Origin of the sequence: Bacillus sp. BML-BC051, from assembly GCF_019656175.1 — a bacterium.
Lineage (GTDB): Bacteria > Bacillota > Bacilli > Bacillales > Bacillaceae_G > Bacillus_A > Bacillus_A mobilis.
The window spans coordinates 1-57,671 of the sequence record NZ_BPLI01000042.1 but is presented as its reverse complement, the minus strand read 5'-3'; the positions used below and the strand labels follow the sequence as shown (position 1 = coordinate 57,671).

Annotated in this window: 53 protein-coding genes and 4 pseudogenes (1 of these 57 running past the window's edge); 10 read left to right on the top strand and 47 right to left on the bottom strand. The window is 32.5% G+C overall.

Annotation, left to right across the window (positions count from 1 at the left end):
- The 3 genes and pseudogenes from K5S59_RS30725 to yqeK form a co-directional block, all read right to left on the bottom strand.
- Positions 1-30: pseudogene (locus K5S59_RS30725) on the bottom strand (DUF3885 domain-containing protein); its annotated part reaches 282 nt to the left of the window's first position; the annotation flags it as partial.
- A gap of 17 nt (positions 31-47) precedes the next feature.
- Positions 48-209 (bottom strand): annotated as a pseudogene (locus K5S59_RS30720) (DUF3885 domain-containing protein); the annotation flags it as partial.
- Positions 209-817, bottom strand: coding sequence for a bis(5'-nucleosyl)-tetraphosphatase (symmetrical) YqeK (gene yqeK, locus K5S59_RS17350; protein WP_000262556.1), 609 nt, complete (start codon positions 815-817; stop codon positions 209-211). The gene yqeK and the pseudogene K5S59_RS30720, both read right to left, overlap by 1 nt.
- 193 nt (positions 818-1,010) lie before the next feature.
- Between yqeK and K5S59_RS17345 the strand changes: the two genes are divergently transcribed.
- The 3 genes from K5S59_RS17345 (at position 1,011) to K5S59_RS17335 (ending at position 4,051) form a co-directional block, all read left to right on the top strand.
- A complete protein-coding gene (locus K5S59_RS17345) occupies positions 1,011-1,706 on the top strand; it encodes a response regulator transcription factor (protein WP_001038818.1) in 696 nt (231 codons plus the stop codon).
- Positions 1,696-2,853, top strand: a complete 1,158-nt coding sequence (locus K5S59_RS17340) for a sensor histidine kinase (protein WP_001243290.1) — start codon at positions 1,696-1,698, stop codon at positions 2,851-2,853. The genes K5S59_RS17345 and K5S59_RS17340 overlap by 11 nt, the downstream gene beginning before the upstream one ends.
- A gap of 181 nt (positions 2,854-3,034) precedes the next feature.
- A complete protein-coding gene (locus tag K5S59_RS17335; RefSeq protein WP_097844971.1) occupies positions 3,035-4,051 on the top strand; it encodes a D-alanyl-D-alanine carboxypeptidase family protein in 1,017 nt (338 codons plus the stop codon).
- 58 nt (positions 4,052-4,109) lie between these two features.
- Here K5S59_RS17335 and K5S59_RS17330 read toward each other — a convergent pair whose 3' ends face one another.
- The 13 genes from K5S59_RS17330 to K5S59_RS17270 form a co-directional block, all read right to left on the bottom strand.
- A complete protein-coding gene (locus tag K5S59_RS17330; RefSeq protein ID WP_000288263.1) occupies positions 4,110-4,568 on the bottom strand; it encodes a DinB family protein in 459 nt (152 codons plus the stop codon).
- Positions 4,569-4,570: 2 nt separating this feature from the next.
- Positions 4,571-5,311, bottom strand: coding sequence for an alpha/beta fold hydrolase (locus K5S59_RS17325; protein WP_000588508.1), 741 nt, complete (start codon positions 5,309-5,311; stop codon positions 4,571-4,573).
- Complete coding sequence (locus K5S59_RS17320) at positions 5,304-5,864, bottom strand: nucleoside/nucleotide kinase family protein (protein ID WP_001036630.1); 561 nt, start codon at positions 5,862-5,864, stop codon at positions 5,304-5,306. The genes K5S59_RS17325 and K5S59_RS17320 overlap by 8 nt, the downstream gene beginning before the upstream one ends.
- Before the next feature lie 48 nt (positions 5,865-5,912).
- A complete protein-coding gene (locus K5S59_RS17315) occupies positions 5,913-6,455 on the bottom strand; it encodes a GNAT family N-acetyltransferase (protein ID WP_002071790.1) in 543 nt (180 codons plus the stop codon).
- Positions 6,456-6,574: 119 nt separating this feature from the next.
- Positions 6,575-6,889 carry an exosporium protein ExsK gene (gene exsK / locus K5S59_RS17310; protein WP_048529942.1) on the bottom strand — a complete coding sequence of 105 codons (315 nt, stop codon included), beginning with the start codon at positions 6,887-6,889 and terminating at the stop codon, positions 6,575-6,577.
- A gap of 169 nt (positions 6,890-7,058) precedes the next feature.
- A complete protein-coding gene (locus K5S59_RS17305; RefSeq protein WP_098257876.1) occupies positions 7,059-8,999 on the bottom strand; it encodes an AMP-binding protein in 1,941 nt (646 codons plus the stop codon).
- A gap of 49 nt (positions 9,000-9,048) precedes the next feature.
- On the bottom strand, positions 9,049-10,590 hold the full coding sequence (locus tag K5S59_RS17300; protein WP_098872119.1) for an acyl-CoA carboxylase subunit beta: 1,542 nt from the start codon (positions 10,588-10,590) through the stop codon (positions 9,049-9,051).
- A 2-nt stretch (positions 10,591-10,592) separates the two neighbouring features.
- Positions 10,593-11,381 carry an enoyl-CoA hydratase gene (locus K5S59_RS17295; RefSeq protein WP_000939815.1) on the bottom strand — a complete coding sequence of 263 codons (789 nt, stop codon included), beginning with the start codon at positions 11,379-11,381 and terminating at the stop codon, positions 10,593-10,595.
- A 4-nt stretch (positions 11,382-11,385) separates the two neighbouring features.
- Positions 11,386-12,297, bottom strand: a complete 912-nt coding sequence (mvaB, locus tag K5S59_RS17290; RefSeq protein ID WP_000775443.1) for a hydroxymethylglutaryl-CoA lyase — start codon at positions 12,295-12,297, stop codon at positions 11,386-11,388.
- Between the two features lie 21 nt (positions 12,298-12,318).
- Entirely contained in the window at positions 12,319-12,534 is a 216-nt protein-coding gene (locus K5S59_RS17285) for an acetyl-CoA carboxylase biotin carboxyl carrier protein subunit (protein WP_001985297.1), read from the bottom strand.
- A 25-nt stretch (positions 12,535-12,559) separates the two neighbouring features.
- On the bottom strand, positions 12,560-13,897 hold the full coding sequence (locus K5S59_RS17280) for an acetyl-CoA carboxylase biotin carboxylase subunit (protein ID WP_000486724.1): 1,338 nt from the start codon (positions 13,895-13,897) through the stop codon (positions 12,560-12,562).
- 15 nt (positions 13,898-13,912) lie between these two features.
- Positions 13,913-15,058 (bottom strand): acyl-CoA dehydrogenase, encoded by a 1,146-nt coding sequence (locus K5S59_RS17275; protein ID WP_000397281.1) that lies wholly within the window; start codon positions 15,056-15,058, stop codon positions 13,913-13,915.
- Positions 15,059-15,273: 215 nt separating this feature from the next.
- Positions 15,274-16,242: a YbgA family protein gene (locus K5S59_RS17270; protein WP_098257877.1), complete on the bottom strand. Its 969-nt coding sequence runs from the start codon at positions 16,240-16,242 to the stop codon at positions 15,274-15,276.
- A gap of 232 nt (positions 16,243-16,474) precedes the next feature.
- Here K5S59_RS17270 and K5S59_RS17265 point away from each other — a divergent pair, with 232 nt between their 5' ends.
- Positions 16,475-16,774: a WGxxGxxG family protein gene (locus K5S59_RS17265; RefSeq protein ID WP_000728148.1), complete on the top strand. Its 300-nt coding sequence runs from the start codon at positions 16,475-16,477 to the stop codon at positions 16,772-16,774.
- A 120-nt stretch (positions 16,775-16,894) separates the two neighbouring features.
- On the opposite strand, the gene K5S59_RS17260 is transcribed toward K5S59_RS17265, so the two are convergent.
- The 17 genes and pseudogenes from K5S59_RS17260 to K5S59_RS17180 form a co-directional block, all read right to left on the bottom strand.
- Positions 16,895-17,548 (bottom strand): TetR/AcrR family transcriptional regulator, encoded by a 654-nt coding sequence (locus K5S59_RS17260; RefSeq protein WP_098257879.1) that lies wholly within the window; start codon positions 17,546-17,548, stop codon positions 16,895-16,897.
- A gap of 24 nt (positions 17,549-17,572) precedes the next feature.
- Complete coding sequence (locus tag K5S59_RS17255; RefSeq protein WP_001266753.1) at positions 17,573-18,592, bottom strand: ABC transporter permease; 1,020 nt, start codon at positions 18,590-18,592, stop codon at positions 17,573-17,575.
- Positions 18,589-19,314: an ABC transporter ATP-binding protein gene (locus K5S59_RS17250; protein ID WP_120450185.1), complete on the bottom strand. Its 726-nt coding sequence runs from the start codon at positions 19,312-19,314 to the stop codon at positions 18,589-18,591. The genes K5S59_RS17255 and K5S59_RS17250 overlap by 4 nt, the downstream gene beginning before the upstream one ends.
- A 178-nt stretch (positions 19,315-19,492) precedes the next feature.
- Positions 19,493-19,744, bottom strand: a complete 252-nt coding sequence (locus tag K5S59_RS17245; RefSeq protein ID WP_000548621.1) for a hypothetical protein — start codon at positions 19,742-19,744, stop codon at positions 19,493-19,495.
- Positions 19,745-19,952: 208 nt separating this feature from the next.
- Positions 19,953-20,216: pseudogene (locus K5S59_RS17240) on the bottom strand (metallophosphoesterase); the annotation flags it as partial.
- A 115-nt stretch (positions 20,217-20,331) separates the two neighbouring features.
- Positions 20,332-21,768 (bottom strand): MBL fold metallo-hydrolase, encoded by a 1,437-nt coding sequence (locus K5S59_RS17235; RefSeq protein ID WP_000925298.1) that lies wholly within the window; start codon positions 21,766-21,768, stop codon positions 20,332-20,334.
- A gap of 66 nt (positions 21,769-21,834) precedes the next feature.
- Positions 21,835-23,034: an FAD/NAD(P)-binding oxidoreductase gene (locus tag K5S59_RS17230; protein ID WP_098257881.1), complete on the bottom strand. Its 1,200-nt coding sequence runs from the start codon at positions 23,032-23,034 to the stop codon at positions 21,835-21,837.
- A 605-nt stretch (positions 23,035-23,639) separates the two neighbouring features.
- Positions 23,640-23,918: pseudogene (locus tag K5S59_RS17225) on the bottom strand (IS4 family transposase); the annotation flags it as partial.
- 605 nt (positions 23,919-24,523) lie between these two features.
- On the bottom strand, positions 24,524-25,603 hold the full coding sequence (locus tag K5S59_RS17220) for a Ger(x)C family spore germination protein (protein WP_000832863.1): 1,080 nt from the start codon (positions 25,601-25,603) through the stop codon (positions 24,524-24,526).
- Positions 25,604-25,605: 2 nt separating this feature from the next.
- Positions 25,606-26,688, bottom strand: coding sequence for a GerAB/ArcD/ProY family transporter (locus K5S59_RS17215; protein WP_097890995.1), 1,083 nt, complete (start codon positions 26,686-26,688; stop codon positions 25,606-25,608).
- A 20-nt stretch (positions 26,689-26,708) separates the two neighbouring features.
- Positions 26,709-28,208: a spore germination protein gene (locus K5S59_RS17210; RefSeq protein WP_098257882.1), complete on the bottom strand. Its 1,500-nt coding sequence runs from the start codon at positions 28,206-28,208 to the stop codon at positions 26,709-26,711.
- Positions 28,209-28,744: 536 nt separating this feature from the next.
- The gene (locus tag K5S59_RS17205; protein ID WP_098257883.1) at positions 28,745-29,389 is read right to left on the bottom strand and encodes an HXXEE domain-containing protein; all 645 of its coding nucleotides are present in this window, start codon (positions 29,387-29,389) and stop codon (positions 28,745-28,747) included.
- An 8-nt stretch (positions 29,390-29,397) separates the two neighbouring features.
- Entirely contained in the window at positions 29,398-29,955 is a 558-nt protein-coding gene (locus K5S59_RS17200; RefSeq protein WP_098257892.1) for a TetR/AcrR family transcriptional regulator, read from the bottom strand.
- A gap of 40 nt (positions 29,956-29,995) precedes the next feature.
- Entirely contained in the window at positions 29,996-31,198 is a 1,203-nt protein-coding gene (locus K5S59_RS17195; RefSeq protein ID WP_120450183.1) for an MFS transporter, read from the bottom strand.
- Between the two features lie 74 nt (positions 31,199-31,272).
- Entirely contained in the window at positions 31,273-32,322 is a 1,050-nt protein-coding gene (locus K5S59_RS17190) for a Gfo/Idh/MocA family protein (RefSeq protein ID WP_120450181.1), read from the bottom strand.
- A 17-nt stretch (positions 32,323-32,339) separates the two neighbouring features.
- A complete protein-coding gene (locus tag K5S59_RS17185; protein WP_120450179.1) occupies positions 32,340-33,200 on the bottom strand; it encodes an HAD-IIB family hydrolase in 861 nt (286 codons plus the stop codon).
- The gene (locus K5S59_RS17180; RefSeq protein WP_098257886.1) at positions 33,187-34,512 is read right to left on the bottom strand and encodes a DegT/DnrJ/EryC1/StrS aminotransferase family protein; all 1,326 of its coding nucleotides are present in this window, start codon (positions 34,510-34,512) and stop codon (positions 33,187-33,189) included. The genes K5S59_RS17185 and K5S59_RS17180 overlap by 14 nt, the downstream gene beginning before the upstream one ends.
- 98 nt (positions 34,513-34,610) lie before the next feature.
- Here K5S59_RS17180 and K5S59_RS17175 point away from each other — a divergent pair, with 98 nt between their 5' ends.
- The gene (locus tag K5S59_RS17175; protein WP_098257887.1) at positions 34,611-35,600 is read left to right on the top strand and encodes a LacI family DNA-binding transcriptional regulator; all 990 of its coding nucleotides are present in this window, start codon (positions 34,611-34,613) and stop codon (positions 35,598-35,600) included.
- Positions 35,601-35,767: 167 nt separating this feature from the next.
- On the opposite strand, the gene bla is transcribed toward K5S59_RS17175, so the two are convergent.
- Together bla and K5S59_RS17165 are read right to left on the bottom strand one after the other, a co-directional pair.
- Positions 35,768-36,715: a class A beta-lactamase Bla1 gene (gene bla / locus K5S59_RS17170; RefSeq protein WP_426706198.1), complete on the bottom strand. Its 948-nt coding sequence runs from the start codon at positions 36,713-36,715 to the stop codon at positions 35,768-35,770.
- A 210-nt stretch (positions 36,716-36,925) separates the two neighbouring features.
- Positions 36,926-39,058 (bottom strand): peptidoglycan D,D-transpeptidase FtsI family protein, encoded by a 2,133-nt coding sequence (locus K5S59_RS17165; protein ID WP_120451099.1) that lies wholly within the window; start codon positions 39,056-39,058, stop codon positions 36,926-36,928.
- Positions 39,059-39,407: 349 nt separating this feature from the next.
- Here K5S59_RS17165 and K5S59_RS17160 point away from each other — a divergent pair, with 349 nt between their 5' ends.
- A complete protein-coding gene (locus K5S59_RS17160; protein WP_120450177.1) occupies positions 39,408-41,174 on the top strand; it encodes a peptidoglycan D,D-transpeptidase FtsI family protein in 1,767 nt (588 codons plus the stop codon).
- Positions 41,175-41,185: 11 nt separating this feature from the next.
- Here the strand turns inward: K5S59_RS17160 and K5S59_RS17155 are convergent, their stop codons facing one another.
- From K5S59_RS17155 to K5S59_RS17125, 7 genes are all read right to left on the bottom strand, one after another.
- Entirely contained in the window at positions 41,186-42,013 is an 828-nt protein-coding gene (locus K5S59_RS17155) for an SH3 domain-containing protein (protein ID WP_220784070.1), read from the bottom strand.
- Entirely contained in the window at positions 42,003-42,536 is a 534-nt protein-coding gene (locus K5S59_RS17150; protein ID WP_000435494.1) for an RNA polymerase sigma factor, read from the bottom strand. Before K5S59_RS17150 ends, K5S59_RS17155 begins: the two co-directional genes overlap by 11 nt.
- A gap of 591 nt (positions 42,537-43,127) precedes the next feature.
- Positions 43,128-45,095, bottom strand: coding sequence for a penicillin-binding transpeptidase domain-containing protein (locus tag K5S59_RS17145; protein ID WP_000737740.1), 1,968 nt, complete (start codon positions 45,093-45,095; stop codon positions 43,128-43,130).
- Positions 45,096-45,514: 419 nt separating this feature from the next.
- The gene (locus tag K5S59_RS17140) at positions 45,515-46,135 is read right to left on the bottom strand and encodes an SGNH/GDSL hydrolase family protein (RefSeq protein ID WP_002071763.1); all 621 of its coding nucleotides are present in this window, start codon (positions 46,133-46,135) and stop codon (positions 45,515-45,517) included.
- Between the two features lie 186 nt (positions 46,136-46,321).
- Positions 46,322-47,458: an acyltransferase family protein gene (locus tag K5S59_RS17135; RefSeq protein ID WP_002071764.1), complete on the bottom strand. Its 1,137-nt coding sequence runs from the start codon at positions 47,456-47,458 to the stop codon at positions 46,322-46,324.
- 517 nt (positions 47,459-47,975) lie between these two features.
- Positions 47,976-49,289 carry a D-alanyl-D-alanine carboxypeptidase family protein gene (locus tag K5S59_RS17130; protein ID WP_269154531.1) on the bottom strand — a complete coding sequence of 438 codons (1,314 nt, stop codon included), beginning with the start codon at positions 49,287-49,289 and terminating at the stop codon, positions 47,976-47,978.
- 483 nt (positions 49,290-49,772) lie between these two features.
- Positions 49,773-50,432: a CatB-related O-acetyltransferase gene (locus K5S59_RS17125; RefSeq protein WP_120450175.1), complete on the bottom strand. Its 660-nt coding sequence runs from the start codon at positions 50,430-50,432 to the stop codon at positions 49,773-49,775.
- 453 nt (positions 50,433-50,885) lie between these two features.
- Here K5S59_RS17125 and K5S59_RS17120 point away from each other — a divergent pair, with 453 nt between their 5' ends.
- Entirely contained in the window at positions 50,886-51,356 is a 471-nt protein-coding gene (locus tag K5S59_RS17120) for a DUF5065 family protein (RefSeq protein ID WP_000771845.1), read from the top strand.
- 593 nt (positions 51,357-51,949) lie between these two features.
- On the opposite strand, the gene pepD is transcribed toward K5S59_RS17120, so the two are convergent.
- Positions 51,950-53,419, bottom strand: coding sequence for a beta-Ala-His dipeptidase (gene pepD / locus K5S59_RS17115; RefSeq protein WP_120450173.1), 1,470 nt, complete (start codon positions 53,417-53,419; stop codon positions 51,950-51,952).
- A gap of 141 nt (positions 53,420-53,560) precedes the next feature.
- The gene (gene spoIISB / locus K5S59_RS17110; protein ID WP_088080047.1) at positions 53,561-53,737 is read right to left on the bottom strand and encodes a stage II sporulation protein SB; all 177 of its coding nucleotides are present in this window, start codon (positions 53,735-53,737) and stop codon (positions 53,561-53,563) included.
- Between the two features lie 331 nt (positions 53,738-54,068).
- Here spoIISB and K5S59_RS17105 point away from each other — a divergent pair, with 331 nt between their 5' ends.
- Genes K5S59_RS17105 through K5S59_RS17095 form a run of 3 tightly spaced genes read left to right on the top strand, consistent with a single transcriptional unit; the run spans position 54,069 to position 56,206 of the window.
- Complete coding sequence (locus K5S59_RS17105; protein WP_098258776.1) at positions 54,069-55,049, top strand: WXG100 family type VII secretion target; 981 nt, start codon at positions 54,069-54,071, stop codon at positions 55,047-55,049.
- A 60-nt stretch (positions 55,050-55,109) separates the two neighbouring features.
- Positions 55,110-55,904, top strand: a complete 795-nt coding sequence (locus K5S59_RS17100; RefSeq protein ID WP_162937119.1) for a hypothetical protein — start codon at positions 55,110-55,112, stop codon at positions 55,902-55,904.
- Positions 55,905-55,930: 26 nt separating this feature from the next.
- Positions 55,931-56,206 (top strand): hypothetical protein, encoded by a 276-nt coding sequence (locus K5S59_RS17095; protein ID WP_001041557.1) that lies wholly within the window; start codon positions 55,931-55,933, stop codon positions 56,204-56,206.
- 44 nt (positions 56,207-56,250) lie between these two features.
- Here the strand turns inward: K5S59_RS17095 and K5S59_RS17090 are convergent, their stop codons facing one another.
- The 3 genes from K5S59_RS17090 to K5S59_RS17080 form a co-directional block, all read right to left on the bottom strand.
- Positions 56,251-56,412, bottom strand: coding sequence for a hypothetical protein (locus K5S59_RS17090; RefSeq protein WP_000852624.1), 162 nt, complete (start codon positions 56,410-56,412; stop codon positions 56,251-56,253).
- A gap of 75 nt (positions 56,413-56,487) precedes the next feature.
- The gene (locus tag K5S59_RS17085) at positions 56,488-56,613 is read right to left on the bottom strand and encodes a hypothetical protein (RefSeq protein ID WP_000588712.1); all 126 of its coding nucleotides are present in this window, start codon (positions 56,611-56,613) and stop codon (positions 56,488-56,490) included.
- 112 nt (positions 56,614-56,725) lie between these two features.
- The gene (locus tag K5S59_RS17080) at positions 56,726-57,463 is read right to left on the bottom strand and encodes a type II toxin-antitoxin system SpoIISA family toxin (protein WP_002071740.1); all 738 of its coding nucleotides are present in this window, start codon (positions 57,461-57,463) and stop codon (positions 56,726-56,728) included.
- Positions 57,464-57,671: the final 208 nt, after the last annotated feature.

The following is a 57,671-nucleotide window of genomic DNA, read 5'->3' as shown; positions in this document are numbered from 1 at the left end:
CGAAAATTGATATGTACAATATATATCAGCTTATTAAAACTATTTTATACATTTATTTTCTGCGAATTTTTCACATTTTCCTTTTTAAATCGATAAACATTTGTTACTAAAAACACTTCATCTTATTTTGAAAATATATCTTCAAACAAGTATTTATTATATGTATAAAGTTGAGTGAAGTATTCCATATTTACATCGTCGGTTCTTTCTACTCTACTATTTCTTTTAACTGCCAATATGCATCTTCTAGCCACGGATGTAAAACTTTCAACGTGTCTTGTTTAACCCACAAATATGAAATATATACAAATGCAGCATGTTCTAAAGATTTTTCTAATCCTTTTTTTACTTCTACTAAATAAGGTGGTGTCCCATTATGATCCCATTCTATTTTATCAGCAACAAATAACACTAAATCCATCTTCGTTGCATGTTTACGTAGTGTAGTATGACAATTAATTGCATTTAAAATTTCTTCATCGTCCACTTTAAATATCTCTTTTGCAATTATTCTCGACTGTTTTTGATGAATAATCATCGGGAATTCTCGTTCTTCTTGTAATATCTCTATTCTAAATTGTTCAGCAACTGCACCCCGCTCTTCATTCAGAAAGATTGCACTAATATCATGTAAATATGCTGCAATCGCTGCCTTTTCCTCGTTTTCATGATACTTAATCGCAATTTTTCGAGCTTCATTTGCCACCCGAATTGAATGTTTATATGTAAGTTCTTTATTGTATTTTAATAGAAAAGCTTTTATATCATTTTCAATTTTTCCAGTTGGAGTAAATGAATAAATCTCTTTATATACCATAGCAAGCCCCCCCTTATCCTTCACTTTCAGTATAATACGTTATTCGAATATCTTTCTTCTTTGTATTCGTTATGAATGTTTTAATCCCTTTTTTATATGTTACATGAAATTTTATGTGGAATCATTGCTACAAAATACATAAATGTTTGATATTATAGTAATGTTAATGATTTGTCAGGAAAGGAACTACATAATGAATAAAAATATATTAATTATTGATGATGATAAAGAAATTGTTGAATTACTTGCTGTTTACTTACGCAATGAAGGCTATAACATTTATAAAGCGTATGATGGCGATGAGGCATTACAAATGATTTCTACATATGAAGTTGACCTTATGGTTCTGGATATAATGATGCCAAAACGAAACGGGTTAGAAGTTTGTCAAGAAGTGCGCGAAAATAATACTGTACCTATTCTTATGCTTAGTGCAAAAGCGGAAGATATGGATAAAATATTAGGTCTTATGACAGGTGCAGATGATTATATGATTAAACCATTCAACCCATTAGAATTAGTAGCAAGAGTGAAAGCTTTGTTACGAAGATCATCTTTCCAAAATGCCACTTCCTCCAAAAATGAAGATGGTATTATCCGTATTCGTTCTGCTGAAATACATAAACATAATCATACAGTTAAAGTCAATGGAGAGTATATTAAACTTACATCCATTGAATTTGATATTTTATATTTACTTGCGAGTAATACCGGAAGAGTATTTAGTTCCGAAGAAATTTTTGAACGCGTTTGGAATGAAGATGGTTATGGCTCAAATAAAACTGTAATGGTCCACATTAGTAATTTACGAGATAAACTTGAAACAGGAATGAATGGAGAGAAGTTTATTCATACTGTTTGGGGAGTAGGCTATAAAATTGAGAAATGAAGCATTTGATATATTAAAAGATATCCCAAAATGGAAGTTGATTTTTTGGTTTATGTTAGCCATCACACTTACTCCTATTACTGAATTAATTATATATCGCCTTGTTACAAGTGTAATTGAAAGTTCACTTACGTTAAGTGAACTCGGCAAAGAATTCATTAGAATTTTTGGATATGAAAAATATAAAGGAATAAGGGAATCTCTATGGATGATGATTGTATCTTATTTGTTTTTATTTTCTATTTTCTCATCCTACCTATATATTTTTTATCGTCATGAAAAAAAGCTTTACTATGAAACTTGTATTAAAAAAATGATAGAAGAGATTCGTTATATTGCCGATGGAAACTTCAATCATAAAGTTTCTATCGTAAATCATAATTATCTGGAAGAGTTAGCGACCGGGGTTAATCAAATTGTTGAACAATTGAAAGTCTCAATTGATGAAGAGAGACAGGCGGAACAAGCTAAAAGTGAATTAATTACAAATGTATCGCATGATTTACGTACCCCTCTTACTTCTATAGTTGGATACGTAAATTTAATCCACCATGATAATTATAGAGATGAAGTGGAATTACGCTATTACATACAAGTCATTTACGATAAAGTAACACGTCTTAATGCATTAATGAATGACTTGTTTGAATATACACGTGTTCAGAATAAAGAGTTAAGCTTATATTCTGTTCCCATTGATATTGTAGAGTTACTTGGACAATTAACTGTTCAATTCCGTATACAAGTTCAAGAAGCTAATATAGAATGTCGACCTTCTTTTCCATCTCAAAAACTCATGGTATTAGCTGATGGAGACAAATTAGTGCGTGTGTTTGAAAATCTTATTATAAACGCTATCGCTTATGGAAACGACGGTGGATATATCGACCTTGCTGCCTATGAAAGTAATAATATGATTACTATAGATATAACAAATTACGGCCAACCAATTCCTAGTACAGATTTACCTCATATTTTTGAACGTTTTTATCGCGTTGAAAAATCTCGATCTACAAACACCGGTGGATCTGGGCTCGGATTAGCAATTGCAAAAAGTATTGTCGAATTGCATAAAGGATCAATTGAAGTATATAGTGATGATAAAAAAACAACTTTCACTGTAAAATTACAACCACATAAATGTTAATAAAGCTTAATTCCAGATCTAATTTCTTACCATATAAGAAATTGGATCTTTTATTTCCCATTAAAATCCAAAATTTAATAATCCTTTATAATTCTTTAGAAATTCTTTACCTTTTCTTTCTTCCTAATTAAGCATTCCTTTTTACAATAGTATTATTGATGTCATAGTAGGAGGATCGCTTATGCAATTCCTGAAAAAGTTCACAATTTTATTATTATCTTTTGTTATTACAGCACTTATCGTTTTATATTTTTACCTCTATGTAAATGGTCCAATTATTCAAGCTAAATCAGCTATTTTAATAGATGCTAATTCAGGTGAAGTTGTTTATAAAAAAAATGAGGAAATTCCTATACAATCAGCTACTTTATCTAAATTAATGACAGAGTATATCGCAATGGAACAACTGAATGAAGGCAAAATACAGTTAGATGAATTAGTAAAAATAAGTAACGAAGTTTTCCGAGCAGAAAAGAGTCCTATACAAGTAACTTCGAAAGATCAAACGACAGTTCGTGATTTACTTCATGCATTGTTTCTGACAGGGAATAATCGTTCCGCACTTGCCCTAGCAGAACACATTGCTGGAAACGAAGGTAACTTTACACTTTTAATGAATGAAAAAGCAACACAACTAAAGTTATCACAACCATCCCCGTTTCTAAATGCAACTGGAATGAATAACGATACGAATAAACAATCAACTACAACGGCAATAGACGTTGCTAAACTAGCAACACAATTAGTAACAGACTTTCCAGATGTATTGAATATTACGAAACTAACCTCTTACCAATTTACCTTCAAAGACTCAAAAGTTTTCAACACAAATAAAATGATTTATTCCCTTAATAAAAACATTAAACTCCAAGGTGTTGACGGCTTACAAACTAGTTTTTCAACTAATGGTAATTATAGTTTTGTAAGTACAGCACATCGAGGAGATACTAGACTTATTTCTGTAATATTAGACTCAAGTGAAGAAAACAGTACCTTTATTGAAACAAAAAAGCTACTACAGTACGGTTTTGATCCATCCTCGTACTCTGCACTCCAAGCTTTTAAAGATGCTGTTACATCTTGGACAGTATTGCTTCAGTTTAAAAATTTAATCATACAAACATTGTTGATTTTCTTCATTATTACATTTTTAATGTTTTTACATATACGTCAGAAAAAATCCGAGGATTTCAACTAGGAAATCTTCTTATATATAAAAAACGGCTTACATTTATAGTGCAAGCCGTTTTCTAAATCTATAGTCCCCTTCCAATTAAATTCGCTGAAACAGGCTGAAGATTTAACTCTCTCGCCCATATAGATAGCTGACCAATGTGATGAATTTCGTGTACAATTACATGTCTTAACACTTCACCGTATGTATATGTTTTATCTGTCCACGAAGCTTTTAATATCTTATATTCTAGGCTAGATGACCATAACTTCAAAAAAACTTCTAATTCTCGTTTATATAAATCAGATAACGCTTTCACTTTTTGGATCGATTGATAATCTTTATACTGCGGTTCATTATCTTCTTTTCCTTGAAGTGCGCTAATCCAGCTGTATTCAACATCGACAATATGAAATAATGTTTCTAAAATACTTCCAACACCCCCTACACGCTTGCGGAGTAATTCTTCTTCTGAAAGTTGCTCACACCACTTAAACCAGTCGTCCCTTACTTGCCAATTGTATTGAAATAAAGTGTACATATTTATCTCTCCCCCACCTCAATAATCCACTTAATAGCATCTACTACATAATATGGTTCATCTTTTTGAATATAGTGACTACTTTGTTCTGCAATTACAAATTTATTATTGCTTGATAATCGTAATAAATCTTCTTGCAATTGTAACCATTTCAATTGTGCAGCTGGCGAATAAAAAGCTTTTTTACCAGCAGCTAACACGGCAAGTGGAATATTCCCCATTGACTGACAATGTTTGTCTACTTCACCTAGACTAAACATAAACTCTTCATAAGAACTTTCATATACAAACTGTTTATTGTAAGCATCTTGAAATTCTGGAGACATGATTGGTAAAAAATCTTCTTTATAATTTTCCGGTGTCGAATCCACCAAAACGATTCCCAACATATCTTCGGGATAAAAAGTCGCAAATAAACGTGCATTTATACCGCCAAAAGAATGTCCTACAAAAATATAAGGTGGTTTCAATTGTAATTGCGCTAAGCAACCTCTTAAATCTTTTACCATCTCAGAACTAATATGTCGCTTGGAACTCTTCCCACTTTTCCCTAACCCCGATCGGTCATATGTAAGTACCGTTCCATATTCCGTCAACTCTTCAGCAATATGATCCCATGCCGTTGAATAATCGCTATAACCTGCCTCCATTATAATAACTGGCTGCAGCTTCTTTCCTTGGAACTTTTTCGTATACATTTTAAAATCGTCAACTTGTACATATTCCTCTATACATTTAATCATTGACAATCACTTCTCTTCGGCCAAGTTCCTCTACAGCATGATTCATTATTTCACTTACAGATAAAGAGCCATCCAATACAATATCCGAATTTGGCTTAACAGTATGGATTGCCTCTAAATATGCTTTTCTCGCAAATGTCATGTAATGTTTCAAATCATTATGTATTTCATCTATTGTATCTTCTTTAAAATCTCGCAAAATTCTTCTAGCCATCGCAATATCTAAAGGCGTATCTATAAATATTGTTGCATCAATAAATTCTCGCATTTCACTATTTAAGTATGCAAATGGATAATCTAAAATAATATAATCTACTTTATCCTCTCGTATAAGATGCTGAATATCATGAATTAATGGTGTAAGTACCCATTCATCATAATTTGCTCCCTCATCAATCCATTTACAAATATCAGTAGGACAGTTTTTAAAGTGATAGCTATCAAAATATAGCGCTTTTGAATTTGTTAGCTTTTGAGTTAAATTTTCTGTAACAGTCGTTTTACCTCCTCCTGAAACAGCTGCAATTGTAATGATTTTCGTTTTCTTATTCATAATTCCCCATCATACCCCTTTTAATTAACATAATATAATTACAGATAACTATAATTCTTTATCGCTCCATTCATATTCTAACATACTCATTTCCCATAAATTCCAATACGTTTCTCCTACCTTTTTTGACTCTCGTAATAAACCTTCTTTTACAAATCCTGTTTTTTCATAACATGAGATGGCGGACGTATTAAAATCATAAACACCAAGGGTTACTCTATGTAGTTTTAATTCTTCAAATGCAACTTGTAGTACTGCCTTCATCATATGTTTCCCTATAGAACGTCCTCTCATTTTCGTATCACCAACTAGCACTTTTCCAATCCTTGCAGACTTATTAATATTGTCTATTTGCCCAAGTGAAATATGACCAACCACTTTCTTAGACTCTTCATCTATTACTTTAAATGCAAGAGTATTTGAGCTTTCTATATAATTTTCTAATTGTTGTTCATTTAAAGGATATGTAAATGCATTTCCTGACCACTGTATTAAAAATTCTTCAGAATCAATCCAATTTATTAATTGTTTGAAATCGGATCTTTTTAAGGATTCTAATTTAATCAACACCATTCTCCTTTCATACACCATTCTATATATACTCAAATTTATTTCTATATATAGAATATATTCTCCTTTTATACGAAATTAAAATAAAGCCATTCATAAGAATGGCTTTACAAAAACATAGCCCAATTATGCTATGTTTCCTATGTTAACAATGGTTCAATCGCTTCAATTTTACAAACTGAAATAATTACTGTAACTACCCCAGCACTATTAGCAAGCTTTACAACATCACAAGTGACTGAAGAAACAGTTCCTGCATAATTATTACTTCCTGTTGTAATACGCACTGATCTGTTTACTAACTTTCTCAGCTCATCTCTAATTCCTTGTACACAGCAACAGTCACATGCCTTATTTTGCTCTTCATGTTCTTTTTTACACTCTTCAAAAACATCCCAACAATCATCCTGTTTACATGAACACTTTTTTCTAGAATTACTATAACGATATCCCAAAATCTCACCCCCTAATCATTTCTATTAATATAGTATGTCCACTAGCTTTAAAGTGTACGAGGCAAAAACATAGAAAGGAAAAAACAAACACATGTACTAAATTATCCTGTATATATAAAAACTGACCTCTAATAATTAGAGGTCAGTTCACATTATACATGCTTTAATTTTATAATTTACTAGACTGCAACCCCTGAATAAACGGAACTACTTCAGGATTTACAAGCGATGATAAATCACCTAATTCTTTTCCTAAGTAAGCTGCTTTAATGACGCGTCGCATTACTTTAGAATTACGTGTTTTCGGTAAATCTTCTACAACGTGAATATCTTTTGGACATAATGCTTTTCCAATATGAGAGTTTACTAAACTCATTAACTCTTTCTTTAACTCTCCTGTGAATGTTACATTGTCCCTTAGTACTACAAAACAATGACAAACTTCACCTTTTACTTCATCAGGTACACCAATCGCGGCAGCTTCTATGACATCATTATGCTTTACAAGAATTGATTCATATTCAGCAGGTCCAATACGTTTCCCAGCAATGTTTAACGTATCATCTGAGCGTCCTGTAATAATATATTGCTCACCATCATAAATAACCCAGTCACCATGAACCCATTTATTTTCAAAACGTGACCAATATGTGTTCACATAACGCTCATCGTCTTCCCAGAAACTTTTCGTCATACCAACCCAAGGCTTCTCTAAACATAATTCTCCAACCTCATCACGAATTGGATTGCCTTGATCATCAAGCACAACCGCTGCCATTCCTGGTAAAGATGCATTAAAACTAATCGGTGCAATTGGTTTAATAAGGACATTTCCGAAAATCCCACCAGAAATTTCAGTTCCGCCTGAATAGTTACAAATTGGTACATTACTTTTTCCAACTGTTTCAAATAGCCACATCCAAGGATCTGGATTCCAAGGTTCACCTGTTGATGCGAATACTTCTAAACTGTTGAGCGAATGTTTATTCACATATTCATCACCTTTTGCCATTAACGCGCGAATTAATGTTGGTGATATACCGAGATGTGTAATTTCATATTTATCAACTGTCTCCCATAACCGATCGGCTTCTGGGAAATCTGGAACACCTTCGTACATAACCATCGTTGCCCCATTAATAAGAGAACCGAATAGTAAAAATGGTCCCATCATCCAGCCCATATCAGTTACCCATAATACACGGTCACCTTGTTTGATGTTCATTCCAAATCCTGCATCAAATGCAGCTTTCAAAGGGAAACCAGCATGTGTATGTACCGTTCCCTTCGGTTTCCCAGTTGTACCTGATGTATAAATGAACATTAAAGGATCATCACTATGCATTTCTTCAGCATGTACAAATGGCTTTTCTTTTTCTAACGTACTCCATGAGAAATCATAATTATGCGGTGTAAATTCATTTCCTGCGTGACGCACGATAACGACTTTTTCAACAGTTGGACAATGTTCACAAGCTTTATCTACTTCGTCTTTTAATGAAACAATTTTACCTCGGCGTGAAAAACCATCTGCAGTAATGATCATTTTCGATCCTGCCGCTTGTACACGTGTCATGACTGCATCAGACGCAAATCCTGAGAATATTGGTGAAATAATTGCTCCGATTTTCATAACAGCTAGCATCGCAACAACTGTTTCTGGAATCATCGGCATATAAATTGTTACACGGTCTCCTTTTTCAATACCAGCATGTTTCAAACCGTTTGCAACGCGGCTTACCCAGTTATCAAGTTCTTCATATGTAAATGATTTTGAAGTTCCATTTTCTCCCTCGTACTGAAGTGCTGGTTGTGTTCTTGTTTCATCGTCTGCAAGCCAGCGTGATAAAACGGATTCTACAACGTTACATGTTCCGCCATTATACCACTGTGCAAACGGCATACCATTCTCTAAGTCTAGCACGTCTGTATAAGGTTTCATCCATTGATAGCCTACCGCTTTCTCAGCTTCTCCCCAAAACCAAGCTGTTTCTTCGATTGACTTATTATAAAATGTTTCATAGTCTTCATATCCCAAAGATTTCATCCAACCATATAGACGCGTTTTTTCTTTATACTCTTCTGTTGGAAACCAAACTGCTTGTTTCAATGTTTTCCCCTCCTTAACTTTTTGAGCAAGAAAGCCCTAAATAGGGCTTTTAAACTGGATAAACAGGATGTTTACGATCCGTAAATACTTGATATTTACTCATATACATTTCGAATCGTCCTTTTAACTCTTCTCTTAAATTGTTTGGATGAACAATACCATCAATGACCATCTCTGATGCCAAATGGTAAATATCAATATCCTTCTTATACTCTTCGCGTTTTTCAGCAATGAAGCTATCACGCTCTTCTTCTGGTAAAGCTGCAATCTTATTTGCATATACAGCATTGACCGCAGCTTCTGGGCCCATTACCGCAATAGAAGCTGTCGGTAATGCAAGGCAGCAATCTGGTTCAAAGGCTGGACCCGCCATCGCATATAAACCAGCACCATATGCTTTACGAACAACGATAGAAATTTTCGGTACAGTTGCTTCACTCATTGCAGAAATCATTTTTGCGCCGTGGCGAATAATGCCAGCACGCTCTACTTTTGTACCAATCATAAATCCAGGTACATCTGCAAGGAATAATAATGGAATATGATATGCATCGCATAAATTAATAAACTTTGCTGCTTTATCAGCTGAATCGTGGAATAATACGCCGCCTTTCATACGCGGTTGATTTGCAATAATACCAACTGGCTTACCATCAATACGTGCTAAGCCTGTAATTAGTTCTTGAGCAAATAATTTTTTTACTTCATAGAAAGAACCTTCATCAATAATTCTGTTAATGAGATCTTTCATATTGAAAGGAGCATTTTGATTTTCTGGAATGATTTGTTCTAACGTTTTTTCGAATTGTTTCGGTTCTTGAGGTGTAACCAATGGAGTCTTCTCTAAGTAGTTGTTTGGAAAATATGAAATGTATTGTCTTGCTTGTGTAATCGCATCTTCTTCGGTCTTACATAAAACATCTCCGCATCCTGATATTGAGCAATGCATACGAGCTCCGCCCATCTCTTCTAAAGTTACTTTCTCACCGATAACCATCTCAGCCATACGAGGAGATCCTAAATACATAGATGCATTTCCTTCCACCATCATAACAACATCACAAAAGGCTGGAATATACGCACCACCAGCTGCAGAAGGTCCAAATAATAAGCATACTTGCGGAACTTTACCTGATAATTTCACTTGATTGTAGAAGATTCTTCCTGCACCACGGCGCCCTGGGAACATTTCTACTTGATCAGTGATACGCGCTCCAGCAGAGTCAACTAAATAAAATAACGGAACACGTAATTTTTCTGCCGTTTCTTGAATACGTAAAATCTTTTCAACTGTACGTGCGCCCCATGATCCGGCCTTTACTGTTGAATCATTTGCCATTACGCATGCAGTGCGACCATGTATTTTACCTGTTGCCGTAATAACACCATCAGCAGGTAATCCTGTTTGTTCACAATTTGCAAATAATGCATCTTCTACATATTCACCATTATCAAATAAAAGAGCTAAGCGATCTCGAACGAATAGTTTTCCTTTCGCTTTATTTTGATCATGATATTTTGGTGCGCCGCCTTGTTTAATCGTTTCAACTCGTTCTTCAAATGTATTTGATTGTTGTTTTTGATCTAACATATTTACTCCCCCTTATACATTGGTGTGCGTTTTTCCTTGAATGCTTGTAATCCTTCTAATCTATCTTTCGTATGGACTACACCTTCATACGCTTGTTTTTCCATTTGTAATCCGGTATGTAAATCAACTTGAATACCGTTTGAAATTGCTTCTTTTGCTAATCGAACAGCAATTGGACCATTACTAGCAATTCTTTCTGCCATTTCAATCGCTTTCTCTTCAAGTAAATGAGCTGGTACAACGAATTCTACTAGACCATATTCTTCCGCTTCTTGCGCCGAGATGCGTCTGCCTGTATAAATTAATTCTTTTGCTCTACCAACACCAATTAATCTTGGCAAACGCTGCGTACCACCTGCTCCTGGTATAATTGCAAGTGTAGTTTCAGTAAGACCAAAACTCGCAGTGTCAGAAGCAATTCTAAAATCACAAGCTAAACTTAATTCTGTACCACCACCAAGCGCGACTCCATTTACAGCAGCAATAACTGGCTGAGGTAATTGTTCAACCATTTCCATAGTAGCGCGAATCATACTAACAGCATGGCGAACTTGTTCCTCATTCATACCAGCGCGTTCTTTTAAATCAGCCCCAGCACAAAACGCTTTTTCACCAGCACCTGTTAGAATAACTACACGAGTATTGGACTCTTCATTTATTTGAGTTAATATGTTTTGTAACTCTTCTAATAACGCTAAAGATAATGAGTTTGCTTGTCTTTCACGATATAACGAAATCTTTACAACATGTGGTGTTACATAATCAACTGAAATGTTTTGTAGTTGTAGCATCTTCTCACCTACTTATCGTTTTATGTTGAAGCGCTCTATACACATGACTCGGTAATTGGATATTTAATTTACTTTGAATAAATTGACTCGCTCTCAATAACTTCTCTTCATCAATATTCGTTTGGACCCCTAACTTATGGAGCATATGAACTAAGTCATCGGTTGCAACATTGCCGGATGCTCCTGGTGCATATGGACAGCCCCCAAGACCACCACAAGAACTATCAAATGTTGTAATACCATATTCTAATGACTTAACTACATTCGCCAGAGCCATTCCATACGTATTATGGAAGTGCATTGCAAACTGCGAAGCATCATATTTCTTTAATAAATGTTCTAAAACCTGCTCTACTTGTAACGGATTTGCTACACCAATCGTGTCACCAAGAGATACTTCATAAATGCCATATGAAAATAGTTGATTACATAACTCGTCAACTGCTGCGACACTTATGTCCCCTTCATAAGGACAACCAAATACAGTAGAAACATAGCCTCTTACCTTTTTACCTTCGAACGTGGCCTGCTTTGTTATATCTTCAATGACAACTAATGCTTCTTTAATTGATTTATTAATATTACTTTTATTATGAGATTCACTTGCTGATAAAAAAACATTCACCTCATCTACATTTTGCAAAAAAGCTCGTTCCAAACCATTTTGATTTGGAACAAGCGCTGCATATGTAACATTTGGATCCCTTTTCAGCTCAGAAAACACATCATTTGCATCTGCTAATGCAGGAACCCATTTAGGGTGAACGAATGAGGAAACTTCAACGTACGATAATCCCGCCTCTGTAAGTAGTTGAATCCATTTTACTTTATCTTTTGTGCCAACAATCTTTTTTTCATTTTGTAAGCCATCACGTGGCCCGACTTCTTTAATGACAGCAAAATTAGGTAGTTTCAATTCGCTTCCCCCTATATCTCCCTATTCAATTTCTAGTAATACATCTCCTTCATTTACAAAATCGCCTTCTTGCACATTAATTTTCATAACTGTGCCAGCTTCTTCTGAAACGATTGGAATTTCCATTTTCATAGATTCCAAAATGACGACATCCTGCTCTTCCTCTACTGTATCTCCTACTCCTACAACAATCTTCCATACATTTCCTGCCATCGATGCATATACTTTCGTCATCATTTTTCCCCCTTAATATTCTTAAACCTTATTTTTTAACAAGTTGTTTCGTTACAAAACCCGTTGTATAAATACCACTTTTGAACACATCATCTTCCAATACTTGAATTAGCATTGGCGTGTTCGTTTTAATACCTTCTACTTTTAATTCTTCTAAAGCATCATGTAATTTAGAAATTGCTTCTTCACGAGTTTCACCATGAGCAATGACTTTCGCAATCATTGGATCATAGAAAGGTGTAATCGTTACTTGATTCTCTAAAAAGTGATCAATACGAACATTCGTTGGCAGCGTTAAATTTGTAATTTTCCCAGGTGATGGGAAGAAAGTTTTCGGATCTTCTGCATAAATACGTGCCTCAATGGCATGACCACTACGTTTTACATCATCTTGTGTAAACGATAATTTCTCACCACATGCAATTAGAAGTTGTTGTTCTACAAGATCTAAACCAGTAATTTCTTCTGTAACTGGATGCTCTACTTGTAATCTCGTATTCATTTCTAAGAAATAGAAGTTTTTCTGATCATCAACTAGAAACTCAACTGTACCAGCATTTGTATATCCTAGTGCTTTGGCAGCTTGTACAGCAACTTCGCCCATCGCTTTTCGCGTACCTTCATCTAAAAATGGTGAAGGTGCTTCTTCAATTACTTTCTGATTTCGGCGCTGCACGGAACATTCACGCTCCCATAAATACACTGTGTTACCATGTGTATCTGCTAAAAGTTGAATTTCAATATGGTGTGCATCTGCAATATAGCGCTCTAAATACATTTCTCCGTTACCGAAGAAGTTTTGCGCTCTTGTTTTATTACTTTCAAATGCTTTGGTGAGCGTTTGCTCAGTTTCCATCAACTGCATTCCAATGCCTCCGCCGCCTGCGGATGCCTTCAACATTAATGGATAACCAATTTGTTTTGCAATTTCAATTGCTTCTTCAGCAGTTTCAATATTTGTAGTAATACCTGGAACTACTGGGACATCTGCAGCTTGCATTGCAATACGAGATTCGATTTTACTTCCCATCTTCGTAATGATTTCTTCTGATGGACCGATAAATACAATCCCTTCTTCTCTACAGCGAACCGGAAATGAAGGATTCTCTGATAATAATCCATATCCCGGATGAATTGCTTCAGCGTTTGTCTTCTTAGCTATTTCAATAATTTTTTCAAGGTTTAAATAGCTTTCTTGGACACGCGGTCCACCTACTAAGTAAGCTTCATTTGCCATTTTTACATGAAGGGCATTTTCATCTGCCTCAGAATAAATAGCAACAGTGCGAATGCCAAGTTTTTGACAAGTTTTTATAATACGAACTGCGATTTCCCCGCGATTAGCAATTAATATTTTTTGAAACATAGTGATTCCTCCCTTTTATCTACATCCTAAATGTCTAGCAATTACGAGACGTTGAATTTCAGAAGTTCCTTCACCAATTTCTAATAGTTTTGCATCACGAATATGTCGTTCCACTTCATATTCACGCATATAGCCATATCCACCGTGAATTTGTACTGCTTGATTTGCAATACGGCTTGCTGCTTCAGATGCGAAAAGTTTTGCCATAGCCGCTTCTTTACCAAAAGGTTTATCGTTATCTTTTAACCAAGCTGCTTTATGTACTAAATTACGTGCTAGCTCTACTTCAGTCGCCATATCAGCTAATTTAAATTGAATCGCTTGGAAATTAGAGATTGACTTTCCAAATTGTTGACGTTCTTTCGCATATTGCAGTGCACGTTCAAATGCCGATTGTGCAATACCTACTGCTAATGCTGCGATTGAAATACGTCCTCCATCAAGTGTATATAAGAATTGTTTAAATCCTTTATTTACATCACCAAGAATATTTTCTTTCGGTACACGTACACCATCAAGTACGATTTCACATGTATTAGAAGCACGAACACCCATTTTATCGTAAGGACTTGAGATCGTTAATCCTTCACTTGTAGTCGGTACAATAAATGCCGAAATACGTTTTCTACCATTGTCTTCAACACCGTTGACAGCGGTTACAATAATTGTATTTGCATACTCTGCATTTGTGATCCAACACTTTTCACCGCTAATAACATACTCGTCTCCATCTAATACAGCTTTCGTTTGTGTACCACCTGCATCAGATCCAGCGTTCGGCTCAGTTAATCCGAAAGCACCTAACGTTTTACCTGACGCCATTGGAACTAAATATTTCTGTTTTTGTTCTTCTGTACCGAAATAATAAATTGGTGAAGCACCTAATGAAATTGTTGCAGCGTAACTTAATCCCGTCCCACCACAAGCACGACCAATTTCTTCAACTGCTAACGCGTACGATACAGTATCGCCACCTGAACCTCCATACTCTTCAGGGAATGGGATGCCTAATAATCCTAGTTCACCCATTTTTTGAAATGTTTCATATGGAAATTCCGCAGTTTTATCATAATACACAGCTTTCGGTGCGATTTCCTTTTCAGCAAAGTCACGTACCATTTCTTTAATCATTTGTTTTTCGCGAGTTAGAGTAAATTCCATTCCGCTACACACCCCTTATCGAATATTGAGTTTCGACAGCGTGCGAGTTTCTACTACAAACGTTACTACTTAAAGACAAGAATATTAGTTAGATAATTGTTATAATTCTGTCATAATCTAATTTTAAAACAGATTCTGTACTAATGCACAAAAAAATTCCTACATTGTTCTACAACAACATAGGAGTTTTCTTGTCGAAATATGTAATTTGTTGTTTAATAATCTCTACCTTTACCCGAATCTGAAATCTCTACTAAAGCTTCAGGGTATGGTTCGAAATATGTTTGTCGTAATAAATACTTTTCATCAAATCGAAGAGCCCATGATTTTAAAATTGCAAGTATACTACTAAGCGGGCTTTTCTTTTCTTTATATTTTTGTATCAGATCTAAAAAATGATCTTTTTCTTGTTTTTTCAATTTTGTTTTAAAATATCCAAAAATATGCTCACATACATTTACATTCGATGTATAGCGGGGTGTGCGCATAAATAATTCATATAAAGTTTTCTCATAATTTTCAAATACCACTTCAATCTTTTCATTTTTGTGATTTGCAATTATTCGTCCCAATTCCTTTTGTTTTACCTGATTATATGCCATAAATAAATATTTATTATCAGACTGAAACGATACAAGATCTTTTATATTTTTATTATGTTTGATCATTTTGTAAGATGCGATTGTAAATAACCTTGTAAAGAAATGTTCTCTAATAATAAAATTCGACAATCTACCTTCTTCTTCAATTGGAAGATGTGAAAATTTTTTTATTACTGCTCCGCCAAATAAGCCTGATCCCTTTCCTTTTGCTGGCGCTTTTTCAAAACCAGAATAAATTTTTACATCACGGGTACCACAACTTGGCGAACGATTCTTTAAAATAAAACCATCCACATCAGGTATCGTTTGTAAAAAGTCATTTGAAAATTGCTCCATTTTTTTAGTTACATCTTCCCGCGTCGACGGCTGTACAAGTCTATTCACACCATTTTCTTCTACAATTCGTATCGTTTCACGAGGAGTGCCCAATCCGATCTCGACTTCTGGACAAACAGGTATAAATGTAACAAATGGCTGCAAATTTCGTATTGTTACATCTGGAATCATCTCTCCATTATAACGACAAGCATCAAATTCTAAACATTTACTCACAACAATTGTTGGTTTTGCAAATTGTCGCATTTCATTACCTCCTTTGTACTAGTCCGTACTATATAAATTGTACTAAGTTTAGTATCGTAATCAAAGTTTGTTTTATTTAATATTTTAATGCACATATTCAATGCCCTTTTAACAGTTATTTAGCTCTACGACGTAAAGATGTTCGCTTTAAAATCATGGTTTGATACTATCACAAATGAATAATGCACAAAAGAGTTGGAGAATGTAATACGTAAGAAAGGAGGGGAAATTTATGAAGAAAAAATTATCATCTATTTTAAGTGTTTTAGCACTATCTATTATGTTTTTAGGTACATCTGCCCAAGCTGAATACGATGGAAATCATATGAATAGAGTTAATAACACTGATATTTCAACTCGAGTTAATGACAATAACTTAGACAGAGTTAATAATGATGTGAGAACTCGAAATGTAAATACGACAAATGATTTAAATGATAATCGTGATAGAAATAATAATTGGGCTTGGCTCGGTTTATTAGGACTAGCAGGATTATTAGGTCTTAGAAGAAGAGACAAAGAAGTACGTTAATCTAGACTGTTTTTCGTAAACAAGTACTTATTTATCAAAAATATAACAAATATAAATCGCCTTTTTAAAGGCGATTTATATTTTGCTTAAATGTAACATATGTAATTCATACTTCAACGATTAATTTCGTGGCGTTAATCCATACAATATAAATTGAATCGTATTTTCAATTTCCACTTCATCATTCCATTTTTCTTCTGGCAATAATAAAAATCTTGTTAATAATAAACCTAATACAGCTGATAAAGTAAGTCTTAATACTGAAGATGGCGGCATTTCAATAATTTCCCCGTCTTCTTGAAACTTTACAATCAACTTTTTAAAATGTGAAAATAACTCTGTTTCTACTAAATGTTGAATTTCATTTTTTAATTCTGGCTGAAATGGCACTTCTTGAATTAATATTTTTATCATGGGAAAATGCTTTTTTGCAAATTCAAATCTATTATGAATCACAACTCTTAGAAGCCCTTCGTATGATTCATACTCCGATTTAAATATTTCCTTTGCGAAGGCTTGTACGAAAAATGGTGCAGCAAACTTTGTTAATGTCGGCATGACGACTGCTAACAATAAATCTTTTTTCGTTTTATAGTAGCGGAAGATTGTTCCTTCCGCTACACCAGCACGCTTTGCAATTTCACTTGTTGAAGTTGAAGCATATCCTTTTTCGCCAAACATATCAACAGCTGCCTCTAATATACGCATTTGACGTTCATTTCGTTTATCCGTATTTGTTGCGGCAATTAATTCTTCCAGCCAATCCTTCTTCATCTATAATGCCCCTTTGTATCATCATTATATTTTCCGATGTTTCTTTAATGCAAATACATTCCCTATTGCAAATAATAGAGAAAAAAGTAGTAATACAGTTAGATCTAATGCAATCTCTGTAAATCCTTGATTTCGAATCATCACTTGTCTCATTGCGTCAGCTCCATATGTGAGCGGAAATAAATTCCCTAACATTTGTAGCCACTTATTCATAGATTCAATTGGAAACAATCCAGAAAAGAAAATTTGTGGCACAATGACAAGCGGTATAAATTGAATCATTTGAAATTCATTATTTGCGTATGCTGATAAAAACGTCCCTAAAGTTAGTGCTGTTAAAGAAAGCATACATGTAATAAGTAGCGTTAGCCATATGGAGCCAGCTACATACAAGTCTAAAATATAAACTGAAAAATTCACGATTATAATTGATTGTATAAATGCAAAGATTCCAAAACCAATAATATATCCTACAACTATTTCCCATCTTCTCACTGGAGTGGACAATAACCTCTCTAATGTACCACTTAAACGTTCTCTAACAAAGGAAACTCCAGACAATATAAATACAAAGAAAAATGTAAAGAAACCAATCAATACGGGACCAAGCCCATCAAACATTGTAAAGTCTTTAGAGCCATGTAAGTAATTTACTTCAGGCTTCATAATTGATACATCATTCTTTTCTGAACTCTTTTGTAAAACTTGAAGTACAGCACGATTTTTTGATGAATCACTTCCTTCTAATAAAAGATTCATTTTCCCATTCTCTAAATAAATTACTGCATCTACCTTTTGCTGTTCTAACTCTGAAATTGCTTTCTCTTTGCCGTATTCATAAATTGAGGCTTCTTGAGTTTTCATTGTTTTTACAATAGGAGCAGGCACATCAACTACAGCGATATGCGGTACATAGTCTTTTTGTGTAAACACAAGCGACAGTAACCAAAGTAATAACATTGGTGCTCCAAACATCATCGCTAACGAACGTTTATCTCGAAAAAATTGGCGAATAATACGAATGATTACACCAGTAACTCTCATGATAGGGCCACCTCTTCCAACAAAAAGACATCTTCAATCCGTCCTGATGATACCCGTTTTTTCAATTCTTCAGGTGTTCCAGTCGCAACTAGCTTTCCTTCTCTAATTAATCCTAAGCGTTCACAAAATTCAGCTTCGTCCATAATGTGTGTCGTTACAATAATAGTTGTGCCTTTCTTTTTCAAATCATAAAATTTTTCCCAGATTGTTTTTCTAAGAAGTGGATCTATCCCCACTGTTGGCTCATCTAAAATTAATATTTCAGGTTCATGAAGGAGTGCTATCGCTAATGATAAACGCTTCTTCATCCCGCCTGAAAAATGCTGTACTTGCTTTCTCATATGTTGTGATAATTGTACAAGATCAAAAACCTCTTGTATTCTTTCTTTTTTATGTTTTCCCCTTAATCCATACATCGTTGCAATAAAATCTGCATTTTCATATGCTGATAGTTCTTCATATAATGCATCAGCCTGAGCCATATAACCAATTCTTTTCATTTCATTTAAATTAGGCATGTTCGTGTTGTATACAAGCACTTCACCTTTCGTCGCCTCATTAATACCTGCAATCAATTTAATAAGAGTCGTTTTCCCTGAACCTGAAGGCCCAACTAAACCAAATATCTCTGCTTTTTCAACTTGCAATGAAAGATTGTGTAAAATTTCTTTTTTCCAAAAACTTTTTGACACGGTTCGTAAAATAATGGCAGGTTGCTGCACGTATTCTTCCTCCTTTTCAAAAATGAGTGAGTACTCACTTTTATTTTACTCTTGCGTAATTATATGTCAAACTTCATTGATTAGTATGTATTTTCAATCATAAACAATGAAACAGAGTCGACATTAGAATTTCATTTCTTAAAGTCGACTCTGTTTCATTTAAATTATATATTTCATTTTACGTTTTTAAATTCATATATTTTCTAATTCTAGCAACATCTAAAGAATATTCGATAACTAATTGCTGTAACGGTAAAATAACTGTATCAGGATATAAATGTGCATATTGTAATGTTTCTGCATATTTTTCTAACCTTTTTTCTAAATACTTTATAATTTGATCAGGATGGCTTACTAATAAACATTTACAATAATAATGTATTTGTTCCTCAATCGCCGTATACTCTTCAATTTCATATTCTTTATGCATGTGTACACCCCTTTAAGTTTTTTACTGAATTGCTTATCACACTTTTCACTCGACTAATTTTTAATTTTTTTGATTATTTACACTATAACAAACTCTCCGGGTCAAATTTTGTTACTTTATGTAACGTAGAAAATTTTTAACAAAACTGTAATGTTAACTTGTATAAAATGCATATGGCCTATTTTTTCTGTACAAAAAATCGTACAGTTCAATTTAACTGTACGACTACAAGTTCTGGCCTATTAAAAATTCTTTGCGGAATGATCCTATTGCCTAATCCTCTACTTACTACCATAGACGTATTTTATTTTTCATATAAACCGGTTGTATATTTAGGTAAAACACCTTGATTTGGAGCCACTAATTTGCTGATAAATGGTAACCTAAATTGTCCACCATGAGCGTGTCCTGATAAAACTATATCTATTTGCTCATCAGCATAATTCTGAATAAATTCAGGTCTATAGAATAAATCATCTATTTCTCCTATTTTAATACACTATCTAACTGTGTTGCTCCTATATATAGATATACTCCTATGTAATCCGCAATTTTCCTTATCGGATAAATTAATAAAAATTATTTCCCTACACATTGCGATTACATGTTATATAAGGAAGCTCTTCCTTTTTCCATGCAAGAAATCCTCCCTTTAAATTCACTACTTCCTTTATACCTGCTCTTTGTAAAATACTAGCTGCTATAGCGGAACGCAATCCGGTTCGACATTGTAAAACTATTGGGCAATCTTTCGATATACAATCTAGCTGCTTAAATAGATTTCCTAAAGGGATATGTATTGCATCATGAAGATGTCCTTCCTCCCACTCTTTTTTACTACGCACGTCGATTACCTTAACACTTCCACCTTTTATATGCGGATATAATTCGATTGATGTGTCTTCTTTGTAACTTTCTAATCTATTAAATCTTTGTATTACCTTTACAGGTACAAAAGCAATAATATTATCTAGCCCAATAGATTCAAAGTCTCTAATAACTTCCTCCACTCTAACCTTTTCCTCATCTAGAATGATTAAAGTTTCTGTTTTATAATCTAGTAACCATCCACACCAAGTTGTAAAGGAATTGTTATAAGGTATGTTAATTGATTTCTCGATGTGACCAGAAGCAAAACTCTCTACATCCCTTATATCAACTATTTGCTGAACGCTTGTCATAACTTCTTGAAGTTTTTCTACTGTATCAATAGCAATAACTTCTCTCTTCTTACGAATTGGAGGACCAGATTTATTTAAATTCTTCATTAATGAAAAATACTTTGGAGGCTCTGGTTGTCCCCTCAATAAAGTCGATACAAAATCACTTTCTTCATTACACTGAAATGCCCAATTGAACATCTTTTCATAACCTAATGTAGAAGTTGGAATTGCTCCTAATGCTTTTCCACATGCGCTTCCTGCACCATGTGATGGCCATATTTGCAAATAATCAGGGAGTATTTTTATTTTTTGTATAGAATTAAATAATTGTTTCGCTCCTATTTTTGCAGTATTTTTCATACCTACAGCAGTTTCTAATAAATCCGGTCTTCCTATATCTCCTACAAATATAAAATCACCTGTGAATATTCCCATTGGCTTTTCATTCGTATAATTATTTTGACTTGTATCCGTTACTAAAAAAGAAATACTTTCAGGCGTATGCCCTGGGGTGTGAATTACATTAAATTTTATATGACCTATTTTAAACTCTGTGCCTTCTCTAACCAATTTGTATCGACCTTCGTTAAGATATTGATATTTCCAATCACAATCTCCTTCATCAGATACATATAACTTTGCATGATAAAGATTAGAAAGTTCTCTAGACCCAGAAAGAAAATCTGCATGAATGTGAGTTTCAGCCGCAGCAATTACTTCCATTCCCTCTTTCTTAGCAAATTCTATATATTGTTCTATATAGCGACCTGGATCAATTACAATTGCTACGCCTTCCTTCTGACAACCGACCAAATAGGAAGCATGTGCTAATTTTTCATCATAAAAATATTTTAAAAGCATAGCTATTCCCTCCAAATAGTTATTTCAAAGTACTTTTCAATTTGTATAACTGCTTTCTATCTTCTCCTATAGCATCCCTTTCAACATAAAATTCCAATACATATAGGGCAACATATATCTTTTAAGTAAAAACATACTATATCGTTCTTTCGCTTGATTAAACGGAAATGTTTCTTGAGGCTCATGTTCATAGTTAAATTCAGCGAGTATAAGACTTTTATAACCTGTAACAATCGGACAGGATGTATATCCATCATATTTAGCATGCAAGTCTCTTCCGTTAAGTACGTCCATAATATTTTGTTTTAAGACAGGTATTTGTTTTCGAATTGCCGCTCCAGTTTTAGAGGTGGGTAAATTGGTACAATCTCCAAGTCCGAAAATATTCTTATACTGTACATGCTGCAAAGTATACGGGCTTATATCTACCCACCCCTGAGAATCACTTATCTCACTCTCTTTAATAAAATTAGGTGGCCCCATTGGTGGAACAACATGGATCATACTGTATGGTACAGTTTCTCTTTTCAGTGTTTGCGTATCTTCAAAAATTGCTTCTCTTTTTTCGGCAATAATTTCTACTAAGTTTTTATTATAATTCGTTATAATTTGCTTTCTTTCTAGTACTTGTTCTAATGTATTAGCATAACGTGGAACCTGAAATATATTAGCGTTCGCCGTATAAAACATTACTTCACTTTTGTTTCTTACACCGCTATTACAAAAATACTCTTCTGCTAAATACATAATCTTTTGTGGAGCACCACCGCATTTAATAGGAGTGTTTGGGTGGGTAAAAACTGCATTTCCTCCTTTAAATTTTTCAATTTCTCTCCAAGTAGAATCAACATATTTATAAGAGTAATTGCTACAAACCCCATTAGTCCCAATAGACTCCTTCAAGCCTTTAATACCATCCCAATTTATTTGTATACCGGCTGCTACAATAAGAATTTCATACTCAAGCAGCAGTCCATCATCTAAAAGTAGCTTATTTTCTTCCGGAAACAACTTAACGACACTTTTAGGAATCCACGTTGCACCTTTTGGAATAAGCACTTCTTGATCACGCATCGTACTTTCCTTTGAAACAATTCCTCCCCCTACTAAACTCCATAGTGGTTGGAAATAATGTTTTTTTGATGGATCAATAATTGCTATATCTTCTTTCAATAGGGGTACATTTCGTAACAAATGTGCAGTAGAAGATACTCCTGCCGTCCCAGCACCAATTACAATAATTTTATAACTATCTCTGGTCTTCATTATCCTCTTCCCATCTAAATTTGATTTTTAAAACAACTAATTCGCAGCCGTATTTTCATTGTATTAACTTATTATAAGTTAAAAACACCACCCTTTTATCTGACTTAAATGAAAATTTCGTTAACTTTACCATCAATTTTACTTTATGCGTAAATCCCCTATGCTACTTCCATCTTTTATATTTTTCAATCTTAGCCTTTATTCAATCTTACTTTTATTTAATCAGATAGAGGAATTGTTAGTTAAATACGGGAGGTTTTTATAACGCGCTAGGTATTCATGTGAAAAAATTACTAATTACATGGAAATTAGCTCCGACTCATATTTAATTGAGTGAAATTATTGAGGTTACCGAAGATAATATATGCTGATGTTGAAAAAGGAGCACCTAACATTGTTCCCGCAGCAAGCAATGTAATAACTGTTTTTTTTATTCGTTTTCCCCCTTCAATATGAGTAATTTAAAAGATATAGTTGCAAAATTTAACATACAATTATTTTTGGGTTTTTTATATAAATATAAATAATCGCATATTATTCATATATTATTTTATTAAGATGTAAATCACTTATAAGGGTACTAACCCATCGCTATCAAGCTATGCTCATACAACGTCAATTAGAGTAGAGGCTGTTTTCTTTTCGTATCGATGAGATTTTTCCCCCGTTTTGCTGTAGGAGGTTGAACAGGCGAATTAGAATCTTTGATAACTCTTGGGTATCTTTCTGTATAGCTTGGAAAAGAAGAAAAAATTAAACTTTAATCATATATATGGCATTATATTCACCCAGTTCTCTTTTCTTTTTAAATTAAGAAGTAATCGCCCTATTTGAAACATGGTAGAAGAACAAAGTAAAATAGCTGTCAGTTGTCCATACACATAAAGCGATTAAATCTTTTGCTTGGTATTTACTGGTTCATTGAAAAAACTAACATCTCTAGCAAGGTCCAGTAAGGCATTTGGAGAAAAAAACTTGAATTTCTTGAGCAAATAGTTGTAATTCGTCAAACACAGAAACAGACACAAAAAACGCCATCCTTTCCTATGATTTAAAGAAAGAACAGCGTTTTTTTAATTTTATGGAGAACTAATTATTTCTTTTTTTATAATAAGAAAGGAGATTTATTATCATATTAATTAAACATATAAAGATAAGTGAGTACTTAAAAATAGTACTTTTATAGTTTCCAAAAAACAAAAATAGTATAGCTAATAGTGATATTGTGCTAATAATTAAATGATACATATATTGAGACTGTTTCTTCATTAATCACTCCTATTATTCGTTTAACATATATAAATTATATATTATTATAGAGAAGATTAAAATAAATAAAATATGCCTATTGCATATCTAATAGCAAGATACCACTGCATACCTCATTAACTAAAAAATAACCTGACCTTTCAAAGAAGTTTCTCTTCTCCCTCCTCTCCTGCGAGACCATATTTTTTCATTGAAATTTTCCATATCTTATTTGATTTATTTATTCTGTAACACCGGATTGGGTTACTTTTACATCAGCTGTTACACGAAAACGTAAATGTTTATAGGATTCTTCCCATTCTTGACTGTTCCATTTTCTTACGTGAGTTCTACCGAGCTTTCTAAGTCCTATAGGATCTGTGCCTTTTTTAATAAATCTCTTTATCAATGTAGTTGCTTTTTTTTCTATTTCTGTTTCCATAATTTTTTCTAATTTTTTTATTTCTTTAGGATTATCTAGATTTTTGGTTTTGGTAAATTCTTGAATTTCAGCTTTAACTTGAATATGAGCATTTACGAATGGATGCTTACTATTCCCCTCCATCTTATATTTTGTTCTAGCTTTTATATTCTCTATCGTGGCGTAAGTATTTGAAGAACTAGGTAGTTTGAATTGGTATGTACCTTGTTTAAATTTATCTGTCAACAATTTAAATACAAATAAATCTTTAGGGTTCACTTTATCAACCATTTTACATCTTTTAAAAAGTGCTATTCCATTTAACTCCAACACGTTTCCTTTTTTAGATATCATTGGCAAATAGGAATCCCTCGCATCATCATCAAGTTGATTTAAAAACATAAAAAAGTTTGTTTTTGGTTGCGTCCCATTGTTCATATTTTGCTCCAGTAAAGAGGATAGATAGGAAGCAATTTCTTTTTCTTTAGAATAGTTCCCTTTTAATAGTGATTCCCCTTTTACATTTGTAATTGCTAAATAAATTGCATTTCCTACACTAGGATTTCGGTTCAAAGTCTCTAAAATTTCCTGCATTCCCTTTTCAATTATTTTTTCATTAAATATAATAACACGCAATTGACCCAACTCTAGAGGTCCAGAAGATTTTTCGGATGCCCTTGCAAGAACTTCTCTACCAGTCTGTCCTGATGCTGAATAGATTTTTGTTTCACCTTCTCCGCCTCCTTTATAAGCTGAAATCGCAAAGGTTCCTTTTAGCTTACCTTCTGCTTCAGTATCATATGCCGCAACTTGAACTAAATCAATGTCATCCACAATTTTTGTTTTAGCACAACCTATTAAGAAGACACTTAATATAAGGAAAAGTATCCATCTCTTCATGTTTATCTCCTTAACTTTATTTTGGCGGTTTGAATTAGCCATAGTACAGGTAGGTATACATATATATATACAAAGCCAATTTGACCTGTCCAAGTATTTAATAAGTTAATTTTATTACGGTTATTCAAGAAAAATGATAAAACAAAGATGAATACGATGATAACTGGCAATACATATTTTTGCTTTATTCCCAGTGCCTCTTTTATACCACGACTTACTCCCCATAATGTAAAGGAAACATTAGGTAATATAAAAAAAGCCCAAACAGAAACAATAATGTATTCAAACCGCTCTATAAAGGGAAATTGTATAATTTTAATCATGCTTAAATATGCCCATATCGCGTTCGCGAGTTGTTTTTCACTAAAAAACGCAAGAGTTAAAATCATAAGGTATGTGTAGACAATAGTCGTTACTAAATTTGCATAGTGTGCATATTTTTGAGACTTTTTTGCCTTTCTAATAAATGGGTAGTACAACAATAACATTTCAAATCCAAAAAAACTAAACATATTTCCTTTCATTCCTTTCATAATTTCTAGGAATGAATGTTGTGCAATTGGAAATAAATTCCGGAAATCTGCATACTGCAAAGGATAAAAAAATGTAAAGATTAGAATGCTTGGGATAACGATTCCAAAGAAGCCAATTCCGACAACTACACGAAACCCTCCAGTCACAATGTAATAACATAAGCCTAAAAAAGCCCCCGCTATAACCCAAGATGAAATTGAAGGAAACATCCAAACATGTACTACTTCGATATAAGTATGTAGTGTTGTTGCACCTAACAATACAATATAGGATAAAAAAATGAAGTTGAACAATCCACCAACCCATTTTCCAAATACGTTTTGATTGATTGCAATGATGTCTCCATTACCCTGATTTAAAATCTGATATATAATCCAAATCATAAGATTAACAGATATTCCAAAAAGTAGCGTGCTAATCCACGCATCATTTCCAACTAACTTTGCACCAATCCTTTCAAAACCAAGCATACCAACCCCCATCTGTATAGTAATAATCGAAAAAAACACCATATATGGAGATACTTGATACTCAATCGGGATCTGTTTCATAATGCTCCTCCATGCTAAATTCAATCATCAAAATCATTTCGTGATAAGATTTTATTTTTCTCTACCTCTTCTGGATTAAAACGAAAACGCTGTTTAGATCTTGAAAAAATCGGACGACGGAACATCGCTGAGATTGGCATACGTATAATGCTGTCTTTCCAATCTGTAGGGCGTGTAGGATAAAAAGGGAACAAATAAGGACGACTTAATGATTCTGTACGTAATAAGCGTGCTAAAAGGAAAGAACTTGTTAAAACAATTCCTAATAAGCCCAACAGGTGTGCAGCCATTATAAAAGGAAAACGAATTACTCGAATTGTATTACCAATTCTATATATTGGTGCTGTAAATGAACTAAGAGCTGAAAGTGCAACAATGATAATTAGTACATTACTTGTAAGACTTGCCTCAACCGATGCTTGGCCAATTACAATACCACCTACTATACCGACAGTTAAACCCACTTTAGTTGGTAAACGTGCCCCCGCTTCTCTCAGCAATTCAATCGTTATTTCTAAAAAAAGTGCTTCAATTAATGGAGGAAAAGGTACTTTACTTCTCGATATGATTAACGTTTCAAGAAGTTCTTTTGGAATAAGCTCGTAATGATATGTTAATATCGAAACATATAATGGAGTCGTTAAAACAGAAAACATAAAAGCAAAAAGCCTTAACAGTCGAAAAAAGGAGGCAATAATCCAAGGCATGGTGTAATCTTCTGTCGTAGAAAAAAAGTCAATTAATGTTGTTGGCAGGGTGATAGCATAAGGTGAGCCATCTACAAAAAGTGCAATTTTCCCTTCTGCCAATACAGCTGCTACACGGTCTGGACGTTCTGTATTCAAAAATTGAGGGAATATGGAATTAGGATTGTCAGCAATTAATTGAATCAAATAAGTACTATCTAAAACATGGTCTGTTTTTATTTGACTCACTCGTTTTATAATTTCTTGTAGATTTTGATCATTTACAATTCCCTCAATAAATACAATTGCAACGGTTGTGTTAGAGAGAGATCCTACCTTCAATTCCTTTATTTGTAAATAAGGTGTTGGAAGCTTTCTACGTACTAAATTTAAGTTTACATCTAAATCTTCAACAAATGCGATTTGTGGACCCACAATATTGTATTCAATTTCAGCTTTTGTAATATCTCTTTTTTCTTTCTTTGACACATTTATTAACAAGCCATTTAATTTATCTGTATCGAACTGAATAAGTATATAGCCGTTTAAAATACTATCCTGAATATCTTTCATTTGATTTGTTACTTTTGAATTTTCAAAGGGTAAGATAGACTGAATATCTTGTAACGAATCGAAGCTCCTCTCTTTTATATAAGTTAAAACCTCTTCATGAAATATATTTATATCGATTAATGTTCTAAAATATGAAATGACTATAGCGGAATTCTTTGAAGCGATCTCCAATGTTATAAAATCTTTAGATTTTTTCAACAATTTCATTAATTCCTGCAAAGATTTTATAGAGTGAATAGGTACTTTTTCATGTGGTTTCAATTGATAATACCCTTCCTTTCAAAAAGAAACTATATATAGTTTTTAGGAAATTTCTAATTTTAAAATTAGGGATAGTTATATGTAAATATGCTCATTGAAAATAATGCCTTTGGAAATAACTTAACCAAAAACAGTTAAAAAATGTACTTAAAGTAAAAATAAGGAATGATTATAAACGAAATTATGATGTGGATTAGACGGTATATCCAGCATTTCGGAAAGTTCAAGCCAGCCAAATGTCATTGCTCGAAGAAACTTTTTAAAACGATAGCCGAGACAGAAAAAAGAATCTTAATAGGGTTCACTGTACATGCCAATCAACTTAAGAATTCAGAATTAACACAAAACGGTAAGGTGAGCTTTTTTGTTACAAGTTAGCACAAAATTTCGTTTTGGGGGTGCTATAAAATTTTAGCTTGATGCAATGTGACGCTACCCCAAAATACAAAAATCTCTTTCAAAAAAAGAAAGGCGCCTATGCACCTTTCTTTTTTAATTCACTTGTACTCTCTTCAGCATCCACAATTCCTTCTGAATCACTTTAACGCATCATTGTACGGACCTAATTGCTTTTTAGAAAAGTAATGAATTGTCTCCTTACTTTTCAGTAACATATTTCCTTTAATAATTAAAAAATAGGTAGCTACTAGAAAATAGATTAGTCCTAATATCCAATCCAAATTTGTAGCTAAATTGTGTAAAAGAACATATCTCATATATGCATAACCAATTGGTACATGTAGTAATACAACCGCAACTAATCCTGGGTTGTATATTGTTTTAGCTTTTATATTCGCAAAAATACCATGCCATATGAATTGAAAAAATCCCATTAAAATAGGTCCCAACCCAAGCCATATAATATTTGGAAAGAAAACCGGAAGTAAATAAAAAACATACGCAATCAAAATATTTATTACCATAGCAGATTGCGTATTTAATGGATAGCGATCTGGTATATCACTTTTAAATATAACTACATTAAACAGACCAGCGAAATAACCTGGCCAACGATACTCTTCAAATTGATGCACTAAAATGGCTACAAAACTTAACGCTAACAGTACTTTTATTTCACTCATTTCTCCAAAATTCGCGACTAAACAACCTACGACAACAATTGCCATAGCTAACCCTACATCACACCAACGCTTTCTAAAGAAACTAATCATCTCTATCACCCACTATCTTAATTTTTATAAAAATAGCGTTCAAATAGGAAATCAATTTGTTTTTCTACAGGCAGTATTCTTATATCTGCCCCTGATTCAAGAATTAGCATCATTAATTCTGGGAGAAAAATGGATCCGAATATTTGCACTATCATCATCATTAAAATTTCCTGATCCGTTTCAATTGTTATTTCGCTTAAAATATTCTTCACTTTACTAAAACCGATCCTCTTCAAAAAATCACCATATTCGTATTGAGATGTAAATACCGTAGTTCCCATTGCAATAATTTTCCTAACTAACTCAGGGTATTGCCGAATTACTAGTACATAATCAAGTAAAAATATTTTTAATCTTTCTTTCGCTGGCACTTTAATATCATCTAAAATAGAAAAAGTGCCTTGAAAGCTAATTAATAAGACTTTAATTGTCTCACTTATCAACTTTTCTTTTGAGCCAAAATGGTAATTTACAAGCGCAATTTTTCTTATTGTTACACTTTCGAAGCCTTCGTCTTTAATGAACTCCAATGTTGTATTTACAGGATTTTTAACTTTATCAACCTTTTTAGGCATTGCAATTAAAATTAACTTTTTCACATTATAAAAAATTTTTCTATAAATTTTTTATATTTTCTACTTTTTTGGTACTTTCATTACTGTAAGTTGAAATTCCCCTTATTTTTAAAATAATACAACCTAGACCAAATGCAAAAAGAGAAAATATCCCAAAAGTAACAGTGATAGTATTTAATGATAGACTCCAGCTAATTAGGAAAGATACTAGTGCCCCCCCTAAACTGGCCGATGCAATAAATAAACTAGTCACTTGATCAATATTATTTTCCATAATACGGGAAGCTAAGATTAATGTTATTGGAAAAACCCCCGCTATGACTAAACCAATAATAAAGATGATAAACAAATACATACCTGTACCTCGAACAAAGGGAAATAGAGATAAAAGAATCACTAATGTAAAGCAACTAGATGTAATGTATGTCCAATAATTAAATTTATAGGCTAGCTTACCTACAAGTATTCTTCCTATAACTATTGCTATCCAAAAACAAGATATACTTACTGAACTGATTAATTCATTATTGGTAAGAATCATTATTGTAGATAAAAAATTTGCAAGATTAGTTTCTATGCCTGCATATAAGAATGCAAAAAGTGAAATAAAGAATATAACTTTAATCTTTTCACTTTTAAATTTAAGAGTGAATGAGGAAAGGGATGCTCCTCCCTTTTCATTTTTTTGAGGAGAAAAATTCAGAAATTTTGTACGTCCAAACATGTACCAAACAAATAGTGTAAAAATAAAGAATAGTAATATTCCATAAAGAATAAAATACCATTCATAAAATTTTATAATAAAATTAACTAGTAACGGAAACCCTAGTGCCCCAACCCCAAACCATACTTCGAGAATGCTAAATTTAGCAGCACTATTCCTTTCTGCTGAAATAATAAAGGAACCCACCGTAGTTTCTAACAAACCTGCTCCATAGCCTAATACAAAGCAAATAACGGCTAAATATGACCATTCTTTAATATATATAAAACCTCCTAGGACGATGGACATAACTAAAACACCTAATGTTATTGTTTTAAAATAATGATACTTTCTTACTAGTATGGGTGAACTTAGAACACCAAATAAAAAACCTGTAAATTGAAAAAATATTAAAACACCTAATTGATCAGGGGTTCTTCCGTAATACTGTATTAATGAAGGAATTAAACTACCGATACAAACATGTATGATCCCTACTATAAAATAAAACAAGCAACCATAGTAAAATATTAACCGCATCTTTTCTCAACTCCAATCCAAAATAAAAACAGGGATTTAAGTAAAATTTCTAAACCCCTGTTTTTACCATAAAACTAAATAGTTGCTACAGTTCGTTCTTTATTACTACTGCTTTTATCAAAAAACATATCCAATATAACTTGCGAACGAAATCCATCTTCAAATGTTGCTACAGACTTATTAGGACCACCTGCCGCAGCCTTAGCCCATTCTATTATTTCACTTCTAAAAGAATCAGACCATTCAAAAATCTCATTTTCTGGATCGATTAGCAACGGTAAAGGTAACGAGATTTCATGTTTTTCCAACCCATCAAAGAGTATATATTTATTTGGCTCTTTAGAAGAATACTTATATTCTTTCTTCGTACCTATTACCTCTATACTAAAACCACAATCGTCAAGAAATGAGCTTTTAGATGTTGTAATATTAACAAAAACCTTATTATTCAATTGGCCATAAACCTCAGCATAGTCATCAACAAAAACTGGTTTGCTTTCTTTTTCCTTAACGTTTGTTTTAATTTTAGTTCGAACAGTATCCTCTCTAAAATCACTCTCAAATAAAAACCATAATAAATCTATTAGATGAATTCCTAAATCTCCTAAGGCCCCACTAGTTCTATTACTTTGGGAATCATCTCGCCAAGTAAACGAAGTTCTCCTAAAAGCGCTATTCTTTTTAAAATGCAATCTTACCACTACTATTTCCCCTAATTCTTCATTTTGAATTAATTGTTTTAAAGCCTTAACATAAGATAGGTAGCGATAGTTAAACCCCATTGAAGCGACTAAATTAGTATTTTTCGCTATTGTCATCATGTACTTTGCTTCCTCACAAGAAATCGCCATAGGCTTTTCACATAAAACATGTTTGTTTTTTAATAATGCTTGAACAGCTTGAGATTTATGACAAAAATTCGGAGAAGATATTATTACCCCATCAACTACTTCTAGTAACTCTTCATAGCTATTAAAAACCTTCCCACCAAAATCCCCTACCAATTTATCGGCATTCTCAGAATTAACATCATACACTCCAACTAATTTACAACTATCAACAGTTGATAATGCTCTAGAATGAGCTCTTGCAATACTTCCTGCACCTATAATCCCAATATTCATTATATGAACATCCCCTTTTAATTAATAATGTGCTTTAGAGTATTTAAAATTCCAATCGAGTATTCACCTTGAGCTAGCATTGAGTGTGTTTTTTTGGCCTCTTCTGTTGCATTTTCTACTAAATAGCCATGCCTTACAGCTTGTAGCATTCTTAAATCATTCCCACTATCTCCAAAAGCTATTGCATTTGTTTTATCTAGTTCGTACTTGTCTAAAATAAATTTCACTATCTCATCTTTACCTGTTCCAAGTGGAATAAAATCTACATCATAGCAATTTTCTGGATCACCAGCTAATGGATTACATTTGTTAATATTAACTCCAACTTGGAATATTTCTCCGATTTCTTCTATCTTTTCTAAATTCTTTGTATCAATAAATTCATTTTGCTCTTCATAATAAAAATTAAATTTGTACTTAGAACTTCCTAATTGTGTCTGAGGTCTTAAAAAAATTTCATATTTTGATTCTAGCAATTTAAGAATTCTTTCAATCTTTGAAGAATCAAAACCACCCTCTATAATTCTTTCCTCCCAAATTTGATCATCAATAATAATCCCATTACTATCAAAGTACGTTATTTCTGTACCTAATCCACTCGCCACAAAATGAGGGAAATACTGAATACCACCCTTTTTCATTTTTTCAACAATTGATTCTAAACTACTGCCCGTTACCCAACCAATTACTAAATTCCCTTTACTTCCGTGTTCAAGCAAATACTTTTCTAACAATTTCATATTGCTTCTTTTAGAATCATCCATGTTATGAGGATAATAAGTTTCATCAAAATCACAGAATACTACATACTTAGGCTTTTTAACTTGTGGTAATCTTTCGAAATTTAAAGACTGTAAAACTTCATTACTTATTGACATTGAATAATCCCTCCAAAACGAAATTTTGCTCTTCTAACATCATATTTGGATGTAAAGGTAGATGTAATATTTCTTTATGAACTTGCTCTGTATTTAACAGATTATTCTGCAGATCATTTTCCTTTACCCACTTGGTATTTTGTCTATGAGATAATACTGGATAATAAATATCTGTTTCAATGTTATACAATTGGTACAATTTATTTTTCAACTCGTCTCTTCTTCCATTTTCAATTCTAATCGGAAAAAGGTGCCAGACATTATCTTCTGTCATTGTAGGTAGCTTAATTAGTTCTCTATCTTCTAATTCTTTTAAATTACGTATATATCGTTGAGCTAAATACGCCCTTTTTAAATTGTTATATGATAAGTACTTAATTCTTTCCAAACCAATAGCTGCTTGCAAATTATCAATTTTAGAATTGAATCCAAAGTCTAATACCTTTTTATTTTTTTTATCAATTTCAAATCCATGATAACTATATTGATTGCAACGTATTGCAAGAGTTTCATTATCGGTAACTATCGCACCTGCCTTACCACATACACCAAAATTCTTATATGGGTTAAAACTAAGAACAATAATATCTCCATATTCTCCAAGATTTGAAGAACCAATAGCTTGACATGCATCTTCAATAACTCTTAATTGATATATATCCGCGATTTCACGAATTTTTCTCATTTCACACTGCTTACCATACAAATGTACAGGTAAAATGCATTTAGTTTTTTGGGTGATAGCTTCTTCTATTTTAAATGGATCAATACAAAAACTCTTCTGATCTATATCTACAAATATAGGTTTTGCTCCGACCGCTAACACAGCATTTTCAGTAGCAGCAAAACTATTAGCTGGCATAATTACTTCATCTCCCGGCTGAATACCAATAGATAATAACGACACCATAAGGGCATCTGTACCACTACTTGTTGCAATTACAAACTTTTTATTTAAATAACTTCCGATTACTTCTTCTAGCTTTTTTAAAAATGGTCCACTTGTAAATTGACCTGTCGGTAAAACATCTTTTAAAACTCCAATAATTTTTTCAACCTCATCTTGAGAAATCAACCGATTAACTGGCATAAATTCTATTTTCTGTATATTTTTTCTGCTATAATTGAAAATATCTTTTTCTATATCAATATCTATTTTCAATTTGTTTTCCCTAAATAATTTCTCTTTCATCTTGTGATTCGGTAATATATTACTAATTTCAAATTCTTTTTCTTTTGTTTCCCCCTGTAGGCACTTTAATAAAGCTAAATTGTCTTTACTATGTCCAGAAATTGTAGTAAGAGTTTTCACGTTAAATCACCTCTAAGAAATTATTTTGAAAATCATGAGTAGACTATATTTTATGTTATCGATTACATGTCAACATATTTTTTACGGAGGGTTTTTCTATGGTAACAATTAATGAAATAGCTAAATTATGTAATGTATCAAATGCTACGGTTTCAAGAGTTCTAAATAATCATCCTTATGTAAATTCAGAAAAACGTGAGAAAATAATAAAAGTAATGCAAGAATTCAACTATACTCCTAGTGCTATTGCTAGAAATCTTAGGATAAATAAGACACAAACCATTGCTCTATCAATTCCAAATATAGATCATCCCTTTTTCGGGAAATTAGCTAGAGAAATTTCTAAAGAATTATTAAAACACAATTACAAATTGCTAATTTATCAGACTTTTTATGAGAAAAAAATAGAGCTTGAATTACTTTCATTACTAAAGAATAAAGCTGTAGATGGTGTAATTCTCGCATCTCTAGAAAATAGTTGGGAAAATATAGAGCATTATTTAGCATATGGGCCCATAATACTTTGTAATGAATATGAGGAAAATGCACCTATTCCGATAATTTGCTACGATGAATTTGAAGCTGGATACAAAGCTGTTAAACATTTAATAAGCAAAGGTCATAAAAAAATTGGCTTTTGTTTTGATTCTCTTAATAGTCAAGCACAATTAAAACGCCAACAAGGTTATCTGCATGCCTTAAAAGAAAAACAATTACCATTCAATAAAAAATGGCTATTTGGAGATGCCATTACTATTAATGATGGGTTTAGAATTTTTGAGAAGCTAGATAAATTAAAAGATAAACCTACTGCATTATTTACAGGAAATGATCAAGTTGCTGCTGGAGTCATTAAAGGAGCTACTATTAAAGGATATTCTATTCCAACTGACTTAGCTGTTTGTGGTTATGATAATCAATTAATTTGTACAGTTACAACCCCAACAATTAGTACTATTGATATTCCAATTGTTGAACTGAGTAAACGTACCGTTAACGAGATACTACTATATATAAATACAGATGAATCTATTAAACGTAAAATTATTGAATACCCTACAAACTTAATTATTCGTGAATCTACATAATTAAATTAAAGTTTTTGCTTAAATTTATCTAATATATAAAAAGAGGACGTAAATAATAATGCGTCCTCTTTTTATATCAAATTAAAATAATCCATTAAAATGCTTTTCACATTAAAAAGAATCACTTTCCAAGTTCATATTTTATTACATAATGAATTGAGAGATTATCACTTAAGAGCCTTAACTATAACTTCAGTTGCCTCTGCAATAAGTTGATTATCATAGGTAGCCTCTTTCTCATCTTTACTAGATAAAATTGCGATGATAATGGGTGCTCTATTTGGTGGCCAAACGATCGCAATATCATTTCGTGTCCCGTAACTTCCTGCACCTGATTTATCTGCAACTACCCAGTCAGTTGGCACGCCTGCACGAATAAGTTTGTCTCCTGTAGCATTTCCTTTCATCCACTCTGTAAGAATTTTACGTTTTTCAGCTGGAAGTGCATTTCCGACCGTAAAAGCTTTAAGATTCGTAGCAATTGTTTTCGCTGTACTAGTGTCACGAATGTCTCCTGGAATAGCCTCGTTTAACTCTGTTTCAAAGCGATCAGACATAGTAACCCGATCACCCATCTGTCTAAGCGCTTTTTCATATCCTTTCGGTCCGCCTATTTGATGAAATAAAATGTTCCCTGCAGTATTATCACTGTAACGAACAGCAGCCTCCGCAATTTGTCCTATTGTCATTCCAGTATCTACATGTTTCTCTGTAACAGGTGAATAATCCACTAAGTCTTCTTTCTTATAAGTAATAACTTCATCTAATTTCTTAGTAGAGTTTTGTTGCAGTAATACCCCTGCCGCTAAAGCCTTGTAAGTTGATGCAAAGGCAAATCTTTCGTTAGGTCGATAAGAAATTTTTTGATTTGTACCAGTATCAATTGCATATACACCTAATCGAGCATCGAATTTTTTCTCAAGTTGAGAAAAGTCTTTATACGTCGCATGATTATTACGTTTAACTGGTTCTGTCTTTTCTTTTGCTTCAACTTGCAATGGCCCTCCTTTAAAAGCTTCTAAGCTTGTAAGACTTAAACCTAATATACCAACGCATATACCTATTTTTAGCATCCTCTTGTTTTTCAAAATCATCATTCCTTTCAAATTCTTAATACCTTTTTATACGTACACATAATAGACAATCACCGAAACAAATTTGTTCCATAAACTTAAAAAACTTTATAACTAGTATTAGAGTTATTAACAAAATAAGCGATAGCAACTATGATCGCCACTATCGCTTATTTCAAATCTCTTTTTTATACTTTTAAAAACTTTTATCTAAATAAAATCTCTTTCCGTAAGAAAAATGTACAAGTTTTACTAATTTTGATTAGAAACATCTGTATTAGTAGCTTCACCATGTATACGCTGCTTTTTCAAATCAAAGTATACATCTAAAACTTCTTTTCCAATTATAGAATTAATTCCACTTTTATCGTTATGAAGCCACGGAACTACTACTGAGAATGCTACTTCTGGATTATCATATGGAGCATATCCAACTAACGTTAAGTTGTAACATTCCATACGTTCTCCTTTTGCATTTCTACCAATTGGATCATCTCCACCATATACAGTTTGAGCTGTCCCTGTCTTTCCTGCTGGTTTATATGGCGCGTTTTTGAAATACTTCACGCCAGTTCCATCACCTTCTTGGAATCCCCATCTAAACCCTTCTTTTATTCGATCAATATGTTCTGTCTTCATATCAATCCGATTTAATACGACAGGCTCTATAGAGCGTATTACTTTGCCGATTTCATCTTCTTTTATTGACTGCTCTCGTATTTCTTGTACAATTTGAGGTTGCATTCTATATCCACCGTTAGCGATTGTTGAAATGTATTGCGCTAATTGCAACGGCGTATACGTATCATACTGCCCAATAGAAAAATCTAGTAAAAACCCAGGCTGACTATCTACTCTTCTAGTTTGGCCAATTATTTCATTCGGTAAATCAATTCCTGTTGGCACGCCTAATCCAAATTGTTTAAAATAATAGCGCATCGTATTAAATGCTTCTTGTTTTATATCCAACGAACCATTTGGTACATAATTAACTCCCGCAATTTTTAAAGCTGTCTGGAACATATATACATTCGAAGATACTTGTAGCGCTCGTAAATCATTAATATTACCAAATCCGGATACATTCCACGATTTCTTAGCTTGTGTACCTTTAAATTTCATCGGCGCATCATAAAATTGATCTCCTGGTTGTATTGCCCCTGTCTCATATCCAGTTAATAAAGTTGCACCTTTTACAGCTGATCCTAGTTCATACGAAGTTGTCATATTACCTAATGCCAAATCCTCGATTTCCATTTTCCCTTCTTTTTCTACAATCCTTTTGCCTGCCATTGATAAAATCTGTCCGTTATTCGGGTTCGTCATGACGACAAAAGCTCGGTCCAACAGTGGCTCTGAACTCTTAAAAGCTCTCAAATTTTTCTCTAAACTTTCTTCCACTTTCTTTTGTAATTCCATATCAATCGTTAATGTTAAACTATTACCACTTTTTCCTTTAGAGATTATTTCTGTGTTTAAAATGTTTCCTGATTTATCAGTAATGTTTTTCACTTCTTCTTTTGTACCATGTAACACATCTTCATATCGTTGTTCAATATAACTTTTTCCTACACGATCATTTCGGTTATATCCACGTACCAAATAAGAATCTAAGTTTTCTTTCGGTAATCCTTCTTCACTACTCGTAATATTACCTAACACGGAACGAAATAAATTACCATTTACATAATTACGTTCCCAATCAACTGTTGCATCTACTCCTGGAAACTCAGCAAGGTTTTCACTTATTCGTGCATACTCTTGATCTGTTACATCTTTTTTTATAATTTGTGGTGTCAGTTGATAACCTGCGCTCATTTTACTTTTAATAGCTAACACCTTTAAATCTTGTGCTGTTAATTCTGCCAATTCTACTTCTGTAACGCGACTTCGTCTTAAGTCTTCTATTTTTTTATCTAACTCTTTTCCCTCTACTCCCTTTTCTTTAAACTTTTCTATATCTTTTTTCGTAATCATTGTCTCCGCACGTTTCGTATTCAACTGCATCCAAAAATCTTTTTTATCGATATCTGTTAATTTATTTATTTCTTGTTCAGGCATTTCAAGTACTTTTGCCAAGTCTTTTGCTGTTTTTAAAATATCTTCACTCGTAATCCCCTTTACCCTTGTATACGTAATCGTACGAAGAGATTTATTATTAACAACTGTTTTCCCTTCTCGATCTAGTATTTGTCCACGCGGAACTGGAATGCTAGTTGTTGCATTTTGACTGCTTTCCACTTGATTCTTATAAGCCTCTCCCTCTACGATTTGTACTTTTCCTAGCTGCATAATAATAGCTGAAAATAATAAAAATATGCAAAGGAACATTATATTTAATCGAATAGATATATATGTCTTGTTCTTTCCTTTTTGTTCTTTCATAAATCCTCCATTTAATCCCTTATATGTTACATACTGATGACCGGTTATAAATATCGTTGCAACTTTTTTACTAAATCCTTGTAAACATCCTATCCTTTTCGCTTTGCCACGTAATTCATAACTCTCCCTTCCTGTTTTCTCTCTATTATTTGTCGCTCGCATTAGAAATGCTAAACTGTATAATGTCTCATATTAAACTTACACATAGACTTGCTAGTAAATTTTCATACTAATTGTTCCTTTCTTCATGCTGTAATACTTAATAGACAATCTAAATAATAAAGTTGTTCCACATTTACAAAAAAAATAATTAACTATAATATGGAATAGGCTATAAAGGGAGGGTTTTATGTTACATATAAAAATAAAAAAATGGATATATATAGCGGTTTTTTCTATTGTGAGTGTGATTTTAATAATTTTGTTTAACAGTAATTTCATTTCAATTACTATCGAAACTTCTTCAGCCGAAAGAGGACAAATACTTGATCAAAATGGTGTAATACTAGCTACAAATAAGAAAGTTAAGTCTTTATATTGCACTTTTAATGATGAAAAGCTATCGAAACAAGATACATCAAACACATTAGCTTTTTTCAATCAATTTTCAAGCGAGTTTCAACATGACATTTCTGCAAAAGACATAAAATTACACTTACAACAATCTTGTAAAAAGCAAACTATGAATGATATACCGTTATACTCTGACATAAATGAGAGTGAACTTACATTCATAAATAAGAACAAATCCAATAATGTAATAATTAAAGATGAAGTAATCCGGTATTATCCCAGGCATGAAATTGGTTCACAAGTAATTGGTTATGTAGAAAAAGACCTTAATTCAGAGCATATACCTGTTGGAAAAAGTGGGGTTGAGCTGCAATATGAAAATGATTTAAAAGGAAAACCGGGTAAAAATCTTATTTTTAAAATGAATAATAAAAAGTTCTTATGGAACATTCAAAAAGTACAAAAAGGAAAAGATATCCGGCTAGCTTTAGACTCTAAGTTGCAGCAAAAAACAGAGGAATCATTAAGATCTCAAATCAAGAAAATAACTGATGTTAATACTGGTTATGTTGTGGTAACCGATGTGAAAACTGGCGCAATTTTAACTATGGCCAACTCAGCAGTGTTTGATCCAAATACATTATATGAACAAGTATCATCTAAAAAAGAAAACATCAAATCACTTTCGCAAAATAAAGCAATTCAAAAATTAAAGTATGGTGAATCTTATGTAAATATGGCCTCAACTATAAAGCCACTTACTATTTTAATTGGATTAAACGAAAAGCTTTTTCAACCTGAAGATACTTATTTAGATAAAGGTACTTTTCAATATGATAATCAAAATAACATTACGAATGCACCTGGAACGCCAACAGGTGAGATTACACCGAGGCAGGCTATTATTAATTCATCTAACACATTTATGACAGCAAAAGTAGCTCTACCCTTATTCAACCAAAATAATGGGAATATAGAAAAAGTTGCACATATATGGACAGAGTATTTAAAGCAATTCGGCCTTCGTTCTAAAACTGGGATTGATTTACCCTTTGAAGAAGACGGACAATATGAATTTCATCCAACAAACAAGTTTGAAAATGGTATCTCCGCCTTATTAAATGCCTCTTGGGGAGGAAATGAAGTACACACTCCTCTTCAACTTGCTCAATATGCAGCAACTTTAGCAAGTAAAGGTGATAAATATAAACCTCAAATCGTAAGTGCTATTATTGATCAAAATGGTAAGGAAACAAAAAAGTTTAAACCAATTTTAGAAAGTTCAAATCGTTACCCTATGAAATTTTGGAGTGTCGTGCAAGGTGGGATGAGCCAAAATATAGAGGAAATTAAAAACTTGCCCTTCCATGTCGCAGGTAAAACAGGCATAACAGGTGCTCCGAATGAGCAAGAAAGAATGATAAACCATTCTCTTTTCATTGCATATGCTCCTACCGAAGATCCACAAATTGCCATTTCTGTCGTTATTCCTGGTAGTAATTCAGAAAAAAACATTGCTGCTCTCGTTACATCAGAAATTTTAGAGTCCTGGAATACTCTTCAAAAAGAGAATAAAAACAAAGAGGAAGGTTCATTAAAGTGAACCTTCCTCTTTTACCATATAGAATCTATATTTATTATTTTCCATTTGCCTTCATTATTCTTTTCGAACATAAATGAATATTTAATGTCAGTTAAAACATACTCTTTTTGTACATATCCAGTATTACCGTTAATTGTCGATATTTTTATATATCCATCATTCTGCACTTTTTCTGGAATCCAAGCTTTTACCATTTCATTAGATACTTCATATAATACTTGTGATTCTCGCTTTGGTTCAGCTAAAATTTTCGTTTTATTTCCAGTAACCGTTGCATATATAAAATGTGCTTGCTTTGGCTGGTTACTTTCTGTCAATCCACTTGGTACTTTGTATGATTGCTTTGTATCATTTGTAAACTCTCCCCCCATTGTAAGAGCAACTTGCAACTCATGAAAAATATCTTCATCAAATTTCAATTCATCCTTCTTATAACTCTTCCCTTTAAATAGAACTTCATCATTTAACGCTCTATACAAGTCATTTTCATTTTTTGAATTTGTACTTTGATATAATTCATTCATAAATTGTTTTAATGTTGGATCTTGAGCAGACTCATCTTTAGTTTTAGGCTTAATTTGAGTGCTACTTTGTACCGGTGATTTATTATCATCTAGCCAAGGTTGTTGAACGATAACAAATAACATTGTACAAACCAAAACAACTACAATAGGCAGTGCTTTTTTTCGAAAGGGTCTTTTATGTTTTACAAGATCCGATTCATTATTTTCATATATAGACTGCTTTATTTTAAAAATAAACTCTTCTTCATCTTTACGATTCTCCATTGGGCCTTTTTTTAATTGTTTATACGAGTCAGGATTTTGTTTATTGTTCATCACTACTACCCTCCCCTATTAATTTTGAAACCTTACTTCTCGCTCTGCTTAATCTAGATTTTACAGTTCCAATGGATACTCCTAGTGTTTCGGCCATTTCTTCATAAGATAATTCATATTTCGCGTCTAAAATTATTATTTCACGGTGTTTTTTAGGTAGTTTTAATACAACATCCCACACTTCATTCATTTCCTCTTGATTAAAAAATTCTTTTTCTGCCGATGGAGATTGCTTATCATCACTAAAAAATCCTACTAAAGATATCCTTTTAAAATAGGAGGATTTCAAATAGTTTATTGCCGTATTTCTTGTAATTTTTAATATCCACGTTTTAATAGATGACTCCTTTCGAAATGAATTCCAATTTTTAAATACCTTTATAAATACATCTTGCGTGATATCATCTGATAAGTGTGGATCTTTCGTAATAATAAATGAATAATTCCATACATCTTGCCAATAATCTTTTATAACATAGTCAAGCTCATCATGATTACATTTTTCAATAAACTTCTGCTCCATTTCCACACCTCGAACTTATTTGAATAAACATAAAACTACCCTCGCTTTTATTATGGTTTCAATATATAGACAAGATACAAGTTTCATTTGTTCCATTGTTTATCTTTTTTTGTTAAAAAAATCCTCCTGAGAATGTAAAGGTGTGCAATTACTTTCATAAAATAATCACCAATACATTCTCTTACATGACAGGCTCCTAAAAAGAAGTAAAGCATACAATGTTAAAAATACACTCGTAAAAATCTGATTATTATTTGTGAATTTCACGCAACACTCTACTTGTATCACCTATTTTTCTTAGAGCATACTTATTTGTATGCTCTATTTATGTTTTACTAAATAACTTATTTTTTTAGTTTAAAACTTGTCCATTTTAATTTGTTTCACTCTTCTATTTAATATCAGCAATGTCACCCTTTCAAAAATGAAAATTAAGATGAGGTATCAACTTTCTACACCCACAACAAAAAAGCATTCTCGATTAAGAAGAATGCTTTTTCGAAACTTAATTGTTCTTTGTATTGCTCACTTTATACCTTCGTGTTAAGCAAACAATGAATGTAGTAAAAGATTTCACCTTATAGTTACTTATTATTTCTGAAAAACATGTTTTACTTTTTCGCCTGGAACGTTACTCCCCCCTCTTCCTTTTACATCTTCGATCATCATGGTAACAATCATATCGGGCGCATTTGCATCAAAAGCTGCAAACCATCCAAGTTCTTTTCCGTCTGCTTCTTTCGACTCCTTCAGTTCTGCTGTACCGGTTTTACCAGCAAGAGTTATACCATCAACCTTAGCATTTCTCCCCGCGCCATCAGGGTCATTAATGACTTTTATTAATGCGCTCTTTAATATCTCTCGATTCTTTTTAGAAACCACATTTTCTTTCCAATTCCCCGCTACTTTTGCTTCTTTTAAAAGATGAGGCGACGGAATATTCCCTTCATTCACAATCGGTGCATATGTTAATGCTAAATGAAGTGGTGTCATTAATACTTGTCCTTGTCCATATCCCGTGTCTGCTAGTTGAATATCATTTTTTATCCCATCTCTTGCAATGATTGAAATAGGAAATTCGTATTCGATTGGTAATTTTTCATGAAATCCGTATTTCTTAAATTCATTTACATACTGATCTTTTCCCATTTTCAAAGCTTGTTGAGCAAAATAAATATTATCAGAGTATTTCATTGCCTTATCAAAATCAATTGGACTAGCTTCCTTCACACGTGTTACATAATAATTTCCCCAAGATGAATCTTTTGTCCACTTTAATCCTTGAATTTTAAATTCTTCCTTAGGGTTTATAGTGTTTGTTTCCAAGCCAATTGCACCAGTAATCGTTTTAAATACGGAACCTGGTACAAATGCTTGTGTGAAACGATTCATCATTGGTAGTTTCGAGTCGTTATTCCATGCTTCTCGTTGGGCTTTTGATGCTCCTCTAACTATTGTATTTGGATTATAAGCAGGGCTACTGACAAGTGCAATAGTTTCACCCGTTTTAGGATTGACCGCTGCACTAGATCCTGCTTCATTTTTCATCTCATTAAAGATTTTTTCTTGAATTGCAGCATCAATTGTTAACGTAACATTTTCCCCTGCTTTCGCTTCTTTTTTTGCTACGTTTTTAATCTCTTTCCCACTCTCATCTTCTATAAATACGCGTCCACCTTTTTCGCCACGCAATTTATTCTCTAATACTTTCTCTAAACCTGTCTTACCTATTAAATCATCAGCTTGATAACCTTTTTTTTGAAGCGATTTTAACTCCTCTGCATTCACCTTTCCTATATAACCAGTTAAGTGTGCCGCCGCTTCTCCTAATGAATACGTCCGAATATTTACTGGGCGAGATGAAACTCCTTCTAATTCAATATAATCATTCTGTCTAGTTCCCTCTTTTAAAATACCAATTGGTACAAAGGAGTCTGGTTTTATCCATTTCGCTGTAAGCTTCTGATCGACCTCTTCTATAGACATATCAAGTAATTGTGCTACTGTTTCTTTTGTTTGAGCCGCCATTTCGCCTAGTTTCTCTGGAATAATTCCAACCTCAGTCGCTTTACCATTCGTTGCAAGACCTTTCCCATTTCGATCATATATTTCTCCACGTTTTCCTTGTTCTATTTGCATACGTACTTTGTAATCTTTTTTCATACCTGGAAAAATGAAATCTGGTGTCCAATCTATTTTCCAAACATCTTTATCTTTCACAAGTTTTGCTTCATGGATAAATGAAACTTTTCCTCCATCCGTATCCATCTTAACTTCAAAAAGAAAAAGTTCTTTATCTTTAGCATTCTCTCCTTTCGTTTTAACTTTTAAATTCTTAACGCCAATACCTTCATAAATTTTTTGATATTTCTCTGTGAATTCCTTTTTAGAAATCGTTTTTTGGGCATGTTCTGATAAATGATCATACATATTTGCAAATTCTCTATCATTCCATAAATTTATATATTCTTCAAATGCTTGTTTTGGCGATTCGTTTTTATTACATCCTACCAATATAACTGCAAAACAAAAGAAAAGCAGCATCCATAATTTTTTCAATTCAATCTTCTCCCTTAGTTAAAAATGTTTATTCCTTTCTTGATCTATTAAATAAAAAATGTTGTAACGCTTAATAGACAGTGTAAGTAATGAAATTGTTCCACATTTATAAAAAAATTAATTTATGATTAACCTGTATTCGAAGCGGAAGATTTTAAGATTGTTACAAACAAAACAAGCGAATCTATTTAATACTATTATTTAAAATATCTTTTTACTTAGGTTCCCTGCTCTTATCCTTTTTGTAAATATTTAACACGAAAAAGAACCCTTATTTTAAGGGTTCTTCAACAAAAAATAACAAAGTGTATACAATAAAAAAGAATTACTTAAAGTTTAATTTATAGACGCTGTATATCTTCTATTTCGCATCAAAACCCCTGTTCTGTATGCGACTGGGGATCCGTTCACTCTAAAGCTTATTTAGAAGAGTCATGTACAGGTAAACTACTATGAATTAATTCAGCAACTTTTACATATCCTTTTGAGTTTGGATGAATTAAATCCGTAGACCAAAGTGAATTATCATTAACTAATGGATGTTTCCAAAAGTCAACATAATGAAGCTTATACTCACTACTCAGTGAAAGTATAACTTCATTTGCCTCTAATAATTGTTCTTTTAACATTTGTTTTTTTTCAGAAGAAAAAGGAAGCCGAACTGTAAAATCTGGAAGATTTGCTATAATAATATCCGCATCTGTTTTACTTAATGTATCTATCATAAATTCCATTTCGTTCTTATATTCTTGATGATTCCAACGTCCTTTTAAAACATCGTTTGCACCTGCAATTAGACTAACCAAATCTGGATTAAACGTTAATGCCTTTTCCAGTTGCTGTGAGCGTATTTCTTTAGTTACTAACCCACGCTTTGCAAAATTAGCATATTCTATACCGTTTACACAAAGTTGAGCAAAATGATCTACCCAGCTTTTTAATGCTATTCCCTCAACTTCATCCCCTATGCCCTCTGTAAAACTATCACCAATCGATACAAATCGCTTCCACATATGTAGTCCCCCTTTATTATTAACCATATCTATACTATACAATAGCTCACACCGTAATTGTTATTTCTAAGTAGTTTTCGATTTCAATTATATTCCACTTTATTTTATTTACATTTAGAATCCAAAATTGACCGATTCCTAAGTATACTTAGGAATCGGTCATATTCGTATATTTACTAATGAAATAAAATCTCTCTAGGAATTATACTTTTTTCAAAAATTGGTTGTTCTTTGTTTTGCCCAGTTAATACATTTCTTTTCGATTAAATGATACGAAATTATAGAAAAAAGTAGTGTCATTGCAATGCACAAAGTAAGAAGGAAAAAGATAGGTATCTTTGTATACAAAAGTTTAAATAGTACCATCATGATTGGAAAATGACACAAATAGATACTGTATGAAATTTCTCCTAAATATACAAATACACTCTTATTTAAAAATGCTTTTACTTTTAGATTACTCATAGCCATTATAATAAATATACTAACCCCCATTACGACACCCCAATCTTTTAATAAGAAAGTAGTATCATTACGGGAAAAACCATAAATTAAAATGGAATATAAATATAAAATAATCCCTAAAGCAATAAGAAATCCTTTTTTAAATTTTTTCATATTCCTATATGAGTAAATAAGTTTTTCCTGATACTTAAAAAGTAACATTCCAACCATAAACATAGATGTAAAATGCAGTGTATCAGCATAACCATTATAAAATCCTTCAGCTTTCCCAATATGCAACATATTAAGAAAAACACTAATGAAAGAAAAGCTCAAAGCAAATAGTATCGTTTTCTTCCAATTCAGTTTATAAAAAAGAAGGAATAATAAAGGAAACACAATAGATATACGCATTTCTTGAGCCAATGACCAAATAACTGGATTATAATTTTCCGTAAAAAAGTTATTAAGAAGCACAAAGTGGTTTAGAATATCTAATTTTGTTATAGACCCTTGCCACCTATCATAGAACCAATCCCGTAGTCCTACCACTTCATACGACGAAAATAAAATAAATAAAACAAAGGTAACGATTATCCAAAAATAATAAGGAATATAGATTCTTACAAATCTCTTAATTAAATATCCCCAATAATTTGTTTTTGAATGATAAAGTGCCATAGATAACACAAAACCACTTAGTACATAAAAAACGATAACAGCTTCCCCGCCCGCCCATAAAAACCTAAGCGGGGAAAATTTAATAGAATTAGGCAACGATGGTAGCATTAAACAAAAATGTCCAAATACCACAGTAAGTGCCGCTAACCCTCGTATAGAATCTAATTCTTTTATTCTCTTACTCATAAAATGTTCTCCTTGTAAATTGTAGATTTTGCTGTTCATAAAGGCCACTATACTAGTGTAGTGGGAGAATTGTACATAATGTCTATCTAGATCCCAGATATAAGCAGTTCAAAGTCAATCTATGCATCTGTTTTCTGGTCTCCATTTCCTTATATAAATAATTTAAAACAAAATATTTAATACAAAGAAAAGATTTTATTAAATTTTTATAAAATCTTTTTACAGAAATAAGTAACGGATATTCATTTTTTATTGTCATTTGATGAAAAAATGGATGTTTTTTCTTCATGTAACTTTATTAAACTAACTTTGTACTAGAATGCATTGAATCAAAAAATACATAATAAACGCCATCCTTTCTGTATATTTCTACAAAAAGAATAGCGTTTTTTGTTTTTATAGATACAAATTTATCTTAGTTTGATTACAATAAGAAAAGTTCCGAAGAATCCAATTTGAAAATTAATACCATCTTCCATTCCAAACTATCTACATAAGAATTTATAAAACTTCGAAACTCTTTTTTCAGATTAATATTTAGTTTTATCCTATAAATTTAGCTTTTTACTATATCAACCGCACTATCCCACATACCGCAAAAAAAAGATCCGATGTTACGCATAAAACGTGTAAACCAATTTGCTTGTTCTATATCAGATTTTGTTACAAGGTCTACTTGTAATGATTTACCTAATAAGAACCCTGGATCTGTACTATCTTTAGGCGAGATAATCATTTTACTTATTGTTACACCTTTTTTAATAGGTGCTTCTTGTTCTTCATTCAATACTTTAAATTCTTTTTTATATACGTCTTTGTTGTTCTTTGGTATCGGAAGTGAAACAGCTTGCTTCGTTTGAACAACTACATCTTTGTCTTTCGCATTTGCTACTCGCACTGTTTCATACCCTTTTACTACTGAGTCTTTTCCATAGGCCTTCTTCACTTCGAAATTTGCAAATCCGTAATCATATAATTTCTTCGTTTCATCAAAACGTGCTGCATGAGAGTTTGCTTTTATCACTACAGATATTAGACGCATACCGTTTCTTTCTACTGTACCAGTGAAACAATCACCAGCTTCTGGGGTAGTTCCTGTTTTTAACCCATCTACACCTTCGTATTGCTTAATTAAACCTTTTAACATCCAGTTAAAGTTCGTCATATCAATTGGATACTTACCACCCTGTTGGAATGTTTTTTTAGGGATTTTTGCAGTATCTAACATTTTCGGAAAATATTGAATAAGACGTTGTGCTAAAATCGCACAATCTCTTGCGGACATTTTATTTTTCTCGTCTGGCGTTGTCCCTTCTGGGTGATATCCTTTTAAATCATAGTTTGTTAAGCCTGTAGAGTTTACAAATTTATAATTTTTCATTCCAAACTCTTTTGACTTATCATTCATCATTTTCACGAAATCGGCTTCTTTTCCAGCAATTTCTTCAACTAAAGCAATTGTTGCACCATTTGCAGAGTAAATTGCCATTGCCTCATATAACTCTTTGACCGTATAAGAACCACCATTTTCTAATGGAACGTTTGATAATGAGCGATCTTGTGAAATCTTATGTGCATATTCAGAGATTTTAACTTTTTGATCCCATTTAAGTTTTCCTTTATCCACCGCTTCATGAACTAAATATTCACTCATCATTTTTGTCATACTAGCAATTGCTAGTGATTCATCCGCATTTTTTTGATATAAAATTTTTCCGGAATTCGCTTCTACTAAAATTGCTGATCCTGCTTCTACATCTAAAACAGGGACTGTTTCCGCTGTCGCTCTTCCAGATGTAACAATTATGCTACAAAATAGTGTAAGCACTGTTACTATTGCAATAAATCTCTTGCAAAACATACCTTTCACTTCTGTTACCTCCAATATCTTTGTACTCAAAATAGCGTTATCCTAGCATAATCCTTCAAAAAATAGACAGCGTTATCAAATTCTAAATATAAGACATTAGGACCACTTTCATATAGAACATTTCATCCAGCTCTTTTAGACAGACTGACACTTAGTACCCACACTTTTAACACCTTTGTATTTTTCAAAATGATTCGCACTTTCATATTTTTTAGGATTACACTTAATAGACAATCTAAGTAATACATTTGTTCCATATTTACAAAAAATAAAACCAGTGTTTCCTGATTAAATATCGAGGCAGACTGGCAGCTAAACATTCGTTTATTACCTATCAAGGATTTTAGTTATTCAATTATTTAATTATTTAATTCAGCTATTTACTATACTCATACCAGAGATGAATTTTCCTTAGTCTAGATTATTAATTTTTTATAATAAAAAAACTACACCCTATATAGAATGTAGTTTTTTTTCACAGACTTATCTATTTTTTACTTCCTTGTTATAAAAATCATATAATAATTTAATAGATGAACTAGATAATATAGGCATTGCCTTCTCAACTAATTCTCTATCCCAATCAAACCAACGCATTTCCATTAGCATATTCATTTCTGTATCAGTGAATCGTTTCTTTATTTCCTTAGCAGGATTTCCACCAACTATTGTATACGGCGGAACATCTTTACTTACGACAGATCCCGCTGCAACGATTGCACCTTCACCGATTATAACGCCAGGCATAATAATAGCATTCATTCCAATCCAAGCATCACTTTTAATGACTGTATCGCCCTTCGGTTCATATGAATGTTCAATTTGCTCAGCGAATGGATATACTGTAATCCATTCTGAGTGATGATTATGATTACCACCCATTAAAATGACTACTCCACTCGCAATACAAACATAGTTTCCAATAATGAGTTTATCAAGATGCCATCCCATCTGTTCAATTGGATTGAACAGCGCTCGGGACTTAGCATCCCCCCACAAATACCTTACACAGCCATCTTCAAAATTTTGATGACCATAATAACCTGAATAATAGGAGTACTCTCCTACCTCAATGAGTGAATGTGTTACTATATCTTTTAAATACTTTGTTTCTGACCAATGATTAAATAATGGATGCTTCATAACTTTATTCCTCGCTTCTAAGTATTATATATTTTGCTATTTACTTAGAAGCTTACTACGACTGCTACATTTTTTAGCTTTCTCAAACGACGAATCATTGTCTTCAAGCCTTTCTTTTATTATAAAGGAATCATATCGTGATAAATTATATAAGTCAAATTGTAAAATTATGTACTGAAACTTGAAGTATGAATTGAAATTTCAGCATTAAAACAATCGAGTTTTCAAATAACAAATCCCAATTACATATAATAAAGATTTTTTAGCTATACATCTAACCTCTTTCTTATATTAGCTTTAACTCCCTCGATATAGTTTTATTATTTATTTATTTGTCTGATAAATCAATAAATGTTAATATGATTATAGAAGATATTATCATCCATTAGATTTCACAGCTAGTTTTTCACAAAAACGATTTCTGAATCCTTAAGTAAATAGGAGGTTTAGAACATGAAACTTTTAAGGCAATCAACAATTATTGGTGCATTGACTGTTGGAGGATTTTTATTTTCGAATACAATTGGTACACTCCCATCTGTGTCTGCTGAATCGCAACTTACACAAAAAGAATCACGATTTTCAGATAATTGGCGTTGGCAAAGCTATTTTTTATTACATCATAATGCAGATTTTATAGAAGAGTTAGCAGTTGGTGACTTAAAACATGGAGATACATTCGATGTTACTATATATACTGGTGGTAAGGATACTGGTATTGTAAAAATATATCAATTGAGTGGAAATGAAAATGACGAAATAAACCTGCATAGATATAAAACCATTTATGACTCAGGTCTAAAACATAATTATGGTAGATTTGTAACACCTATTACTAATGTTTATACTCCAGGAACATATGTAGCTGTTATGAAACTTGGAGAAAATTATTATTATGGGGGTAGCTTTAAAATCTCAAAATAATTAACGTTTATCTCACCAGTAAATATATATTGGATACTATTTTTATTAGACAAAAATCATTTTAAAAGCTCTTCTATCTCATATAAGATAGAAGAGCTTTTTGATTGTTTGCCCTTTTTAAGGTTTAAAAAACCTTACTTTCTTTATAAATTATATTTTTTATTCAACAACTGTTTTCACCTTATTAAGCTCTACAATCTAATATGAAATATTGCATATTCTATATGTTCAATCTTTAAAAATGCGATAATTTATCTATAAAAATATTTAAAATTAATATTGAAAAGAGAATATTACATGTCTTTCTATTCTTGGTCTCCACTTATTTTCTTAATAGTTGTTGCAATTAGCATTTCTATTCAAAAGGCTAAGAAACAATAATTTATTATGTGGAGGTGTAAAGATGTCATTTGCAGCATGGAGTGCAATTTTTATGACTTTAATCGGAGGAATATCCGGAGCAGCTTTTGGTACAATATCCGCTAGAAATAAAAGCAAAAATTAAATGCTAACGTAAAAATGAATTTCTAATAAAACTCTATACAAAAAAGTAGCCTATAAAGTTTTATAGGCTACTTTTCATTTCATTCATATTATTTAGCTAATTCTTTCGTACCCTTCATTACATCAACGAAGAACCCCCAGTTATTCACAACAGAAGAAATACTAATATGTTCATCTGGAGTGTGAACATTGAATATATCTGGACCGAATGAAATTGCATCTAATTCAGGCATCTTTTGAACGAATGCACTACATTCAATACCTGCATGCACTGCAAAGATTTCAATCTCTTTATTGTATTTTTCTTGATGCACTTTTTCAAACAAATTACGAATTTGTGAATTAGGATTGTATGGCCATTCTGGATACTCTGACTCTATTTCAAATGTTGCACCAACTAATTCGGCAATACATTTAATTTCATCTGCAACATGTTGTTTTAAACTACTTACAGAACTTCTCACTTCGTTACGTAATTTAATTTCATCTTGCAACGTTTCAATAACACCTAAATTTGTTGAACTTTCAACTAGACCTTTAATGTCCAAACTCATACTTTGAATGCCGTTTGGAATTAAGAATAATGATGAAATAAGTTGCTTTTGTGTCTCTTTAGCAAATACTTTTTCTACTTTCTCATCCAATTTTGTAATTGTAACGTGAACATCTGGATCAACAGCACGCATTTCTTCTTGTAATACTCTAGTCCAAGATACTAGTTTTTCTTCTACTTTCTCTACATCTTCTGTACGCAATACAATTGTAGCTACACTTTCACGCGGAATTGCATTTGTTTTTAATCCGCCGTGAACTTCACTTATATCAAATTGAATATTTGCTGATAAATCGCGTAATACTCGTCCTAATACTTTATTCGCGTTACCACGTTGTTTATCAATTTCCATACCAGAATGTCCGCCTTTTAAACCACCAACATATAGACGGTATGCACCTGTATTCGCTGGCGCTTCATCCCATATTACTGGAATTGTTTCAACAGCTTTCGCACCACCTGCGCTACTTACAAGTAATTTATGATCTTCTTCAGAATCAATATTAATAAAAATCTTACCATCAAAGTGATTTGCATCAACAGCGAAAGCCCCGCCCATTGTTGTTTCTTCTTCAGTAGTGATAACTACTTCAAGTGCTGGATGCGAAATGTCTTTTGAATCTAATAAAGCCATCGCATACGCAACTGCAATACCATTATCAGCACCTAAAGTCGTTTGATTTGCATATAACATGTCCCCAATGATGCGTAATTCAATTGGATCTTTTTCAAAATCATGTAAGGTTGCTTGATTTTTTTCACATACCATATCCATATGACCTTGAATGATTATAGCTGGTACATTTTCATAACCAGTAGTTGCTTCTTTTTTAATAATGACATTTAATGCTTCATCTTGAATCACTTCTAAGTTACGCTCTTTTGCAAAGCCAACTAAATAATCACTAATTTCCTTTTCATTACCCGATCCTCTAGGAATCTTTGAAATTTCTGCAAAATGATAAAATACAGGGTGCTTTGTTAATTGTTCTAAAGTAGAATACATTTTTAAGCTCCTCTCAAAATGACAAAATAATATGTAGGTCTTTTATCATTATACCATGATTCGTTACTTTCCCTTTCTATTTCATACTTTAAGATCCACTTGTGAAATATTTAATCGTATAAAAAAACAAAAGAAAATGCACTATGCATTTTCTTTCGTTTTTTTTGCTCTCATATATTTTGAAGTACCATTATTCATTAATTTCTCTAAACGATTTATATTTTCTGTTAATGCACCTTTCACAAGAGAGAAATCTGTATTTGGTTCTTCTTTTTTTTCTTTAAAAAATGAAGACTTTTGTACATTTATTTCAGCCATCTCTTCTCCCCCTTTTCAAAAAGATACAATCTTCTATTTATATTATATCGCAAATGTAGACAGCGTGTACACGTATCATTTTCTTTTTAATTCTTCTTCTAATTCTTCTACTTGCTGTAATGTATCTCCTTTTATTAACGAGAAATCTGATATACCTTTAACTCCTACCTGGCATTCTCTCTTTTTTATTTTTGTTAATTATCATAAAATTACCAATATTAATCTACTATTTAATAATAATATTTGATATTATAAAAAGTAGATTTTATTGGAATTATAATCTAATATATTTTTGGTTAAAATAATTTTTCACACAAGGAGGTTAACCATATTGAATATTATCGTGACTCCAGAATTATTAGAAGCTTCTGCTAACAAGTTTAAAAGTGCTCAAGAGCAAGCACAATTACAATTTACTAACCTTCGACAAGATATCTTATATCTTGAATCAATTTGGTATGGTTCTACCAAAGAAAAGTTTTATTATGATTTTCAACAATCTAGCCAAGTAATGAATAAATATATTCATTGCCTTCAACAGATTGAAATTCAACTAAAAAGAGCGGCCGAAAAATTCAGAAAAGTAGATAGTGAAACAGGAGCTGAGTTATCTACAAATGAGGGGAGTTTGCTTGAATCTCTCAAAAAGGGATTGGTGACCTCATTATCTCCCACCGTTAAATTAGGTATAATGGCAGGTGTATTAAATGTTATTCCTAACAAAAAAAGAAATGATTTAGTAGATATCGTCACTCGTAAATGGGTTAATGGTAAGGCAGGAGAAATATGGAATAAATTAATTCCCTTAAAAGACTTTTCAACATTAGAAAAAACCGCTGCATCATTAGGGAAATTAGATAAATCTCTTCCTAAAAATAGTATTAAAGAATCTAATATTTCTAAGCATATTATAAAAAATATGAAACCCTTTGGTATAGCTTCCATTTCCCTTACTGCATTAGGGGAAGTAAATTCATTAACATCCGCCATACAAGGTGATTTTAAAAAATATGATGGCTCTCAAGCTGGTGTTAATATTGCTATGGATACAGTTTATTCTACAGGAAAGGTAGTTGGAAATTTAGCTTCAACTTATGCTGGTGGAGTAGCGGGTGCTGAAGCCGGTGCATTAGCTGGCTCATTAATTTTCCCTCCAGTTGGTACAGCTGTTGGTGCAATTGCAGGTGGCATTATTGGTTCTACTGTAGGTGGAACCGCATTCAATGAATTAGCAGATAAATTTGTACCTCGTCAAAAGTTTAAAGAGAGTATTTCAAGTTTTACAGATAGCTTCACTAATTTTTTAAAATAAATTAAAAATCAATTGAAGAAATGAGGTAAAAAAAGTCTCTAATTAGACTTTTTAAGAGCTATGAATAAAAAACAAATTGTTTCTATAGAGGAATTAGCATTTCTAATGAATTCCAAAGAAAATCAAACTTATGCAAAAGAATTACTAAGTCTTATTTATGATGAACTAGAGAAAGCAGATGTCGAAAAAATATTATTGACTGCAGCGCATTCCCTATATACTAGAGGATTATTAAACTTTAATCAACAAACTAAAGAAATGCAATTACAACCGAGTATAGAGAAATTATTCAACACTATGTGTAACCCGCAACTTTCATTATTACTTCAAAAAGTCGATTTTATAAACGAAACAACGATTACTGCTAACATTTATATTGATAACACTTCAAACGTTACATATCAGAGTTTAGATGGGATTGCACATAAAATCGAAGAAATTTCAGACGATAGATTATTTTTAGAATCTAAAAATTTATTACAGCTAGTATTTCAGCAAGAGGAAAAAGGAAGTAACATTGTAGGGACTCTTCCAAATCATATCGTACAAAATATCGAAAAGTTATTCCCTCTGTCTATTCAAGAAGGGAAAACAATATTAATAGAGAATGGATTTAATTCCTTATATGCTGAAAATTTTATAAAGGATTTAAAATCAACGCAGTCTATTTACACTATTATGCGTCTGGATTTAACAGAAAAGAATGAGGTTATTTCTGACAATGGATTCTTTGTTATTGAATCACCAAACATCCAATGGCTATTAACTCGAAATATAATAAATGATTCCTTTGATATAACCTATTTAACCAAAAATCTTTTCGAAAATGAAATAGCAAAACTAGTAAAACATTAATCCTTTAAGACGGGAGTATATCTATATTGAATAAACAACAGCATTCTAGCAAAAAAAAGGAAGGTTTTTTCGAAAATAGGATATTACCTATCCTCACTGTTCTTTCAGGTGTAATACTATTAGTATACAAAGGGTTAGAATTCATTTCAAAGTATGTATTACTTTTAATCTTATTTGCCCTACTTATTGCTTCGTTATACTTATTGTTTATGAAAGAAGTAGTTGGTGCTGCTATTGGATTCCTTTTTGCAGCCCTTGGGTATTATATGTATAAAATCATTTTTAAACAAAAAAAGAAATAGCACATAAGCAAATCATAAAGAGTGTAATACAAAAGAGAATGCTTTTACGCATTCTCTTTTGTATACTTATATGGAGTCGCCTCTATAAATTTTTCTAATCGATCTACATTTTGAGTCAATGCACCTTTCACAAGAGAGAAATCTGTATTTGGTTCTTCTTTTTTTTCTTTAAAGAATGAAGATTTTTGTACATTTACTTCAGCCATCTCTTCTCCCCCTTTTCAAAAAGATACAACCTTCTATTTATATTATATCGCAAATGTAGACAGCGTGTACACGTATCATTTTCTTTTTAATTCTTCTTCTAATTCTTCTACTTGCTGCAAAGTATCTCCTTTTATTAACGAGAAATCTGTTGTATCTTCATTATCTTCTTTAAAAAAATCATTGTCATAATCTTTTATCATTACAATCACCTCTACGTGCTAGTGTAGGAATGATTGTCCGATTTTATACAAGTATGTCTAAATTTGCTTTACCTTTATGTATAAGTGAAAAGGACAGAAGAAAATCCTGTCCTTATTTACTAAAATAACTATGATGTATTGTTAAATTATATACATTTTCAAAATCTCGATCTTGCAGGTTATTTTTCTTCCCATCAATAACAATGAAAACATCACTCACCATTTTTGCTGGTATTATTCCGACATTTTCTACTTGCACCGCTTTCTGCTCATTCAGTTGCTCAATGTGTTCTAACGGAACGATAATACTAAATTGAGAACGGATACCACGAAAGTTTGTATTTAATTCCTTTGCCGCTTCAAATACAACAATTTTCGCTCCAATCTTTTCTCCATACGAATCTAAAAATGCGTTTAAGCTCTTTGTATACTCTTCTTCCGTATGCCATTCCATTGTACCGAACATTGCTGGATTGACATTTTGAATAATTGTTGTATATATTTCCCCTCTTGCTTTAGAAGCAATTAAAGACCGTTTTATCGATTGAACAGTCTTGCCAATATCGCTAAATTTCGCTCCCCATATTTCGGAAATATTAGGTGTTAAAATAAATGCGATATCAACGAAAATAACCATTGCAGTGAACATTAAAAGGTTTTTCCAGAGGGTTAAATCAATTCCTTTTATCATGAAATACACGGTGACTGATATTATAAACAACCCATACCAAGTCTTTCTAATACGTTGCTTTTTCTCCTCGTACAACTCTTCGTTTCTCCAGTAAAAGAACACAAGAACGAGAAAAACGATTGCTAAAATAAATAAGCCGATTCGAATGTTAGAGATCACCAATGACATCACCCTCCATTCAAAAACTACTCACGATATCATTACATGCACAAGTAGCCCTCTTTATGACAAAAGACGTGGACAAGCTTCTAAATTTAGCAATATCGCATATACATTAGAAGGTACCACGTCTTTTACCCCGCATTAACGGGCAGTAAGACCCCCACCTGAAAATTTTGCAAAAGCATAGAAGTTAGGTAGGGGATCA

What these genes read in the sequence shown, in the direction of transcription:
- K5S59_RS17275 (WP_000397281.1), bottom strand. Translation starts at nt 15,058, where the DNA reads ATGGAATTTACTCTAACTCGCGAAAAACAAATGATTAAAGAAATGGTA.
- K5S59_RS17200 (WP_098257892.1), bottom strand. Translation starts at nt 29,955, where the DNA reads ATGCCTAAAAAGGTTGATAAAGTTAAAAATCCTGTAAATACAACATTG.
- K5S59_RS17320 (WP_001036630.1), bottom strand. Translation starts at nt 5,864, where the DNA reads ATGAATAAGAAAACGAAAATCATTACAATTGCAGCTGTTTCAGGAGGA.
- K5S59_RS17280 (WP_000486724.1), bottom strand. Translation starts at nt 13,897, where the DNA reads ATGTTTCAAAAAATATTAATTGCTAATCGCGGGGAAATCGCAGTTCGT.
- K5S59_RS17125 (WP_120450175.1), bottom strand. Translation starts at nt 50,432, where the DNA reads ATGAAGCATCCATTATTTAATCATTGGTCAGAAACAAAGTATTTAAAA.
- yqeK (WP_000262556.1), bottom strand. Translation starts at nt 817, where the DNA reads ATGGTATATAAAGAGATTTATTCATTTACTCCAACTGGAAAAATTGAA.
- K5S59_RS17235 (WP_000925298.1), bottom strand. Translation starts at nt 21,768, where the DNA reads ATGCTTTTAAAATATTTTTATGATGAAAAATTAGCACATGCTTCCTAT.
- K5S59_RS17335 (WP_097844971.1), top strand. Translation starts at nt 3,035, where the DNA reads ATGCAATTCCTGAAAAAGTTCACAATTTTATTATTATCTTTTGTTATT.
- K5S59_RS17140 (WP_002071763.1), bottom strand. Translation starts at nt 46,135, where the DNA reads ATGGTTAATAATAAAGGGGGACTACATATGTGGAAGCGATTTGTATCG.
- K5S59_RS17260 (WP_098257879.1), bottom strand. Translation starts at nt 17,548, where the DNA reads ATGAAGAAGGATTGGCTGGAAGAATTAATTGCCGCAACAAATACGGAT.
- K5S59_RS17155 (WP_220784070.1), bottom strand. Translation starts at nt 42,013, where the DNA reads ATGAACAATAAACAAAATCCTGACTCGTATAAACAATTAAAAAAAGGC.
- K5S59_RS17245 (WP_000548621.1), bottom strand. Translation starts at nt 19,744, where the DNA reads ATGCATAAAGAATATGAAATTGAAGAGTATACGGCGATTGAGGAACAA.
- K5S59_RS17195 (WP_120450183.1), bottom strand. Translation starts at nt 31,198, where the DNA reads ATGCGGTTAATATTTTACTATGGTTGCTTGTTTTATTTTATAGTAGGG.
- K5S59_RS17165 (WP_120451099.1), bottom strand. Translation starts at nt 39,058, where the DNA reads ATGAAAGAACAAAAAGGAAAGAACAAGACATATATATCTATTCGATTA.
- K5S59_RS17185 (WP_120450179.1), bottom strand. Translation starts at nt 33,200, where the DNA reads ATGTCAATAAGTAATGAAGTTTTACAGTCTTTAAATTTCGAAAGATTA.
- K5S59_RS17160 (WP_120450177.1), top strand. Translation starts at nt 39,408, where the DNA reads ATGTTACATATAAAAATAAAAAAATGGATATATATAGCGGTTTTTTCT.
- K5S59_RS17295 (WP_000939815.1), bottom strand. Translation starts at nt 11,381, where the DNA reads ATGCTACAACTACAAAACATTTCAGTTGATTATGTAACACCACATGTT.
- K5S59_RS17120 (WP_000771845.1), top strand. Translation starts at nt 50,886, where the DNA reads ATGAAACTTTTAAGGCAATCAACAATTATTGGTGCATTGACTGTTGGA.
- K5S59_RS17270 (WP_098257877.1), bottom strand. Translation starts at nt 16,242, where the DNA reads ATGCGACAATTTGCAAAACCAACAATTGTTGTGAGTAAATGTTTAGAA.
- K5S59_RS17135 (WP_002071764.1), bottom strand. Translation starts at nt 47,458, where the DNA reads ATGAACAGCAAAATCTACAATTTACAAGGAGAACATTTTATGAGTAAG.
- K5S59_RS17150 (WP_000435494.1), bottom strand. Translation starts at nt 42,536, where the DNA reads ATGGAGCAGAAGTTTATTGAAAAATGTAATCATGATGAGCTTGACTAT.
- K5S59_RS17325 (WP_000588508.1), bottom strand. Translation starts at nt 5,311, where the DNA reads ATGATTAAATGTATAGAGGAATATGTACAAGTTGACGATTTTAAAATG.
- K5S59_RS17265 (WP_000728148.1), top strand. Translation starts at nt 16,475, where the DNA reads ATGAAGAAAAAATTATCATCTATTTTAAGTGTTTTAGCACTATCTATT.
- K5S59_RS17330 (WP_000288263.1), bottom strand. Translation starts at nt 4,568, where the DNA reads ATGTACACTTTATTTCAATACAATTGGCAAGTAAGGGACGACTGGTTT.
- K5S59_RS17190 (WP_120450181.1), bottom strand. Translation starts at nt 32,322, where the DNA reads ATGAATATTGGGATTATAGGTGCAGGAAGTATTGCAAGAGCTCATTCT.
- K5S59_RS17220 (WP_000832863.1), bottom strand. Translation starts at nt 25,603, where the DNA reads ATGAAGAGATGGATACTTTTCCTTATATTAAGTGTCTTCTTAATAGGT.
- K5S59_RS17255 (WP_001266753.1), bottom strand. Translation starts at nt 18,592, where the DNA reads ATGAGAGTTACTGGTGTAATCATTCGTATTATTCGCCAATTTTTTCGA.
- K5S59_RS17085 (WP_000588712.1), bottom strand. Translation starts at nt 56,613, where the DNA reads ATGATAAAAGATTATGACAATGATTTTTTTAAAGAAGATAATGAAGAT.
- K5S59_RS17285 (WP_001985297.1), bottom strand. Translation starts at nt 12,534, where the DNA reads ATGATGACGAAAGTATATGCATCGATGGCAGGAAATGTATGGAAGATT.
- K5S59_RS17100 (WP_162937119.1), top strand. Translation starts at nt 55,110, where the DNA reads ATGAATAAAAAACAAATTGTTTCTATAGAGGAATTAGCATTTCTAATG.
- K5S59_RS17315 (WP_002071790.1), bottom strand. Translation starts at nt 6,455, where the DNA reads ATGGTGTATGAAAGGAGAATGGTGTTGATTAAATTAGAATCCTTAAAA.
- K5S59_RS17230 (WP_098257881.1), bottom strand. Translation starts at nt 23,034, where the DNA reads ATGAAGACCAGAGATAGTTATAAAATTATTGTAATTGGTGCTGGGACG.
- K5S59_RS17215 (WP_097890995.1), bottom strand. Translation starts at nt 26,688, where the DNA reads ATGAAACAGATCCCGATTGAGTATCAAGTATCTCCATATATGGTGTTT.
- K5S59_RS17175 (WP_098257887.1), top strand. Translation starts at nt 34,611, where the DNA reads ATGGTAACAATTAATGAAATAGCTAAATTATGTAATGTATCAAATGCT.
- K5S59_RS17345 (WP_001038818.1), top strand. Translation starts at nt 1,011, where the DNA reads ATGAATAAAAATATATTAATTATTGATGATGATAAAGAAATTGTTGAA.
- K5S59_RS17300 (WP_098872119.1), bottom strand. Translation starts at nt 10,590, where the DNA reads ATGTTAGATCAAAAACAACAATCAAATACATTTGAAGAACGAGTTGAA.
- spoIISB (WP_088080047.1), bottom strand. Translation starts at nt 53,737, where the DNA reads ATGGCTGAAATAAATGTACAAAAGTCTTCATTTTTTAAAGAAAAAAAA.
- pepD (WP_120450173.1), bottom strand. Translation starts at nt 53,419, where the DNA reads ATGTATTCTACTTTAGAACAATTAACAAAGCACCCTGTATTTTATCAT.
- K5S59_RS17090 (WP_000852624.1), bottom strand. Translation starts at nt 56,412, where the DNA reads ATGGCTGAAGTAAATGTACAAAAATCTTCATTCTTTAAAGAAAAAAAA.